The sequence below is a fragment of the Microlunatus phosphovorus NM-1 genome, from assembly GCF_000270245.1.
Taxonomy (GTDB): Bacteria; Actinomycetota; Actinomycetes; order Propionibacteriales; family Propionibacteriaceae; genus Microlunatus; species Microlunatus phosphovorus.
Genome location: NC_015635.1, coordinates 2,015,501 through 2,073,171, shown reverse-complemented (window position 1 = coordinate 2,073,171; position 57,671 = coordinate 2,015,501). Strand labels below are relative to the sequence as shown.

The window sequence follows — 57,671 nt, the reverse complement described above, 5'->3', positions numbered from 1 at the left end:
AGTGCGCGAGATGCCGCCGCGCTGATGGGCGTACAGAATGTAGACACGCAACAACTCCGGCAGCCTGGTCAGGTGGCTCGCGTACCGGTCGCCGCCGCGGCACTGCTTGCTTCATCGACCTCGTCCGGACTTCTGCTGACCGCTGATGCCGACCTCGCGATCAACACGTGCAACCTCGGGCTGGGCCCCGCAGATCGGCAGCGTACTGCGAGCGGCGGGATTCACCTCTGGTTCCGCCCGCGCAGCCGCAATCCCCTCACGAGAAGTAGCTACCGGGCCCGCTCGCGTCAAGATTTGGAACCACAAGGTACTTCTCAACGACCCCTCCGTCGTCGAGCACCTGCAGCCCAAAGTTTCTACCAGTGCCATGTCGAAACGGTGGTTCGCTGTTCGACGTAGGGCCAAGAACGGCCACCGGCAAGCGGGGCCGAGCCAGACAAGGAGTGAGGACATGCCGCGTTTCATGGGATTCGTACGGATGGAAGAGGGCATCGGCATGCCGCCGCAGGCACTGTTCGACGCCATGGACAGCTACATCGGAGAGCAGGCCGCGAAGGGCCACTTCCTGGATGGCGGTGGACTCTTCGGCACTGAGGACGCGGTCAACTTCGTGGTCCGCAAGGGGGAGACCACCCGCGTCGACGGCCCGTACGCGGAGGCCAAGGAAGTTGTCGGCGGCTGGGCGCTCATGCAGTACGACACGCTCGAAGAAGCCATCGCCAACCAGCAGGAGTTTGCCGATCTGCACGCAAAGTATTGGCCCGAGGTCTCCATGGTCGCGACCCTTCGGCAGATCTCGGAGGAGCCACCTGCTGCTGCCGAGGGCTGAGCCACTGTCCGTCCCGGCCCACCCGGTGGTCTCGTAGGCTGACCGGGTGCCAAGCAGCGCCAGGCCGGCGACCGACAGCGCAACAGCCGACGCGATCATCGAGGCGTGGCGGGCCGAATCGGCCCGCCTGGTCGGCGCGTTGGCCCGGATGACCCGGGATCTGGAGTTGGCCGAGGATCTGGCCCAGGACGCGCTCGTTGCTGCCCTGGAGCAGTGGCCTGAATCGGGCATTCCCGACAAGCCGGCCGCCTGGCTGATGACGACCGCCAAGCGGCGCGGGATCGACGAGTTCCGGCGGGCCGAAACCCGCCGCCGCAAGACCGCTGAGTTGGGTCACGGCTGGGAGGAGAGATCCATGCCTGATCTGGAATCCCAGGTCGACTACATCGAAGATGACGTGTTGCGGCTGATCTTCTTGTCCTGTCACCCGGCACTGACACCGGAATCCCGGGCCGCGCTCACGCTGCGACTGGTCGGCGGCCTGACCACGGCCGAAATCGCCCGCGCGTTCTTGGCTTCGGAGTCGGCGATGGGTCAGCGAATCTCGCGAGCCAAGAAGACTCTGGCGGAGTCCGGCGCCGACTTCGAGTTGCCGACCGGCAAGGAACGGACCGCTCGACTGGATGACGTGATGGCGGTCATCTACCTGATCTTCAACGAGGGCTACACCGCTACCGCCGGAGCTGACTGGCTGCGGCCGGAGCTGACGACCGAGGCGCTGCGGTTGGCCAGCATGCTGGCCCAGCTGATGCCCGACGAGCCCGAGGCACAAGGGCTGTTGTCGCTGGTCACGTTTCAAGCCTCACGCAATCAGGCGCGGCTCGATCAAGCCGGCCGGCCGATCTTGTTGGAGGATCAAGACCGTTCCCGATGGGATGAACTGCTGATCCGGCGCGGCCTGGACAGCTTGGGGCGCGCGGAAACGCTCGCCGCCCAGGGACGGCCAGTTGGTCGCTACTACCTGCAGGCGGCAATTGCTTCTCGACATGCCCAGGCACGTACGGCGGCCGAGACCGATTGGCGGTCGATCGCCAAGCTCTATGACGTGCTGGCCGAGGCGGCGCCCGGTCCAGTGGTGGAGGTAAACCGGGCCGTTGCCTACGGCCGAGCGTTCGGCCCGGAAGCCGGGCTGGCTGTCTTGGCCGAGTTGCCGGCCGGCGCGTTGGCCGGTTCACATCTGTTGCCAAGTGTTCGAGGTGACCTGCTCGCCCGTGCCGGTCGGCATCTCGAGGCGGCGGTCGAGTTCCGGTCGGCCGCCGCGCTGACCAGGAACGCTGGTGAACAGGCCGTGCTACTGCAAAGTGCCATCGCATCGGATCAAGCAGGTGGCCGGTAGCCGCTGCTCACCCACACCTGGACGCTGTCCCCCGCGCATCAGTCCTCCTCGACATACTCCAGCAGGTCGCCGGGCTGGCACTCCAGCACCCGACACATCGCCTCCAGGGTCGAGAACCGCACCGCCTTGGCGCGCCCGTTCTTCAGCACCGCGACGTTGGCGGGGGTGAGGCCGATCTGCTCCGCGAAATCGCCGACGCTGAGCTTCCGCTTCGCGAGCTCGACGTCGATCCTGACGACGATGGACATCAGATGACCTCGTCCATCTCGGCGCGCAGCGTGGTCGCGCGGCGCAGCAACTCCCGTAGGACGAGCATCAGACCCAGGACGGCGGTCGCGACCAGTCCGAGGACCAGACCGATGACGAGCGCGCCGGGAGCATCGTCGCCCTCCGCCACCAGATAGAAGTACGGTCCCAGGCAGGCCAGGAGCGCCCAGCCGACGTACATCGCCCGGACGATGCCGTTGACCCAGCGAGCGCTGGCGCCGGAGAAGATCTCGTCGACCTCGACCAGGGTGAGCAGCTTCCAGGTGCAGACGGTGATCACCTGCAGGCAGGCCATACCGCCTATGAAGATGATGACGAGAGGCGTGATGAAAACGGCCTCCCGCCAGCCCGGGTGGTGCTGCAGATCGTTCCAGGCGATGCCGGGCACACCGACCATCTGGATCAGGGTGAAGCCGGCGAAGGCGAGCACCAGGGCGACCCGGATGACGGGGACGAGCCAGCGAGGACGTAGATTCATGACATCGATGATCGCGCGAAATCTATCGAAATTCAATAGGTTGTTCAGTTCGGCTGCTGGGTCCCGGCGTCCCCGCCCGTCGGATGACATCGAGCCTTCGGCTGCCGCGCGGTCGTCTTGTGGAGTTCTTGGAGGCGTTCGCCTCGGCGGTAGGATCAGGGGCCGTACTCGCATTGGGGAGTAGACGCGTTCAGAAGAAGGCGTGGCTGGCCACGCCCGGGGCGTGGATGGTCGGCCCGTAGTGGTCGGCGAACAGTTTGGCGACGAGCTCACCGCGGGTGCTGACCCCGACCTTTGCGAAGACCGCTTTGAGGTGGTCCCGGACGGTCAAGGGTGAGAGGTGGCGGACCGCGGCGATCTCTGCGTTGGACAGGCCGCGCGCGACCGCCTTGGTGATGTCTTGTTCTCGGGGAGTGAGGCCGTACGCCTCGATGATAATCGGGGCGATCTCGGACGACCGTGCGGGGCCGATCGTCACCGCGATCGGGCCTGCCGATCCGTCCAGACCGTGGAGTGAGGAGGCGTGCACGACGACCCATCGCCCGGACCGGGCTCGGATGCGGGAGACCGCCGGAGAGCCTTCCCGGCTGGCGGCAACCATGGGTGCACGGGTCACCGCCGCGAAGATCATGCTCAGCTCCGGAGTGGCCCTGCGCAACTCTGTGGTGGTGCCACCCCACTCCCGTCCGACCAGTTCGCCGAGCCAGCGGTACGCCGCCGCATCCAGGGAGAGCATCCGGCCCTCGGAGTCGTAGAGCAGCGTCCCTACCGCGCTGTCCTCGGCCGCGTCGTCGGCCTGGCGGGCGGCGAGCCGCCGGAGTCCGTCGGCGATCCCGGAGCCCAACTCGCTCAGGACTCGGGTGTCTTGGTCGGTGAACTCCGGCCTCTTCTGCCGGCGGAGCAGCCCGACCACACCCCAGGTGCTCGATCCGGTACGGAAGACGGCGCGCAGCTCGTCGCCATATCCCTGTGGACGGAGGAACTCGCGGGCTCGGGCGCTCCGTTCAGGTGTCCCGGCTGTCTCCTGATAGAGGGTGCCGACGCCCGACTGGCTGCGCGCGAGGTCCCGGAAGAGCAGCACGTCCTCCACCTGGTGCTCGCGCTCCCAGAACGTGTCGCAGTGACCTTCTTCGATGTTCTCCACTCCCACGGGAAGGGTGGCCAGAACGGTCGAAGGATCCGTCGCGAACCAGGTGGCACCGTCGAACGGGACAACCCGGCGCAGCCGGCTCGAAACCTGCTCGAAGAGCTCCCCTCCGTTGGCCGCGCGCAGCGCGGCCTCCCGGACGGCATTGAGCCCGAACTCGACGGTTCTCGAGATCATTCCGTCCAGTGTGCCACTCGGGCCCCTGTTCCCAACCCTTCAGATGTAGGGGGTCTGCCCCGAAAGCGCCTGCCCTCGGGGGATGGGATCTGGACGCGCGGCCGCGGAGGCTGAACGCGTCCATGCCGAGATGACCAGCATCACAGCGTCGTCCGGAAACCTCGCCAGTCAGGGAGTCACCATGTCGATCCACACCGATCCCGGCCTTCTCGCCCTCGAACTCGACGGCACACTGACGGTGCCCGGCGACCCGGGTTGGGATCGAGCGCGGCAGGCCTGGAACCTCGCGGTCGACCAGCAGCCGGCCGCGGTCGCCACCGTCGCATCGGTGCGCGACGTGCAAACAGTGCTGACCGTGTCCAGGCGAGTCGGCCTTCGCGTAGCCGCGCAGTCGACCGGCCACAACGCCTCGCCGATGGGTGACCTCGCCGATACGATCCTGCTGAGCCTGTCCGAGATGCGGGATGTCTTGGTCGATCCGTCCACCCGGATCGCGCGAGTCGAGGGCGGCGCCCAGTGGAGCGATGTCACCTCGGCGGCCGCGCAGTATGGGCTGGCCGCACTGGCCGGCTCCTCCGGTGACGTCGGCGTCGCCGGCTACACCCTCGGTGGCGGCGTGAGCTGGCTCGCCCGATCCCATGGACTGGCCCTCAACCATGTGCGGGCGTTCGAGGTCGTGACGGCCGACGGCTCGGTGCGCCGGGTGGACGCACAGTCCGAGCCCGACCTGTTCTGGGCGCTGCGTGGTGGCGGCGGCAGTTTCGCGGTGGTCACGGCGATCGAGTTCGCGCTGTTCCCGATCGGCGAGGTGTACGCCGGCGCACTGTTCTTCCCGCTGGAGCGCGCCCGCCAGGTCTTGAACGCATGGGCCCGCTGGACCGATAACGCACCTGCCGAGGTCACCTCGATCGGCCGGCTCATCCGGTTCCCGGCCATCCCGGAGCTGCCGCCACAACTGTCCGGAAAGTCGTACGCCGTGGTCGAGGCGGTGACCACGCTCGACCCCGCTGACGCGGATGCACTGCTCGCGCCGCTGCGAGCGCTCGGACCGTCGGACGACACCTTCACGATCACTCCGGTGGAGCGGCTCGACCAACTGAACATGGACCCGCCGGCGCCCACGCCCATCTATGGGGACGGTTGGCTGCAGACCGAACTGAGCGTCGAGGCCGTCGAGGCGATCGTGCAAGCAGCCGGGCCCGGGGTGGACACTCCCCTGCTCACCGTGGATCTGCGCCACCTGGGCGCCGCCGTCGCCCCGGGCCGCGGTGGCGGAGCAGTTGACGGACTGCCCGGCGCGTTCCTCGGTTTCGCCGTCGGCGTCACGCCCGAACCCGCGCCCCCGATGCGCGCGGCAGTCACGCGGTTGATGGACTCGCTCGCGCCGTGGCGCGAGGAGCGCAGCTACCTCAACTTCGCCGAACAGCCGAGCGACGGGAGCTCGTTCTTCGACCCGGCTACTTGGGCACGCCTCCGGGCGATCAAGGCCGCCGTCGACCCCGACGACCTGATCCGGAGCAACCACCCGGTGCCGTCCGGCTAGAGGTCGGTCACGCCCCGACTCGATCCCGTGCCTCCCGGCCCAGATTCTCAGCGTCGCTCACCCACCCCAGCATGCCTCATCGACATGTCAGTCAGAACGGCTCGGGTGACCCGTCGAAGACCGTTGACACCGGGAGCCTCTCGCATGCGGGTGGGTGCTGGACTGGTGAGCTACCTGATCCGGAACACGCTGTCGTTCACATCGAAGAAGTAGTTGTCGATCGCTCGAATCATGATCCTGGCCTGGGTGGTCTTGACCTTCTTCGGCAGCTTGACCCGAACACGGCCGTCATTCGCAGTCTTGTTGACCAGGACCTTGCTCCAGGTCTTGCCGTTGTCGGTGGAGAGCAGGATCTTGACATTCTTGGCCAGCTTGCGGGTGCGATTGACCTTCCAGGTGATGGTCTGCTTGCTGCCGGCCTTGACCGAACCGCCCTTGGCGAACGACGAGACCAGGAATGGTCCGGCGTTCGGATCGAGCCGCAGAGTCAGGTCCGCGTAGCTGACTCCGCCGCCACCGGCGACGGTGTCGCGGGCAGTCAACCGGAAGTGCATCGCGGGTGTCTTCGACCCGGCGTTGCCGACGTAGCCCTTGACCGGCAGGAACTCCGAATAGCAGTTCACGATCGGGAGCGGCACCACCACGTACGTGTCGGCATTGTTGGGCGGTGCCGGCGGGCAGGTTCCGGTCTTGGCGTTGGTGTTGCCGGCCAGGATCTGTTCCATGTCCGGGAAGGTCCGCGACGGGCTGTAGCCGGCTTGGTTCTGGCCGGGTGACGGGCTGAGCCTCGCGTTCTCATCCGAGACGTCGGCATAGTGACCGAACACCCGGAACAGCGGCCCGTCGACCTTCTTGTTGTCGACCAGTGCGGTGCCGTTCACGCCGCCCACGTCGTTCTGCTCCCAGAGGTAGGTCAGCTTGTCTCCGTCAGGATCCGTGCCTGAGCCGCGCAGCGTGAACGGTGTGCGGAGAGGCAGGGTCCGACCAGCGGGCCCGGTGACCGACGGGGCACGGTTGCCGGTGCGGTGCGTCTCACCGTTGTTGTTCGCCGGACCGCCCTTCGCGGTCTCGCCGACCCGAGCCCCGACGCCGTCCGACGTCTTCACGATGAGAGCGCGCATGTCCATGCGGTCGCTGTCGTCGGTATACGGGTCGGGGTCCCCGGCGAAGATCACCTGGAAGCCTGCCTCGTCCGGCTGGCCGACCGGCGCGGGGTAGACCACGGGATCGGAGTAGATCCCGGCGTACGGGTCGTAGCCCCACTTCGCGATCGTGACCTTCTTGCCGGTCAATCCCTCGATGGCTGCCTTGAGGTTCTCAGCGGTGTAGGTCGAACCGAACGTCACGGTGACCGGCTCGGCCGTCGCGCCGGGGTAGCCGATGGTGAGCGTGTCACCCGGAGCTTCGAAACCACTCAAAGACACGTCCTGCACCTCGACCGGACTGGGCGCCACACCGCCGGTGTACGCGGTCATCTCGCTGATCGAGCGCTGGGAGAAGTAGGGGTCACTGTGCGGCTGGAGGTTGTCCTGCCGGCAGATGCCTGCGTACGCCATGATCGAGGAGCCCGATCCGGGTTCGACCGACGTCCCCGCGTTGCGGTTGCCGCCTGAGCAATTCCATTGGGTGCCGTTGAAGGTGTGGTTGCCGGCGAACTGGTGCCCCACCTCGTGGGCGACATAGTCGATCGCGTAGTAGTCGCCGACCGGGTCGGGAATGCCGGTGCAACCCATGGCCTTCTCGATGCTGCCGACGACGCCGAGGCCGGCGATGCCACCACCGTTGGTGCCCAGCGCGACGTGGCCGATGTCGTAGTTGGACGCCCCGATCAGCTGGCCGAGAACGGTCTGGTTGCGCTGCAACGTGCCCACGTCACAGTAGGACAGCTGGCCTTCGACGTAGTCCTGGGCGTCGGGATCCAGCGTGTAGCAGGAGTGCAAGCCACAGGGTCCGTCGGCCCCGGTCGCCTTGTCGACCGTGTCGAGGTTGAGCTTCTCGGTGCCGTCGACCAGCACCATCCGGATCGCCAGATCGTCGTTGTAGATCTGGTTGACCCGGACCATCAGCGTGACCTTTTCGGCCAGCACATTCTCGCTGCCGAAGTAGTCGGCGTAGGTCGGGTCGCTCAGCAGGGCCAGTCGATACACCCGCTGCGTCACCGTGGGACTGGGCGCCGCCTGAGGCATCGATCGCTGCCCTTCGATCTGCCGGTTGATGGCAGGCAGCTCCCGCTCCACCGGAGAATCCATCGGCTTCGGCAGGCTGTGCCCGTAGTAGACGAGGTGCTCACGTGTCCCGCGCTTGTTGTACGCCGGATCGATGTACCAAGCATCCTGACCGTTCGGGCCGCGCACGGACGCGTGGAAGCCCATCGGGGTGACATCGAGCGCGACGGACGTGCCGCGATGATCGAGCGACACGCCTGACCACGTCTGCAGCTCGGGGTGCGCGGCAGCAAGCTTGGTCTCCATGACGAGGGAGCGTCGGACTTCGAAACGCTCGGTCTTCCCGTTCGGCGTAGGCAACTCGAACACGGTCGGCTTGGCAGAAGCGGCCATCGGCGCACGCGCAAGCTTGGCCCGCACGTCCGCGGGATCGACCTTCACCGCGGAGAAGCGTTTGGGATCGATCCTGACCTTCGAACCGGAGGGCTTGAACTCTCGGAACGGGGTGAAGATGTGGTCATTCGGCTGCGCGTCTGCTGTCGGCGGCGCCAGCGTCAAGCCGGCCACGGTCAGTGCTGCGGTCACCACCACTGCGGCAACAAACCTCGTTCGGCGTGGCATGGGAAGCCTCCCTCGCTGACGCGCCTCGGGACGGGCACGGGCTTTCGCAATCTAGAGCTCAGTCACTGATGCTGGCTACCCCCTGTTTCCATCACCGGACGAAGAGATGCTTCGACCACCGCCAGGATCCCGCCACCGATCACGGCTGCAGCGGCCACCAGCACTGACCGTCGACCTGGTGCCAAGCCACCGCACCTCGCAGATCAGCGAGGTCGCCTCAGCGACCGTCGGGCTGAGCTCGTAGGCGTGGTGATGGCAAGCCGCAGAAAGCCGGTGCCAGGCAGTGTCAGCACGCCGAGCGAGTCCATCGACGTCCGGGTACGCCTCCGCCAAGCAGATCAGTCGTACTCGCATATTCACGCGAGGACAGCCCATCCCTCGGTCGGCCAGCAGTTCGTCGACGGTCTGCTCCAGGGCCTGCCGGGTGAGCAGACATGCAGCCCGCGCCTGACTGAGGCCAGGCACCTGCAGACGTCCCGCACAGATCTCCTCGGCCGAGGCGAGCAGCTCCGAGGCTGTGGCAGCTGCGGTCATCGGTGCTTGTTCTCGAGCGCAAGACTGACCGCTTTGGCGTCTTCGTACGCCTCACCCAAGTCGCCGGTCATCGGCTGATGAGTGCCCTTGTTGCAGACGACCAACGCCCTGGGTCGACGCTCGTCTCGTCTCAGCCAGCCATCCAGGCGGGGCCCGAGCAGCAACTCCAGTCTCGCTCGGGTCCGCTGGGCATCCTCCCAAGCTCGCTCGAGGTCATCGAGTCGATCGCCAGCGGCCAGCCGTTCGTCGACATACCGCCGCCAGGCGGCCGCCTCGATCGCCTGACGCAGGATGCCCGGAATCACCCTGCGCTGGATGGTCTCCTCCAGGTTCGGTTCCTGGAGCACCGCGTGGGCGTCCTTCAGGTGCCGTTCCACGGGTCGAAGCTCGGCCTGAACGATCACCTCCGACTGGCGACCCCGCCGTACGCTCAAGATGGTCGGCGGGCTGGGCAAGCGACGGGCTGCTTGCGCAAATCGGTCGTCGTGGGAGAACACGACGACCTGACGTGTCTCCGCCAGGTCGGCGAGCACGGCGGCAAGTCCGTCCACTTTGGTCGGGTCCATGGCCTGGACGGGGTCGTCCAGCACCAGGAACCGGAACGGGCTGTCCTCGGAAGTAGCGCGCGGCAGGTACAAGGCCAACGCCAGCGAGTTGAGCTCACCTTGGCTCATCACAGACAGCGCGCTGCTCCCGGCGGCGTCGTCGACCACGGCTTTGATGTCGACCGTACGGCGGTTGCCGCGGCCCGTCAGCTCGATCTCCTCGAGTCTGACGTTGCTCTCTTGTCGCAACTGCTGCCAGATCTGTTTCGTCCGGTCCACGATCGGGTTGACCCGATCGGTACGCAACCGTTGCGCGACCTCATCGGCCGCGACCCGCGCCGCATCGAGGGTGGCTGCCTGCTCGTTCTGCGCCAGCGCCGACGTGAAGTCAGCCACCAGCTGAGCGATGCGTAGCGCGTACGGCGACCATCGTTCTGTCAGAGCGGCTGCCAGTGATTGCGCCTCCTTCTGCCAGGCCGCCAACCCCTCAGCCAGCGCTTGGTACCGCGCCAGGATCTGGTCTTGGGCCTCGGCGGGTGTGTCGGAGGAGGAGTTGGCAGACATGGCGTCCCAGGCACCCCAGGCTTCAATCACCCTGTGCTGGCTCGACAACGAAACGTCGGTCTGCCCGAGGATCGTGGGCGCCGCACCGATCAGCTGCCGCACGGCCTCTGCCGCCTTTCGATGACGCCGCTCCGCCTCCCCCCGAGCATCGAGAAGCAGATCGTTCTCGGCCAGTGCCGCCTCCGTACGCCGGCGCCAGTCACCGTCCAGCGACCCAGTGCCACAGACCGGGCACTCCGTGTCACCGGCTGCCTGGTGATAGTCGATCGCCTCGAGGAGCAGCTGGTCGCGCAGCGCGGCTGCCCTGGACCGCTGCTCCCCGACTCCCGCCAGCTCTTCGCGCGCGACATCGAGCTCTCGAGCGACGCTCTCGACTGTTTCGAGCGTGGCGATCTCAACCGCGAGTATCCGCTGGCAGGTCTGCAACGGCCCGCTCGCCACGGTCGGCCCGGTAGCCAGTTGCTCGAGTGCGGCAAGATCAGGGCTGGCACGGCCGAGCAGTCGCTGGGCTGCCCGGGCCCGATCGTCATCAACGTCCGCAAGCTCCGACCGCAGTGCTCTGCGGTCCTGGCCCGCTTGCTTCAACGGCAGCTTGAGTGGCGCGGCCCGGTCACGGAGCAGCCCGACCGCGCTGGTGAGCGCATCAAGGTCCAGCGCCCGGGCGATCGAGTCGTGCAACTCGCTCGGTTTGGCCGTCAACAGCAGGCCGAGGTCTTCGTAGGAGAGCATCGGCCGGAAGCTCTGCACTGCTGCTGTCCAGCCGAGATCGGTGGCCTCCCGCGGCTGTCCTGCGACTTGATAGGTCCGGCTCGCGTCCTTCGGGTTCAGCGCGTGGGACGGCCATGCGACTCGAACCGTTGCGGAACCCTCTCCCTCGTGGTGCAACGTCACGGTGATCTCACACGGGTCGCCCTGGTGCAGATTCCGCCAACCGGTCCGGAACTCGGCGTGGCCGAGCTCTCGGTCCCAGCGGTTGGTGGTGCCGGTCAGCGCGCACTCCAACGCCTCGCTCAGACTCGACTTGCCCGAACCGTTCCGTCCAGCGATCACGGTCAGCCCCGGACCGGGCGGCAGGTTCACGACGGTAGGCCTCCCGATCCCGCGGAACCCGCGTACCGTCAGCCGGCTCAAGAAGGCACCGTGCGGAGCGACTCGCGCGGTCTTCGCATCAGGTCGCGGCGGGGCTGCTTCTCCTGCCAGCACCGCGTCCAGCGCGGCCTCACCCGCCAGCGCCGCCAGCACCATGTCGACGGCATCGTCCTCGACGTCCGCCTCCAGCAGCGCGTCGAAGACACTCTCGTCCAGCTTCTTGATCATCGTCGACCGCTTCCCAAAGATGCACGGAGATCGAGACCGACCCCCGCAGCAACCACGCCGGCTCGAGCTCGGGAACCCATCCTTCCAGCCCGGAACCTTTTCTCTGTCACCGGCAGTTAATCGATACCCTTCGTCCAGAAGCAGGCCACGGGGGGACATTCGGATGCTGGCCAAGGAGGTGCCGTGGCGTCGACGATCGCGTGGCTGGACACGTCAGCCGACGAGCAGCGACGAGTACGCGAGATGATCGCGCTGTTCGCTCAGCAGGAGAGCCGGGACGAGCTCGGCATCGGTCAGATCCGGGACACGATCAGTGAACTGCTCTTTCCAGGGACCTCGGTGCTGCAGACCCGCACCAAATACTTCAGCCCATGGGATGGAAGTAGTCGAAGAGACCCTGCTTGATTGGTTCGCGGAATCGGAGCGTCATCGTGACAACAGGCAGCACCTTGCCGCCTCCGACCGGCATGGTGGTCTCGACGGGGTCGTGCGGAGTCGCACGGCCCAAGTAGTAGTGGTCGCTGCCGTCGGCGTCGCTCTGCTTGACGAATACGTGCAGGTCCAGTGGATGGCTCAGGAGAGCACGTACGTCCTTGCTCTGCAGCGTGCGATTGCTCTTGGAGAACCAGCGCATGGACGACAGGTCGAGAAGCTGATCTTCGTACGCCGTGCTCGCCGCCACGCCGGTCGACTTCGTCAATGTCACGAAGATGGCGGCAACCCCTGCCGCCACATCGATCTTGTAGCCGAAGATTGTCGCCTCGTTGGACCTCGGCCAACCGAGCAAGTGGGCTGCGTCGCGCCGTGAATACTGCATGCCAGGCGTGAAGGGCATATCGGCCCGAAAACGCTGACGGGTCAGCCGGCTGCCGGTCTGGAGAACGTCATCGACCGCGGATCGAAATGTCTCCGAGGAGGCGTACGACGCCAAGAACGACTCGGTGAACTGGACCTCCCCGTCATGCTCGCTGGCAACCGGAAGGTACTTCGTCAGATTCGCCTGCGGATAGCCGCGCAGGCCGACCGAGTCGATCGCACTCCTCACCTGAGCCTCTCCGGCAGGCAGTCCGGCCGCCGCGAATGCCTCCCTGAGCTGGTCCGCCGAGACCACCGACGAGTCCAACAGCAGTTCCAGCAGGACGAACTCATGAAGCCGCTTGCTTGGAAGCACCTCGTGAGACAGCAGCGCGAGCATCTTGGACTCGTCCACCGACAGCCCGGCGTCGACCTTGAGCAACTGCTGCACGAGTGCGGGATAGTGCTGTGTCTTCGTCGCCAGCACGACCGGATCTACGGACTCGAACCGATGGAAGTCCCACAGGGCGGGCACTCGGCCGACCCTGCGCTGCATTGCCAAGAGCGCGGTTTTCAAGTTCGGCAGGCTGTCCAGTTTGGTCGCGGTGATCGAGTTCAGAATGCGACCACGTGCGATTTCGTCGAAGCTGACACTCGACAGACCAGGCAGCGAGCCGCCCTCGACCGTCTCGTTCAGCTTCTCGCGCAGGCTCTCCCGGTTGAGCGAGTCGTCGCCGAACAGTGCGATCGGGATCAGGTAGTTGTTGCTGTAGTTGCCGATGAAATCGATGACGACGAGATACTCCTTGCCGGCCGCTTGACGTAGCCCGCGGCCGAGCTGCTGCACGAAGATGATCGCCGACTGGGTCTGCCGCAGCATGATCACTTGATTGACGGTGGGGATGTCGACGCCCTCGTTGAAGATGTCGACCGTGAGGATGTAGTCGAGCGCTCCTGACTCGAGCTCCGCGACCCGCTGCTCCCGCACCGCGACCGGGTCGTCACCGGTCAACGCCACAGTACGGAGCTGCTGCCCTCGAAGCGTGTGCTGGTTGAGCGCGTCCGAGAGCGCTTTCGCCTCCTCCTTGCGGCTGCAGAAGATCAGCCCACGCGGCGCCACACCGGCTTGGCCGTACAGGCCGAGTGCCCGCACCAGATGAGCCACCCGCTCCGGTGACACGAGCAGCCGCAGGTCGGTGCCGTCGGCCACGGTGCGGCCGTCGGCATAGGTGACATCGGCAATCCCGTAGTAGTGGAAGGGGCAGAGTATCTCCGCCTCGAGAGCATGGCTGAGCCGGATCTCGTACGGGACGTTGTGGTCGAACAGCTCGAAGACGTTGAAGCCGTCCATCCGTTCGGGCGTCGCGGTCATGCCAAGCAGAAAGTCCGGCTGGAGGTGAGCGATGACTCGCTGGTAGCCGGCGGCGCCGGCACGGTGCGCTTCGTCGATGATCACGTAGTCGAACGTGTCGGGCGCGAACCCGGTCAAGACACCGGACTGCGACAAGGTCTGGATGGTCGCGAACACATACCGTCGGTCGGGCTGCTTCAGCGCACCGGTGAGCTTGCCGTAGTCGCGACGCGACCCGCCGAGGACGCGGTGATATTCCTCGATCGTGCGATCCAGGATCTGCTCGCGGTGAACGACGAAGAGCAGTCGCCGCGGGTTGACCGCGCGAACGTCCAGCGCCGACAGGATCGTCTTGCCCGTGCCGGTGGCCGAGATGATGATGGCTCGCCGCGCGCCTTCCGCCCGCACGAAGTCGAGGCTGAGCAGGGCGTCCTGCTGCATCGAGTTGGGCTTGATGACCACCGCGCCGCGATCGTCGAGCTCCGGCTTGGATCTGAGGGCCGGCGCCGGTGCGACGTAGATCGCCGCGTATGCATCGATCCATTCCTGAGTGAGCGGCTCCGAATCGGCGATCTGCTCGGTCAGAAGATCTTCGAACTGGCCGGCCAGGTCGCTGCCGGTCGCAGCCGACACCTTGAGATTCCATTCGTGGTTGTCGGCCAGGGCAGCGCTCGTGAGGTTTGAACTGCCGACCACGGCCGTCACGCCGTGCTCGCCCTCGAACACGTAACCCTTGGGATGAAATCCCTTGGCGGTATGACGGCGGACATCGAAGCCCAGGTGTCGTTGCAGGTTGAGGAGTTCCGCGAACGCCTCCGGCCGGTTGAACCCGAGGAAGTCCGACGTGATGAGACAGCCGGTGCCCTGGAAGTCGACCAGATGCTGCTTGAGCTGTGCAATGGCCGCAGCCGAGACGAACGCAACCGAGAAGGTGAACGAGTCGCAGCGATCCAACTCCTCGATCAAGGCATGCTGCACGGTGCGGTCGTCCCGGTTGAGGACGAGCTTCGGGTTGAAATGGCGAGGGCCGGCGACTTCGGTCTCTTCCAGGTAGCCGAACCGGACATCCAAGGCCAGTTGGTAGCTCACGTCCATGGCGTCGGTCACGAGCCGAGTTCCTTGGCTCTGGACAACTCCTGGATCCGTACCACGGCGGGTACGTCGGCCGGCGCCCAGTCGATCGTGTCCAGTTCGCCCGGCGGCAGCCACCTGATGGCGGCGTGCTCGGTCAGCTCGGGCGTGCCACCAATCAGGCGGCAGGAGAAGGTGGTCAGAGTGACGATGCCGAAGTCGTACTCGTAAGTGGTCGTGGTGACCGACTCACCCACTTCGACATCACAGCGCAGTTCTTCGGCGATCTCCCGCTCCAGCGCGGCCCTCGGCGTCTCACCGTGTTCGATCTTCCCACCGGGAAACTCCCACAGACCGGCAAGACTCCCGGCAGGTCCACGCTGAGCGCACAGAACCTGCCCGTCTTTCGTGATCACTGCGCCTACCACATGGATCCGCTTCACCCGGCGTGCCTTTCGTACGACGGATGTCAGCTTAAGGCGGCCAGCGTCGACCGATCGGCGCCGCCGCTGAACCAGACCAGCCACTCACAGTTGGAGTCGCGTCAGGCCGGCGGGCCGCTGCCTTGACTCCACTCGACGAACTGGATAACGACTCCGCTGGGATCGGTGACCTGGAAGAGCCGCTCACCCCACTCCTCTTCCTGGAGCGGCAGGGTGATCGGCACGTCCTCGTCGTTCAGCCGACTCAGTTCGGTGTCGAGATCTGTGACGGTGTAGGCAATGATCAGCCCGGAGGCCAGTTGATCGCGCTGGCCTTCGGGCAACGCCTCGCTGCCTTGCTGGAGGAGGACGACGTCGACCCCGGTGCCGTCGCGGGCCAGCGAGACGAAGCCTTCGGCCGCCATCTGCTGCCGATAGCCCAGGTGGCCCTGGAAGAAGGCGGCAGACGAGGCGACGTCGGCGACGGTGAGAGAGATCGTGGTGGACTGGACGTTCATGGGGCGGAACCTTTCCGTTGGGCGCTGCATGGTCGCGGCGTTCTGCGTCACCGCTGCCGGACGCGACAGCCACTACGGCGCGTTCAGAACAGCCATCTCGTGTTCGGTGAGCCGTGTGGTGACGCCGGCCCAGGCCTGGTCGACCTGCTCGACGGTGCTCACTCCGACGATCGGGGTCAGCGAGGGCCGGTTGCCGGTCAGCCAGGCAAGGACGACTTGGCCGCGCCGGAGCCCCCGCGCCTCCGCGACGGCCGCCAAGGCGGAGCGTCGACGATCGTTGCCCGCGTCTGGTGACAGCCCCGCGGCTCAAACTGTTCAACCCGGCGTGTCGCCTGGTTGTCATCGGTTGAACCGCGGGTTTGTCACGGTCCCCCAAACGAGGGGTAGGGACGCGCGGGTCCAGAGGCGACGATGGACTCAGGCACCGCAGCAGTGCGGTGTCACGACTGGGTTTCCAGGGAGCTGAGGACGAGATGGTGACGGTTGACGAGGTCGGCAACGACGGCGGTCGGGCCCGGCGGGTATCGGTCCGCAGGGTCGAGCCTGAGGAATACGAGGCGGTCGGCGAGCTGACCGTGGTGGCCTACCGTGCCGACGGACTCCTCCGAGGAGCGGACGGGTCGGCAGACCACTACGCACCGGTGCTGCGCGACACGGCTACCCGCGACGCGCAGGCCGAGGTCTGGGTTGCGGTCGATGACCACGATGCTCTGCTCGGCACCGTGACCTGGTGCCCACCTGGCTCTCCGTACCGGGAGATCGCCCATAGTCCCGACGAGGCCGAGTTCCGGATGCTGGCGGTGCCACCTGCCCTCCGCCGACGCGGGGCGGCTCGAGCGTTGGTGCTGGCCTGCATCAGTCGTGCCCGAGCCGAGGGGATGCGGACGGTGCTGCTGTCGTCCTTGCCTCAGATGACTGCGGCGCACGGTCTGTATCGAGACCTGGGCTTCCTCCGCGCTCCCGACCTCGATCACCACCCGATCCCCCTGGTGGATCTCTGGGCATTCCAGCTGTCGCTGACCTCACCTGCGCCGATCGAGTCTCGATCCGTCCAGTCTCGCCACTCCCCCGGTCTCGAGAGCCACCCATAGGGCGCCGTCAGGACCTCGACAGATCCCGTGAGGTTCGGAAGCCGCCGAGGGCAGCCTGTGCTCGGTGACGGTTTCGGGTTCGGGTTCGGTGACGGCACCGCGCTCGGTGATGGTTTCGGGCACGCTGAGATGCCCGACCGCGTTGCCGGCCCACTCGGTGAACCAGCAGTCGCCGACCCCGGTCGCCACGATGGCGTGCGGTTTGGCTGACCGGTCCGGGAGCGCGTACTCGGTGAACTCCCCCGCCGGTGTCAGGCGGCCGAGCTGGCCGGCCGCGATCTCGACGAACCACAGGGCTTCGCCGTCGCTGGTGATGCCGACCGGACCCGACGCGGCGGTCGGGATCGGATACACCGCGATGGTCCCGTCGAGGGCGATCCGCCCGATGGCGTTGGCCTGGTTGAGAGTGAACCACAGGGCGCCGTCCGGTCCGGCAGTGATCGCCGACGGGACACCGCCGGTGACCGGGAGGACGAACTCGCTCAGCTGGCCCTCGGGGCTGATGCGGCCGATCCGGTCGCTGCCCAGCTCGGTCAACCACAGTGCGTCGTCGGGTCCGGTCGTGATGCCGAACGGCGCGGCGTCCGCGGTCGGGATGGGGAACGTCTCGGACTGCCCGTCGAGGCCGATCCGCCCGATCCGGTGATCGCCCGACCGGGTGTACCACATCGCCCCGTCGGGACCGGTGGTGATGATCATCGGGGCGCAGGTCGGCGGGTCGAGCTGGAACTCGGTCCACGACTCGTCGAGGGCGAGCCGACCGATACTCCCGCTGTGGGCCAGAGTGAGCCACAGTGCGTCGTCGGGACCGGCGGTGATCGCGTACGGGCCTGCCTGCTGGTCTGACACCCGGATCTCGCGGATGGGGAGCTCGGTACGTGCGGACATAGCCCCATTCTGCTGACCGAGGCTGCGGCTGACAGCCCCTCATCTGAGGGATGGGGCCGCCGGAGAGCGGGGGCGACTCTGGTGATCAAACGACCACCGAGGACAGTCATGACGACTTCGACATACGACTACATCATCATCGGAGCGGGAAGCGCCGGCTGCGTGCTCGCCAACCGACTCACCGAGGATCCGGCAACCACCGTGCTGCTGCTGGAGGCGGGCGGTGCTGGCGGCGACCCGGCGATCACCGTGCCGGCGGCCTTCCCGACCCTGTTCGGCGGATCGATGGACTGGGCCTTCTCCGCGCTGCTCGACCACCGCTCCGACCGGCCGCCGATCTACGTCCCCCGCGGCAAGCTGCTCGGCGGCTCGTCCGCGCTGAACGCCATGATCTACATCCGCGGGAACGCGGCCGACTATGACGACTGGCAGGCCAACGGCGCCGAAGGGTGGAGCTACCGGGACGTGCTGCCGTACTTCGTCCGGACCGAGACCAACCACCGACTCGGTCGACCCTTCCACGGCACCGAGGGTCCGCTGCACGTCGAGGATCCCGTGTTTCGGCACGAGCTGACGGCGGCCTGGGTCGACTCGGCGGTCCGGACCGGGCTGCCCGACTCCGACGACTTCAACGGTGCCGACCAGCTCGGCGCCGGCTTCTACCAGACCACCACCCGCCGCCGGCGACGCTGGTCGGCGGCCGACGCCTATCTGCAACCGGCCATCGGCCGACGGAACCTGACCGTGCACACCGGCGCCTTGGCCGAGCAGGTCCTGGTCGCGAGTGGACGCGCGCGAGGCGTGCGCTACCGAGAGGCAGCCGGCGCGCCGGCCGATACCCGTGTCGCCCTCGCCGACGCCGAGGTGATCGTCAGCGCCGGCACGATCTCCTCACCGCACCTGTTGCTCCGCTCCGGGATCGGGCCGGCGGAGCATCTGCACACCCACGGGCTCCCGGTGCTGGTCGACCTACCTGGAGTCGGGGCGAACCTGCAGGATCACCCCACGCTGCCGGTGATCTGGACCATCAAGGACTCCGAAGATCTGCGCCATCAGGCCAGCGATCCGGCGGCCCAGGCCGAGTGGGCCGAGCGCGGGACCGGCCCGGCGTCGTCCAACATCGGCGAGGCGGGCGGGTTCTTCTCCACCACCGGCGCCGCTGCGCCGGACATCCAGCTGCACGCCGCGCCGCTGCCGTTCCACGACGGGGTCGACGCTGCTGCGCCCGCCGCGTTCACCGTCCTGCTGAGTCTGCTCACCCCGAGAGGACGTGGCACTCTGCGGCTGCGGGGCGCCGATCCGGCCATGCCACCGGCGATCGAGCTGGCGCTGGACAGCGAGCCGGCGGACCGCGCCGTGTTGCGTGCCGGCTATCAGCGGCTCGTCGAGCTGTGCTCCGGCCCCGAGCTGGCCCGGCTCCTCGAACGGCCGTACCTCCGCGATCGCGACGACCTCGGCCCGGCCGAGTACGACGCCTGGGCGCGGCGGTGGATCCAGACCCTCTATCACCCGGTCGGCACCTGCGCGATGGGCGCCGGTGCCGCAGGTGTCGTCGATCCCGCGCTCCGCGTGCATGGCGTCGACCGGCTCCGGGTCGTCGACGCGTCGGTGCTGCCGACGATCACCCGCGGCAACACCCACGCACCGGTCGTCATGATCGCGGAGAAGGCCGCAGACCTCATTCGCGGCAGGGAGCCGCTCGATCCCGTCGCCCCTGTCGCCGCGCAGACTGACGGTCGTGCCATCCGGTCCGTCGTCGCTGCGGACCGAGTTGCCGATCAGCCGGTGTGAGTGCCGTCGAAGCCGGCGAAGTGAGCCGGCTCGAACTGCTCGGTGTACAGGGCCGCGACCACCTCGCCGCGGCTCGACACGCCCACCTTGTTCAGGATCGACTTCACGTGGTCGCGCACCGTGTGGGGCGACAGGAACAGGCTGGTCGCGATCTCGTCCGTCCCGGCGCCGCGAGCGATCTGCCGGGTGATCTCCCGTTCGCGGGCGGTCAGACCGTACGCCTCGACCGCGATCGGCGCCACGAGGGCCGGGCTGGCCGGTTCGATGGTGACCGCCGCGCCAGCCGGCTCCCCCGCCGCGTCGCGAGTAGCCGCCGCGTGGCCGACCAGCCAGCGACCTGCGCGGGATCGGACCCGGGTTTGCGCCAGCCCATCACCGCCCGCCGCCAGCGAATCGCGGGCCCGGACCGCGGTGACCAGCAGCCAGAGCGGCAACTGCAGCCCGAACTGAGTCGGCACCAGCTCCTGCCGAGGCAACTCGTCCAGCCAGGCGGCCGCGTGTTCGTTGACCGACACCAGCCGACCGCGAGCGTCGAACAGGAACAGACCGGGCCGCTCCCCACCCGCGGTGACGTTCACCCCGAGGCCCTCACGCTCGAGGTCCCTGCGCACCAGGTCCTCACGTACGAGGCGGCGTACCGCGTCACCCAGCGGCGCGGACAGGTCCGCGACCAGCCCGGCCTCGGTGGCGCTGAAGGCGGGCTGTCCCTCCCGCCGCCAGAGCGTGGTCACCGCCCACGGAGTCTCGCCGACCCGGAACACCGCACGCAGGTCGTCGGCGAACCCGAGTGGTTGCATGAACCCACGGAAGCGCGGGCTGCGCTCGGGATCGACTGCGGTGGCCAGCAGCGCGCCCGCTGGACGCTCCGCTCGGGCCAACCTGCGGAACAGGTTGACGTCAGGTTCCATCCATTCCCGATGCCAGTGCGCGGTGCACACGTCCATCGGTCCGGAGAAGTCGTCGAGCAGGCTGGGTGCGCTGGGGAAGCCGGTCGCCGGGTCGGTCGTGACCCAGGCTGCGGCATCGTGCGGCACCAGCTCGTGCAGCCGGCGGGATGCGACAGCGAACACCTCGGTCACGCTGCTGGCAGTCGAGATCTGGTGCAGCAGTTCGGCCCTCTGACGCCGCGCCTCCGCCGCGGACAAGACGGCATTCATACCTACAGTCCTACCCCCGGCCGCCGTGCCTACCCAGCTTTCCGGCGAATTCCCCTCGATCGAGGGGTGCGACCCCGTCGCGAGCGGCCGTGAGGCGGAGCGACGGCTCTGTCTGGAGCGACGAGCGAGCGACATGTCTTTCGTCGCGAGTGAGGAGTGAAGACAGAGTCTTGGGAGCGCAGCCGAACAGCGAGTCGACGACCCCGTCGCGAGCGGCCGTGAGGCGGAGCGACGGCTCTGTCTGGAGCGACGAGCGAGCGACATGTCTTTCGTCGCGAGTGAGGAGTGAAGACAGAGTCTTGGGAGCGCAGCCGAACAGCGAGTCGACGACCCCGTCGCGAGCGGCCGTGAGGCGGAGCGACGGCTCTGTCTGGAGCGACGAGCGAGCGACATGTCTTTCGTCGCGAGTGAGGAGTGAAGACAGAGTCTTGGGAGCGCAGCCGAACAGCGAGTCGACGACCCCGTCGCGAGCGGCCGTGAGGCGGAGCGACGGCTCTGTCTGGAGCGACGAGCGAGCGACATGTCTTTCGTCGCGAGTGAGGAGTGAAGACAGAGTCTTGGGAGCGCAGCCGAACAGCGAGTCGACGACTAAACGTCGGCCAGGACGTCGAGGATGATGTCGGCCAACTGGTCGGGACGGGTCATCGGCACGTTGTGGTTGGCGTCGACGACGGTCAGTCGTCGCGCGGGACGGAGCGCGACGATCGCCTCCACCTCCGGGCGCCGGGCGGCGTAGAAGCCGTCGGTGGCGAGCACGATCCTCATCGGGCAGTCGATGCGGTCGTACAGGTCCCGGCTCGGGAAGACGGCTGCCTCGGGCTCCACGTCGGTGACGGCCGCGATCTCCTCGGTGGTGGGTCTGCGGACCCACTGCGCAGTGTCGATTCCTCCCACCATTCCGCCCCCGGTGGCGGGAACGAAGGATCGCCGGATCACCGACTCCACGAGACCGTGCCGAGCACCCGCGTTGAGCCAGTCGGTGTCGGCCTCACGGAGGCACTGCTCGACGTAGTGCTCCAGCTCCGCGTCGTCGGCGCGCCAGCCGTAGCGGAAGATCCGCTGCAACTGCTCTACCGACTCGGCCGAGCGCAGCGCCGCCTGCTGCTCCAGTGCGGTCGCGCGGTCGTCCAGCACCATCCCGTCGACGACGCACAAGGCCGCCGGCGTCGCCAGCCCGCTGGCGGTCAGCGCCGCCACCGCGTACCCGCCGGTGGAGTGGCCCACCAGCACCGGACGGTCCCAGGCACAGGCTTCCAGCACCGCCCCGAGGTCGCGCCAATACTGCTCGGGATCGCTGGAGTCGAGCCGGTTCTGCCCATGGCCGCGCAGGTCCACCGCGATCGGGTGACATCGGTCGACGAGTCGGCTGGCGACGTCGGTCCAGGCTGCGGCATTGTGCCCGCTGCCGTGCACCAACAGCACGCCTGGCCCGTGACCGCCGAAGTCCAGTCCGGTCAGCACGCCACCCTCGACTCCGATCTCGAGCTCGCTCGCCGTCATCACGGCTCCCTTCGTCGTCGGTCTTCGACAGCAGAGTCCATGTCACCAGGATGCTCGGGTCACCAGGGGTGCTCCGGTTTCACATCCCCTCGATCGAGGGATAGGGCGCCAGCGGTCGCCGAGGGACGGTGAAGACATCTTCGCCATCCGACCCTCCCTGGAGGTGCAGCTCATGCGTCTGACCCGACCCGATCTCACCGGCACGCTCCGCTCCGTCGTCGACGGGTCCGTGCTGACGTCGGACGATCCCGGGTACGACGAGTCCCGGACCCCGTTCTTCCGTCATCGGATCGGGCGACCCGCAGCCGTCGTCCGGCCCCGTCATGCCGCCGCCGTCGCGGCCACGGTGAGTGTGGCAGCCAACAGCGGCACACCGCTGCAGGTCCGGGGCGGCGGCCACACCGCGCACAGCACCGGCGAAGGGCTGCTGCTCGACGTACGCAGCCTGACCGGGATCGATCTCGAACTCAGCGACCACACCGCCTGGGTCGGCAGCGGTCACACCGCCGGGACGCTGACCGACGCGCTCGGCCGGCACGGCACCGCGGTCGGATTCGGCGACACCCCCAGCACCGCCATCTCCGGACTCACCCTGGGCGGCGGGGTCGGCTTCCTCGCCCGCCGGCACGGCCTGACCATCGACAACCTGCTCGCGGCCGAGATCGTCACCGCCGAGGGTCAGACCCGCCTCGTCGATCCGGCTCACGACGCGGACCTGTTCTGGGCGATCCGGGGCGGCGGCGGGAACTTCGGCGTCGTCACCCGGTTCCGATACCGCCTGGCCCGGGTGGCCGAGGTGTACGGCGGGTTGCTGGTGCTGTCCGCGACGCCCCGGATCATCGCCGAGGTCGCCGGTGTCTGCGCCGGCGCCGATCGCGAGCTGACCGTCATCGTGAACATCCTCCCGGCGCCACCGTTGCCCGGCATCCCGCCGGAGCAGGTTGGCCGCCCGGTGCTGATGGCCCGCGTGTGCCACACCGATCCGGCTGTCGCCGAAGCCGCCGTCCGTCCGCTCCGCCGGGTCGCCACGCCTCTGCTCGACCAGCTGCAGCCGATGCCGTACCCGGCCCTGCTCGAGGAGACACCCGACCGCGGGACGCGGCCGGCTCTGCAGACGCTGTTCGTGAACCGGATCGACGAGACCGCCGGCGCGGCGATCCTCGGCCATCTCGCCGAGGCCCGGTCGCCGCTGCGGCTGGTGCAGTTCCGCGTCCTCGGCGGGGCGATCGGGGACCGGCCGGCCGACGAGACCGCGTACGCGCACCGGGACGCGCCCGTGCTGGTCATGATCGTGCACGGCGACGAGCCGGGCCTCGGCTGGGCGGACCGATGGGCGCGGCAGGTGCGGGCCGACCTCGACCAGGGCGTCGCGGGCGCCTACGTCAACTTCCTCGGCCCCGGCGACGACCGCATCCAGGCCGCCTATCCCGGTCCGACGTTCGCCCGGCTCCGCGCCGTCAAGACCGCGTACGACCCTCAGAACCTGTTCCGCCACAACCTCAACATCACCCCGGAAGGACTCGCAGCATGACACCCGGACCCATGACCCCCGGACGTATGACCCGTGGACTGGATCGACGGACCTTCCTCGGTGCCCTCGCGGCCGGGGCAGCGCTGCCGTTGGCCGGACAGCTGCCCACGCCGGCGCAGGCCGAGCCCACCGATCGCCGACGGAAATGCATCGCCGTCCTGGGTGCCGGACTCGCCGGTCTGGCCGCGGCGTATCAGCTGACCAGGCGGGGATACGAGGTGATCGTGCTCGAGGCCCAGGACCGGCCGGGCGGACGCGTCGAGACCGTGCGCGACGGCTTCCGTCGTGGCGGACACGCCGAGATGGGGGCGGTGCGCATCTTCGAGACCCACACCTACACCCAGAAGTACGTCCGCGAATTCGGTCTGACGCTGTCGCCCTACGACGAGGGGCCCAGCGCCGTCCACCTCCGCGGCCGGCGCTTCCTGCCACCCGCGGACGGGCAGCCCTGGCCGATCCCCGGCCTGCATCCCTCCGAGCAGCCGGACCCGGCTGCCCGGTTCCCCGACTACGTGGAACCCGGGTTCGACGAGCTCGGCGATCTGGACACTCCCGGCTGGCCGGGCAGCGTGCCCTCGGCGCGCCGACTCGACCGGCACACCATGGACGGCTATCTGCGACGACGCGGCGCCTCACTGGCGTGGCGGGACTGGTTCTATGCGCAGAACGGACGCATCGCCCGGGTCAACGCCGCCGCCGGCTTCGCCGTGGAGTCGCTGCAGAGCGGGGAGCGGCTCACCAGCATCCAGGGCGGCAACGACCGGCTCCCGTACGCCATGGCCGCCGCCCTCGGGAGCCGCGTCAAGTACGGCAGCGAGGTCGTCCGGATCGCCCAGGATCGCCACGGCGTCACGATCGGCTACCGGGACCGGACCGGCGGCCACGAACTGCAGGTGGACCGCTGCGTGTGCGCCCTGCCGTTCGCACCGCTGCGCAACGTACGCCTCGACGCCGGTTTCTCGCAGCGGAAGCACCGCGCCATCCGCAACCTCGCCTACATGCCGGCTGCCCGCTGCTATTTCCAGACCCACAGCCGGTTCTGGGAACACGATCCGCTCGGTCGACTCGGCGGGCTCGACCTGGTCGGCACCGACACCATGGCCGGTCGGGTCTGGAACACCAGCTCCCAGCAGCGGCAGCCGGGTCTCGGGATGCTGCATGCCTACATGTTCGACACCGAGGCGTTGACCTTCGCCGCCCACGGCCCGGGCCGGGTGCAGGCCATGCGTCGTCTTCTCGATCGCGTACTGCCCGGGCTGACCGAGCAGGTGGTCGCCGTCGCCCACAAGGCGTGGCAGGAGGACCGTTGGGCCAGCGACGGCTGGGGCTGGACACCATCCGGCGACCTGCACTGGATGTTGCCCGCCATGCAGCAACCGGAGGGTCGCATCCACTTCGCCGGCGAGCACACGTCCTTGTGGATCGCCTGGATGAACGGCGCTCTGGAGTCTGCCGAACGCGTCGTGGAGGAGATTCACCATGCCGATTCGTGAGGCATCCGCTGCCTACCCGTTCACCGTCCGCGCCTGCGTACCCCAGAGAATCCAGCGCACCCCAGAGGGCCAGCACATACCAAAGGAGAAGAACAGCCATGACAGACGTACGCAGTGCACCAAGCCTGACGAGACTCCGCGACGAGCAAGACATCCGTGATCTGGGCTACCGGTTCGCAGACGCCTGCAACCGGGACGACGGCGCAGCCTTCCGCGAGCTGTGGACGGACGACGGGGTCTGGGTCATCGACGAACAGATGAACCTGCACATCGAAGGCGTCGACGCCATCGCCGGCACCCGGGCCAGTCTGCGGTCGACGTGGAGCTTCTTCGTGCAGATGCCGCACGCCCCTGTCGTCGCTGTCGACTCAGATCGAGCCACCAGCTCCTGGACGGTCTCCGAGCACGCCATCGACGAAACCGGCGGCCGCGCCTACTTCAACTACGCCCGCTACGACGACGTCCTGACCCGAACGACGGACGGCTGGCGCTACGTCAGCCGTCATTACCGCTATTACCACCTCGAGCAGACCGGCCCGAGCAGTGACGGCGCCGCACCGACCCGACCGGGGCCGGGGATCCACTGACGAAACCGACACCTCGACCGACGCGTCGTAAAGGAGGTAGGCAACATGCCCGACTACGGACACAAGCTGACGTTCGGTGCGTTCCCGGCACCGACCAGCAGCGATCCCCGACGATCCGTGACGTTGGCCAAGCAGGCCGAGCAGGTGGGGCTGGACCTGATCGCCTTCCAAGATCACCCGTACCTGCCGCAGTTCCTCGACACCTGGACCCTGCTGTCCTGTGTCGCCGCGGCCACCACGCGGATCCGATTGGCGCCTTGTGTGCTCAACCTGCCACTTCGGCCACCCGCCGTGCTGGCCCGCGCCGGCGCCAGCCTCGATCTGCTCAGTGGTGGCCGCCTTGACCTCGGGCTCGGCGCAGGGGCGGCCGTCTTCCGCGACGAGATCGAGGGCATGGGCGCTCCTCACCAGACCCCGGCCGAGTCTGTCGACGCTCTCGCCGAGGCGATCGCCATCCTGCGTGAGTTGTGGGACACCTCGACCGGAACTCCTGTCACCCATACCGGAGCGCGCTATCAGGTCAACGGCCAGCGCGGACCCGCGCCGGCGCATCGCGTGGAGATCTGGCTCGGCGCGTACCAGCCGCGGATGCTGCGACTCACCGGGCGGGCCGCGGACGGCTGGCTTCCCTCCAGCAGCTATCTCCCGCCGGAGGGACTCGGCGCCGCCCAGGCCCAGATCACCGGGCGGCTGACGTCGCGGGACGCAGCCCCAGGCAGGTACGCCGGCTCTACAACATCTCCGGGGAGATCTGTTCGCGCAGTACCGGATTTCTCAGCGGGCCCGTCGAGCAGTGGATCGGCGAACTCTGCGAGCTGACGCTGACCGCCGGCATCAGCACCTTCATCCTCGGCACCGACGATCCCAGCATGATCAGCCGCTTCGCCATGGAGATCGCCCCAGGTGTCCGACAGATCGTGTCGTCGGAACGAGGTGACGCTTCGAAGCAGGCCTCGATGTCACCTTCCGACATCCATTCATAGAAGCGGCTGGCGAACTGACGTCCAGGGTCGGCAGCTGCTGTTCACCTGAGCTGCAATGCGGCTGCCGCGATACCGGCGGCTTCGGCTGTCACCGTCTCCAGCGGGCGCCCGTCCGCGACTCCCCGCAACACCAGGGTCAGTGCCTGCAGCCGGTCGGGCCACGCGATCGCCTGCAGATCCAGCACCGCCTGAGCACCGAATCCGAGCTGTCCGATCTGCCAGGACATCAGCGCTCGCAACGAGGTGAAACGGCTCGCCTGCCACAGCCGGTACGCCGAACCGGTCGCCGTACCGACCACCCGGGAGTCACGTGCGTGGGCGCGATGGAGAAGCTCGAGATACGTCGAGAGCTGCTCCCGTTCCTCCGCCGGTTCGGGCAGTCCCCGACCGGCGGCCTCGGCCGCCGATGGGGCGGGAGCCAGTTCGACGAGCGAGCGGCCTGCCTCTCCGGGTAGCACCGCTCGCACGATCGCGGGCCGGATCTGGTCGGTCGTCAGGTCGTAGAGCCCTCGGGCGTTGACGGTGTCGGAACGCCGCAGCGGTCGGGTCGCCATCGCTGCGCGTCCCACGGTGAGGTCGGCGGTGAACGCCAGCCAGCCTTCGGCCAGTGCCTTGTCGGAGATGAAGGCGCTGGCCGTGATCGTCGACACGTTTCCGGGTGTCAGCCAGATGTCATTGGGGAGCACAGGAATTCCGTGGGGCGGCAGGTCGATCAGCGGACGATCGAGCCGCTGTGCCGTCTCCGACTCCGGCGGTGTGCCGTCGGCGATCTCGCGGAGCTGGTTGAGCAAGCTCTGGAATCGCACGTGCTCCGGGCGGATCATCAGCTCGATCCGCCTCGACAACGGCATCGGCAACCGGCGCAACAGGTCCTCCGCCACGTCACCGAATGCCAGATCTGCTACCTCCAGCGGCGCCCGCATCACCGGTCGTCGCCAGCCACTGACGACCGCGGGATCGCGGTCCGCTGCTCGGCGCAGCAGTTCCGCCAGGTCCTCCCGACTGATCAGCTCGTCGAGGTCATCGGCCGACGGCAGCGGGATGGATTGCACCCGGGCCTGATAGCCGCCGTCGGCACGCCGGTCGACCCTGCTCAGTCGGACCACCCCGATCGCCTCGTACGTGATCGCCTTGGTCTCCGGATCGGAGCCGCGCGCTCGTACGAGGAGACCGGCCGCCCCGTTGACCGCCCTCCCCGCCCACACCGCGTACCGATGCCGGGAAACCACCGGCCACGCGGCGGCGGGCGGTGTGGTCGTGGTTCGATCGCCGATGACGAGGTTGACATCCTCGTTGAAGTGCACGGGTATCGGGTCGCCCAGTTCCGCAACCGCCAAGACGTCGGCTGCAATAACCCGCGTCAGGTCAGCCACGCTGGCGGGCGGATTGTCGTCCGGTTCTGGGCGCTCCCCGGGGAGAAACCGGAGTGACTCGGGTAGCTGGGCCATGGCCGTGTTCTCCGGATCCACTCGCCACGGGTCGGCGTCCTGGCCGGACAGAAAGGTCAGCTGCAGGTTGGTGGTGTCTCGACCGATCTTCACCAACACCACGTCCCACGGCCTCCCATTGGCCGCGAAGGTCTTGGCGCGGAGATTCCAGAACAGCTCGTCGTGCTCCGGTGCGGCAGTTGGCACTGGCGGTCCCGATTCGCTGTACCGGAAGGCCATGACCTTGACGAAGCCATCCGAGACGTCGGCCACCATCGAGTAGGTGTCCCAATCCGGCTTGCTCAACTGCGGCAGACTCCGAATCTCGATCGCGACCTCCCGCACGAACGTGGCTATGGCGGCCCTGGGGACATTTCTGTCCGCCGTCGCCTCGTTGAACAACTCGCGGAAGGTTGCCTCGTCCACATCGGGATCGACCACCAGCCAGGTTCGGGTGTTGTTTCCCTGATAGATCGTTCCGAGGTTCTGCGCGACCAACTCCCCCGCGCGGTTCTCGTCGAACAAGAGGACGATCCGGCCGTCTTTGACCATTCCGCACATGACGCCATCAACGATCAGGCTGTCACCGATGGAGACGGCACCGTCTTGACGTAGTGCATTCCATACCAACTGCTGGTAGAGGGGCAGGTGGTCCATCCGCTCATCATCGCAATCCGGCAGGTCACTTCCCACCGCAGTTCAACGGACCAGGAGTCCGCGTCCTGGCGCGGTTTCCGCTCGTGCAGCAAGCGACCGGCCGCCACAACTCTCCCGGAGCAGTGGTAGTCGTCTCGTCCCGCAGCCCGACGCAGTGGTCCTCAGCCACACTCGTCCGGGTCCTCGTGTGCCGGTCGAGACTCAGCGAGTTCGGCGAGCCGGTCCAGGCTGCGGGGCATGGAACGCCTCATCCGCCGCGGATAGCCAGGGAGCCAGATCGTCAGCAGGGGCAGTGAGGCCCGGCCCCAGATGTAGCTGTGCCGGACCAGTGTGCCGTCGGAATCGGGGACGAGTTCGTAGCGCCACCACTGACCGCCGACGACCTTGCGGCCGCGGAGGAGCCCGATCGTCTCCCAGGCGATGAGCCGGTCGGGCGCGTACTCGACCACCGTGCTCTGGCTGCGGTAGGCCATGCCCAGCTGCGACATCGACATGGTGAACCGATCGCCCGGACCGAGCTGGCTGGGACCATCTGGTTCGCCGCGGAGCATGCCGGAGCCATCGATTTCCAGGTGCGTCGCTGGATCGCGCAGGATGACGAAGAGGATCGACGCGGGCGCGCGGACCAGTCTCTCGACGGTCACCGTCCTTCGGTCGATCGTGGGTGCGGAGGTCATATGGCCGCCTCTCCGGGATTCTTCTGTGATCGTGACCTAACACGCGGCAATGTGGATGCCGAGGGTTCCGCCGAAGTCGTCGTGATTACGCTCATCGCTTCCTGCTCTTCTCGGTGCCACCGGTGGTCTGGCGAGCGGTCTGGCGCGTCTGGTCCCTGGGATCTCGGCCTGCTCGTTGACCACGAAGAGCCTCGAGAAGGGCGTCGGCGGTCCGATTGCGTCGAGGCGGTGATGGTAGATAGGCGCCGACATAGCGGACCGGCTGCGGCGTGATGGCCAGCGCGGTCACATCAGGTCGCTCGGTGAGAGCGAGTGCTGGCACCAGGGCTACGCACACTCCGGCGCCACACCGGCGAGCTCCGGCACGCCGAGTTGTCGCAGGAAGAAGCGGGTATCGATCCGATCCGTCGGCATGTGGAAATGTGATCCCGGAAATGCGTGCAACGTCTTCTCCTCTGAGGCAAACACGTCGAACAGCACCAAGCCAGACTCGCGATCGAGCTCGGGGTCATCCCACGGAAGCAGGAACTCGATCGGGATCGTAACCCTGCGCGCCGCCTCCAGCACAGCCTCGTAGACGAACACACCACCGAAGATCGCCGCACGAATGCGTGGTTCGGCCGCCGCAAGCGGGATTCCGATCGCACTCGCAATCGTCATGCCGGAGTATCCGATCGGGGCTTCGGCGCCGATCTCGGGGAGCGACTGCAAAGCGTCGATCGTTATCCGCCACTCCGGCACAGCACGCTCGGCCAGCGAAGTGTTGAACGGGGCAATGATCGGACTGAGCGGCTCATTCTGCGCCCGGGCGAGCAACATGGCGTCGACCCACAGTTGATCCTGCTGTGAGCGAGGGCGATCGCCGTGACCAGGCGCGTCGATCGCCGCCGCGTGGAATCCGTCGCGCACGACCGCTTGCCTGGCGAGCGCGACCAGGCCCGGTGACCGCTTGTGCAGGCCACCTCCGTGGCCCATGAGCAGAAGCGGCGCGCCGGGAGCTGCGTGCTCCGGCGACCAGAAGACGCCGGGGATCTCGCCGATGGCGAAACTGCGGTCGACGACGCCGTCCGATGACGTCTCTGTGGTGAAGGTCAGATCCATGGTGGTGTTACTCCGTTCCTGGGAAGTGGGCACGGGTTCTCGGGAGGTTGACGAGGATCGCCGCCCCGAGCACAAGTGCGCCGCACAAGCCCTGCTCGAGCCGTACCCAGTCCGGCAGGAACCCGGGAATGGAGACCACCACGACGACGGCGGTAACGACGATAGGGGTGAGGATCCGCACCCGTAACCAGGAACGGCGCGAGCCTCGTGCGGCGCGGACGGCGAACAGCAACAGGACGATCGAGCTTCCGAGTACGAGGGAGCAGCGGGTCCACACCGTGCTGTCGATCGCCCATTTGGTCGCGGACAGCACGATGAGCGCGGCCTCCATGACGGCGCTGACCACGAGAAACCCGGCGAGCAACATGAGTACGGGGCGAAAGACGGTACGGTGCGCGACGGCAGCCCCTGGACTGGAAGAGTGTGTATCGGTCACGGCTCCAGCGTGCGATCGCGGCGGCCGGCGGACATCCGCCAGATGGCCGATTCGGCACTGGGAATGACTCGGCCGACGGCTAGCCTGCCTCCCGCCGGCGAGCGACTTGGGCGGCCAGCTGGGCACGAGAGGACAAGCCCACCTTGGCGAACACGTGCGCCAAGTGAGTCTGCACGGTCCGTCGGGAGATGAACAGCCGCTCCCCGATCTGCGGATTGGACAGCCCATCGGCAACCAGGACGACCACCGTCCGTTCGGTGGGCGTCAGGCTCTGCCAGCCGAACCGCGGGCGGTTTCGGGGGCCCCGCACGCCTCGCCGGACACCGGCACGGCGCAGAACCGCGTTCGCCCGGGCAAGGTCGCGCTCCGCGTCGATCCCCTCATAGATGGCGATCGCTCGATCGAGCAGCGGCAACGCGCGCTCCGAATCTCCCTGCTTGACGAAGGCGGTCGCGGCGTCCTCGGACGCCAGCGCAAGCTCCAGCGGCCGGGTTGCAGCGGCATAGGCGTCGGCGGCGGCAGCCAGTGTCTCGGCATCGTTGTCCGCCAGCCCTTGGCACCGCAGTGCCGCACCCCGCAACCAAGCCACGTCGTTGCGCGACGACACGTCGGCAACTGCCGCAGCAACCCGCCGGGCCAGGCCGATGTCACCCTCGGCCACAGCCAACCGGACGAGATCGGGCCCCATGACCGGATACTCTGCGACGATTCCCGAGCGCGCGTTCTCCTGCAGTGGTGTGATCAGGGTCTCCAGCGCCTGGGCGGTCTGGCCCGAAGCCTCCTGCAGCAAGGCTTGCGGCCAGACCGCCCAACGAGCGAATTGGGCGCCGCGCCTCTGGAGATCCTGGTTGGCGGCCTGCTCCGCGGCAGCGGCCCGGTTCAGGTCGTCGCGGTGGAAGCTGATCAGCGCCACGATGGCATTGGCGAGATTCACGGTGTAGTTCTCCTCGCCCAGTTCCCCGGCGAGGGCCAGGCAGGATTCCAGCTCGGCCAGGGCGTCATCCCACTGGCCGGCGAGGAAGCGCTCCAAACCGAGGATCACCTCGAAGGTGGGCAGCGGCCAGCGGGCGCCGCGCTCCTCATTGAGCCGCCGGCCCGCCTGCAGCGTAGACCTGGCCTCCTCAAGCCGGTCCAACTCGATCAGGATGTAGCCGCAGGAGACCTGGACGGGGTACTGGCGTCCATGCCTGGCCAGACTGTCCTCGGCCCGCTGCAGCGCGTCCTCGGCCGAGTTCAGCGCGTCATCGAGTTGGCCGCGGGACGCGGAGACGATGGCCAGTGTGGTTCTGGCGATACTGGCGGAGAACGGGTCGTCTGCCGCCAGGGCGGCGGAGGATGCCTGCGCGGCCGCGGTGGCCGCGCCGTCCAGGTCTCCTATCGATAGCCGGGCGAATCCTGCAAACGCCCGAGCGGCGACACGTTCAGCCTCGGTGACCAGCGGCGATTCCGCCACCAGTTCCATCTCGGCCAGCCCGTCGCGGAGGCGGCCCTGGGCGAGCAGCGCCCGTCCCAGACACATTCGGGCAGCACCCTCGACGGCCGGGTCGTGCCGTCGGCCCAGCAGCTGGCGACTGATCATCTCCGCGTCTGTGACGCGCCCGACCAGCATGACGCTGCCGGCGTACTCGATCAGCAGCCGATCGCGGCGTGGATCGTCTGGTTGCATGATCATGATCACCCGGTCCAGCAGGCTGGCGGCGGCGGCCGGCGATCCCGGGGCCGCTTCTCGTGCGGCCCTGATCAGCCACTCGATGGCTTGGCCATCGCCCTCGTCCGCTCCGCGGGCGAAGTGCTCGGCAACCCGGAGAACGGGTGCTCCCGACTGCGCCAACCGTACTGCGACCTCCCGGTGCATCCCGCGGCGGACGCTGGCCGGAAGACCCTCGTAGATGCTGTCTCGGATCAGGTCATGGCGGAAGCGCAGTTGTGCGCCATCGTCCTCGAGGACGCGGGACCGGACCGCCTCGATCAGCGCAGGGGCGAGTCCGATGGCCGGACGTCCCGAGATGAGGGCCAGGTCGGTGAGGGAGAAGACGGATCCCAGTATCGATGCGGCCCGAAGCACCTGCAGCGTGTTCTCGGACAGGAAGCTGAGCCGCCGTAAGATCGTCAGTCGCAGCGTCTGCGGCAAGGTCGCCTCGGCTACTTCGGCCCGACCTTCCGAGACCTGAATGGCACCCTCGTGCTGCAGCGCGGCCAGCAGTTCGGTGACGAACAGCGGATTGCCCGCCGCCCCCGAGATCTCGGTCAGCAGATCAGGCCCGGGCTCGGCGGACAGTATCTCCGACACCAGTTCGCCGACCGCCCCTGCGGGCAGCGGCGGCAAAGTGAGGTGCCGAGCGCCGGCCGCTTGCAGGGCGTGGACCGCGCCATCCAGTTCCGCGGTGCGAGGAGCCGGCCGGAAACACCCGATGATCGCCACCGGGAGGTCGGCCACGCGCCGGCCCATCGCGGCAAGCGTCACCAGACTGGACGGGTCTGCCCACTGCAGGTCATCGGCGCCGACCACGACAGGCCCGGACAGGGCCAGCACCTCCAGCAGATCACCGAAGGCGTCAACCACCCGGAACTGCAACCCTGGATCGCTGGTCACCGTGACCGGTCCCTCACCAGCGCGGCCGGCCGAAGCCGACAACAGTCCCGCGATCGCGGCCCGACGCGGATCCCCGCAACCCTGGTGGCAACCGAATGCGCCTGCCAACAGGCCGAACGGACGTGCCTGATCCAGTTCATCCGCGCATCCCGCGACCACCTGCATGCCACGGGAAGCCGCATCGGCCAGCGTCTCTTCGAGCAGGCGCGTCTTGCCGATCCCGGCCTCGCCCTCGATCAGGATGATCGCCTGACCGCCACTGGCGACCCGGTCCAGAGCCCCGCGCAGGACCTCCGTCTGCGTCCCGCGTCCGCGCAGCCGCGGTGACCGCGCAGGCACGCCCACGACGGTGATACTACGTCGACTTCGGCGGCGGTCGTGGTGCGTACCCCTCGTGCTCATCGAAACGGTGGTCGGCCCCACCGGCATTCGCCGCCCTTGCTCGGTCGGGGGCGTTGGGCCTCAGTGGCTGAGCAAGGCGACGAGCTCGACCATCGCCCTCGACCGCACCGGCGGTCGAGGCGCAGTAGGCGTCGCGGCGCCGAGGGCGAGGACTCGGCAAGACCCCGAACGCGGGATCACGCCGCTGAGTCAGCGGGTACCGCCGTGTTCGACGCGGCGATGACCCCAACCGGGGCAGCCAATGCTCCCAGCACGGCCAAGGCGGCGACCAACCAGGCCGGCACCTCGTACTGGGGAAGGGCTGTGAACGCGGCCATCGCGGCGGTGCTGGCCAGTGACAGCAGGCCGTACACCATGTAGATGAGCCGGCGTGCTGACGGCGGCAGCATGTTAAGTACGCTGGAAGGCTGCATGACATCTCCTTTGTCGCATGCCCAATGTCGGCGAGCCCTACGCCGGCTGAGGTTCAGCCTCGGGACTCATTGAGCGGACCCCCGACAAACCGGCCTGATACGACCGTGCAGCAACCAAGCACCGAGCCACCCTCTCGCCCGTATTTGCCTCACCTACGACCTCCAGGTAGCCGCCCCTGCGCAGACCACGGCTCAGTCCGTCACGGGAAGTAGGGATGGTCGTCGACCACCGCCACTACGCCGGACACAGCACCTACGCAGGGGCGTGTCGGACACGCCGGCGCAGTGCTCCCCCGCATGTTGGCCGACCGGATCGGACTGACGAACGGGTTGTGGGCGGTGGTGGCCCGGCGCGGATTCACACTGCCGCGGTGTGTGTCAAGCGATCCCAGTCGGGGCCCTGAAACATGGACGCAAGACCAGGGTCTCTCACTGGTGCGAAGTCACCCATCCAGTGTGACCATCTCGGGTATGGGTACCGCGATGGCTACTCTGGACGCATCGGCTGGGCAGAGGGGCGGACAATGGGCGCCGGTGACCACGCTCTGACCGGCAGAGCTGAGAGGTTCACCGACCCGACCCACGACTTGATCGGTCGGCGCCGCGAGTGCGCGCACCTCGCTGAACTCGTGTCGGTCGCCCGTGATGGACACAGCCAGGCGTTGGTGCTGGAGGGCGACCCCGGTATCGGCAAGACGGCCCTGCTCGACTTCCTCAAGGTGGCGGCCGCGGGGTGCCTGGTCATCGATGTTGCGGGTGTGGAGTCGGAGATGGAGCTTGCTTACGCGGGGCTTCACCAGATTTGCATCCCGTTGCTCGATGGTCTCGATCGCGTCCCTGCTCCGCAGCGCGACGCCCTTCGTACGGCCTTGGGCGTCACCACCGGCGATGTCCCGGACCGCTTCTTGGTCGGGTTGGCGGTGCTCGGCCTGCTTTCCGAAGCGGCGGAGCAGCGGCCGGTGATCTGCCTGATCGATGACGTTCAGTGGCTGGACCGTGCCTCGGTGCAGACCGTGGGGTTCGTGGCCCGACGGCTCGGCGCCGAGGCTGTTGGCATCGTGCTGGCTCAACGCACGTCGGACGACGACCCCGACCTTGGCCGGCTCCCGCACCTTGCGATCGGCGGGTTGTCTGATGTCGACGCCCAGAACCTGTTGTCCTCGCTGGCAACCGGGCCGCTGGACGAACGGGTACGAGACCGGATCGTCGCAGAGACCCGAGGAAATCCGCTGGCAGTGTTGGAGTTGACGCGTGGGCTGACACCGGATCAGGTCGCCGGCGGGTTCGGCCTGTCCAGGCTCGGGGCCGTGTCCGGTCGGGTCGAGGAGAGCTTTCGGCGTCGGCTCGCAGCATTGCCTGCGGCAACGCGCCGCCTGCTGGTGGTTGTGGCCGCCGAACCGGGTCAGGACGCGGCACTGATCTGGCGAGCTGCGAGGCGACTGGGGCTGACGCCCGAAGACGCCGAGCCTGCGTCGTCAGCCGGATTGGTGGACTTCGGCGGTCAGGTTCGGTTCAGCCATCCCCTGGTCCGATCGACGACCTACCGGTCCGCTCAACCGGAGGAACGCAGAGCCGCCCATCGGGCCCTGGCGGACGCCACCGATCCGGCAACAGATCCTGAGCGGCGAGCCTGGCACCGCGCCCATGCTGCGCCTGGTCTCGACGAGGACGTGGCCGCCGAGCTCGCGCACTCCGCCGAGCGAGCCCAGGCACGAGGTGGCATTGCCGCCGCTGCCGCCTTCCGAGAGCGCGCGGCAGAACTCACTCCCGACCCGAGACTGCGAGGTGAGCGCGCGGTCGAGGCTGCTCGAGCGAAGTTTCGGGCGGGAGCGCCCGCACGGGCTCTGCGCCTGCTGGCGATGGCCGACGCGGCGCCGGCCGACGAGCGGACCCGGGCGCGGGCGGAGCTGGTCCGGGCGCAGGTCTCGAGCCGCCTTGAACCCGGGCAGGGTGCGCCACTGCTCGCCGCCGCGCGGCGTCTCGAGTCGATCGAACCCGAACTCGCCCGGGAGACCTACCGGGACGCCTTCTATGCTGCCCATGTCGCGGGTCGGCTCGGTCAGCCAACCGCGCTGCACGAAGTCGCGGTAGCAGCGCGCAGTGCTACCGACGTCCTCCGATCGCCGAACGTCTTCGATCCGATCTTGGGAGGGCTGGCGAAGGTCCTCGTCGAGGGCTACGCCACCGGCGCACCGGTGCTGCAGCGGGCGGTGGCTGCCATCCGGGACACCGATGTGTCGAGCGAGACCGCGTTCTCATGGCTACCCCTGGCCTGCCGGGTCGCAATCGACCTATGGGACGACGAAAGCGTCGGAGATCTCTCCACCCGCATGATCACGCTTGCCCGTGCCAAGGGGGCCCTCAGTGTGTTGCCCACCGCGCTGACGCTCGGCACGGGATACCAGGTCTACGCCGGTGATCTATCGGCTGCCGCCGGGTTCGCCGACGAGTGTGAGGCGATCGGCGAAGCGACAGCCATTTCCAAGCCGCCGTACGGGCCGCTGGCGGTCGCGGCTTGGCGAGGACTCGAGGAGCGGGTTACCTCGATCATCGACCAGGCAACTCCCGAGGCACTCGCCCGAGGCGAGGGACAATGGCTCACAGCGACCGGCTGGGCCACGGCAGTGCTCAACAACGCGTTGGGCCGCTACGACCGCGCACTGGTGGCAGCCGAGTCCGGCAGCGAGCACCCGAGTGAACTCGGAATTGCGAACTGGGCGATAGCCGAGCTCATCGAAGCGGCTGCCCGTGGCGGTGTCCCCGACCGAGCGAACGCCGCGATGGGTCGCCTGTCCGAGATCGCGGCGGGGTGCCGCACGGACTGGGCCTGCGGAGTCGAAGCGCGTTCGCTGGCGATGCTCACCGAGGGTGAGCCGGCAGAACCGAAATATCGCGAAGCGATCGAGCGGCTCAGCCGTACGCGGCTGTGTACCGAGCTCGCCCGCGCTCACCTCGTGTATGGCGAGTGGCTGAGACGCGAGGGTCGCCGGGTCGACGCTCGAACGCAGCTACGACTGGCCCACGACGCCTTCACCGACATCGGAGCGGACGCCTTCGGGGCGCGCGCCAGACGCGAGTTGCTGGCCACCGGTGAGACCGTCCGAAAACGATCAGGAACCGACGCGCAACTGACTGCGCAGGAATCGCAGATCGTCCGGCTCGCGATTCGTGGTGACACGAACCCCGAGATCGGCACGCAGTTGTTCATCAGCCCACGCACCGTGGAGTGGCACCTGCGGAAGGTCTTCGCGAAGCTCGGAGTCAGTTCACGCAAAGAGCTTCGCGGCGTCGCGAATAGGGGCAGAGCACCGTGGGCCGGTCAGCTCTGACCCATGCGACCCCATCGGCCTATCTCACGTCAGAAAGGACGCACCCGTGAGGATGCACCTCGAGATCATCGTCGTGCCAGTCGGCGATGTCGATCGCGCGAAGATCTTCTACCAGCAGCTGGGGTGGCTCGTGGACGCAGATGCCACCACAGACGACCTCCGTGTCGTCCAGATGACGCCCCCAGGGTCTGAATGCTCGATCATCTTCGGTTCCGGCGTCACGGCCGCGCCACCGGGGAGTGCACAAGGACTGCACCTGACCGTCGTCGACATCGAGGCGGCCAGGGCCGAGCTGATCGCCGATGGTGCGCAGGTGAGCGAGATCTTCCACGACGCGTCCGGCTTCTTCCACGGCCACGGCACGGCTGGGCGGGTACCAGGGCTGGACCCGCAACGGCGCAGCTACTCCTCCTTCGCGTCCTTCAGCGATCCCGACGGCAACGGTTGGCTGCTCCAGGAGGTCACCTCCGGGCGAATGGCCGAACCTCGCTGACGGCGACGGGATGCGCGACGTGAGCAGAGGCGACGCAGACGCAGATGAGGCTGCCGGCCACGAGGTCGAAGAAGATCTCGAACATCGTCACCCGGTCACCCTCGCGGGTTGCGACCCGGCGGGACCGTTCAGACATCGTCGCGGCGCGTCAGCTCGTGACGAGCCTCAACTGCCTCAGCCGTTGCGCTCAAAGCCCTGGTGAGTACGCCCTTGCCCGCAGTGCCCAGTAGGAACCCGATCAGCCGACCTCTGAGGTTCTTGCCCTCACGCACTACCACGACGTCGATCGTGGTGGTCTCGTCGTCCTCCGGGGTGAGGGTGTAGGTGTGACCCGAGCGGCCGCCCCAGATGTTGGAGTCGGTGGTCGTCATCACGACGCGGTGCGGATCGGACCAGTCGTACGAGAGTCGCTCCCAGACGCCGCCGGATCCCTCGGTGACGTCGGCCCGACCCGGCCCCTGCTCGTGCACCTGCAGGTAGTCATCGGCGCTGTTGGGGAACAGCGTCGACCGGCCCGGTCCGAAGTCGGTGAGGGCGGCGAGGACCTGCTCCGGACTCGCGGAGGTTGTCGCATGCAGATGGATGGTGGACATGGTTTCTCCTTTGACGGTTTCTAGCGTGCTTGACGGTTTCTGGTGCGCTCTCAGCCTCACTGGTCGAGGTCGCGGGCGAGCCTGTGCGTGACCCTGGTGTTCCCCCGGGTTCGGTCGGTGATCACACTCGGCTGCCGGCGGACGGCGGCCGGTCGATGGCAGCCGAACACAGGCAGGTGCCCACAGGTGCCCGGACCCGCGTCACGCCAGGGTGACCGCCTGGGGCGACGGATCGGCTGATCGCAGACGGTGGTGGCACCGGGAAATCCGTTGATCCCGACCTCGGGATCCGACCCTGAAAGGACCTTCCCATGCTCCACGTCACCGTCTCGGGCCAGACCGCGTCGTCGTTGTTCCGACACTCCTTCGGACAAGAACCATGATCACCACACAGGGCTGGGGCAGATGGCTCAGGCGTTGGCAGGCACGTCGCGCCTGGCGGCGGGGCCGGCGGTGGCTCGACGACCCGGCGGCCGTGGACGACGCGTTCTGGTCCCTTGTCGAACGGGAGTGGGGCGAGTCAGCACCGGATGATCGTCGGGCCAGCCCAACCGACGTGCCCCACCTGGCGATGCCGCTCTGGCCGTTTCCCTCAGCAGCGCTGTGCGCTCTGGGATTCGTGTGGCCGTATCCCTACCCCCGGTGGCCCACCCGATGACCCAGGCAAGTGGTCCCGTGTCCGGCCCAGGGCCGATCCCTGGCGCCTTCAGTCCCGACTCGACGAAAGGTTCGATCCCAATGAAGAAGAAGTTCTTGATCATGCTGTCAGCGGTGCTGCTGCTGTCGGCGGCTCTGCCGCCGCTAGCCGGCGCCGACAGCCGTGACGACGACTCGACCGTACGCTGCGCTCCTGTTCACGTCGCTGCACCAAAGGGCACCCGCGTCGTGTCCGTGACCGCGGCCGCCCAGCCCGGCGGAACCGTCACCCTGCCGAATCTGCCACCGGTCACCGACGTGCCCGCCTACTGTGACATCACCATCACCCTCACGCACCCGGGCGCCGGCGACAGCGTCCGGGTCAAGCTCGTGTTGCCGCAAGATCGGGGCCGCTGGAACGGCCGATTCCAGGCCACCGGAGGCAGTGCCTATCTGGCCGGCGACCTGGACGGCATCATCGCCACCCCACTCCTCGACGGGGTGAAGAACGGGTACGCCACCGCAGCCACCGACGCCGGCGTGGGCCAGAACCCCATCGACGTGAGCGACTGGGCACTGACAACGACCGGACGGGTCAACCGTCCACTGCTGCAGAACTTTGCCTCCCGCTCACTCCACGACCTCGCCGTCGTCGGCAAGAGTGCGACCGCCACGTTCTACGGCCAAGATGCCCGCTACGCGTACTGGAACGGCTGCTCGACCGGTGGCCGTCAGGGATACCAGCTGGCCCAGGACTACCCGCAGGACTTCCAGGGAATCTTGGCCAAGGCGCCCGCGATCAGCTGGGATCGGTTCGCCGTCGCCGCCCTGTGGTCGCAGGCCGTCTTCAACTCCGAGCACGTGCAGCCGACCCAGTGTGAGCTGACGGCCTTCACCGATGCCGCGGTCAGAGCTTGCGACAGGCTCGATGGCGTCACAGACGCGATCATCGACAACCCCGCTGCCTGTCGCTGGGATCCACGACGGCTGGTGGGCACCACGATCGACTGCGAAGGCCAGCGCATGACGATCTCCCGGGCCACCGCCGAAGCTGTACGCAAGATCTGGCAAGGCCCGCAGACTCCCTCGGGGCGCCGGCTCTGGTACGGCCCGAACAAGGGCGCCAACCTGGAGTCCCTCGCCTCGGTCGGCAAGCCCTTCACCGTCGCCGACAGTTGGGTCCGCTACTTCGTGCAGCAGAATCCGTCCTTCGACACCACCAAGTTGACCTACCAGACCTTTGACCGGGTCTTCGCCGAGTCGCAGCGCCGCTACCACGCCGTCATCGGCAGCGACGATCCCGACCTGTCCGCCTTCGCCCGGGCCGGCGGCAAGCTGCTCAGCTGGCACGGCCAGTCCGATCAGCTCGTCCCGACCCGAGGCACCATCGACTACCGGGAACGAGTCAATCGCCACGCCGGCGGCAACTCGGCCGTCGATCGACACTACCGCCTCTTCCTGCTACCCGGCGTCGCACACTGCGGTGGTGGTCCCGGCGGACAACCCGTTGACGACCTGGGCGCGCTGGTCAGCTGGGTCGAGCAGGGCACACCGCCCAACACGCTCACCGTTTCCGCCACCCGGGCCGATGGCAAGACCGCCGCCCGCCACGTGTGCGCGTACCCGCAATCGACTCGATATCTCGGCCATGGCGATCCCGACGACGCCGCGAGCTACCGCTGCAGCAGCACAGACACACACGGCCACCGCTCGTCCCACCTTCAGGAGGTGGACCAGTGAGCATCATCGCGGACACACACGAGCCGACGAACCCCGACGGCCGGCGACATCGTGGTGTGCCGTGCGACCCTGGTCGAGCGAGGTGTCCGGGTCGGTGAGATCTTCCACGACGCCACCGGTGTCTTCCACCACGCCGGCACCGCCGACCGCGTACCCAGACCGGCCCCGGACCGCCGGTCCTACGGCTCGTTCATGTCGATGACCGATCCGGAGGGGAACGAATGGGTCGTGCAGGAGATCACGCAGCGGATCCCCGGCAGGATCACTCAGGCCAGCTACGGCGCTCGCGCCGATCTGGCCTCCGCCTTGCGCGCCGCCGCCGCCGCCCACGGGGCGCACGAGGGGCGCCTCGGGCACGAGGACGCGAACTGGCCGGAGTGGTACGCGGACTACCTGCTCAACGAGCAACTCGGGCAGCCACTGCCCGGGTAAGGCCGGACCAAGCGAGTCCGACCAGTCGATCAGTCTGGCCACCATCAATCCCGACCAACCACCGAGCAAGGAGCTCACGATGAACAGGCGTACATTCACGACATTGCTGGGATCGGGAACGATCGGCGCCGTTCTCGCCGGGACCCCGATCGCCGGATCCCAGGCTGCAGAACCTCAGACCGAACCTCAGAGCCGCCGTCCGCATCCGCCGGCGACACGTTTCGGACCGCTGAAGCGGATCCGGGCCGGCGAACTCGACACCGGTTACGTCGAACTCGGCCCGGCCGCCGGCCAGCCGGTCGTCCTGATGCACGGTTTCCCCTACGACATCCACAGCTACGCGGAGGTAGCGCCATTGCTCGCCGCGGCCGGATTCCGAGTCATCGTGCCGTACTTCCGGGGGTACGGCACGACCCGGTTCCGCTCGCCGAAGACTCCCCGCAGCGCCCAACAGACGGCCTTCGCGCTCGACATCCTCGCGCTGATGGACGCGCTGTCCATCAAACGCGCCGTCCTCGCCGGGTACGACTGGGGCTCGCGCACCGGCAACATCATCGCGGCACTATGGCCCCACCGGGTGCGAGCCCTGGTATCGGTGACCGGCTACCTGATCACCAACCTGCAGGCGAATCGAACTCCGCTGCCGCCGAGAGCGGAGTGGGCATGGTGGTACCAGTACTACTTCGCCACCGAGCGGGGCCGCCAAGGGCTGGCGGACCCGACCTACCGCATGGACCTGGCCAGGCTGGTGTGGACCTTCAACTCACCCGGCTGGGCATACGACGAAGGAACGCTCGCCACGACAGCCCGGGCCTTCGACAACCCCGACTTCGTCGACATCGTGATCTTCAACTACCGCTGGCGACTGAGCCTGGTCGGCAGCGACCCCCGCTACGCCACCATCGAGTCGCGTCTGCAAGCCGCGCCGAACATCGCGGTGCCCACCATCACCGTCGACGGAGCAGAAGACCCCTTCACTCCCGCGGATGATGGCGCAGGCTATCGATCGCACTTCACCGGCCCGTACGACCACCGCACCTTTGCCGTCGGACATAACGTCCCGCAAGAGGATCCGGTCGCCTTCGCCCGGGCCGTTGAGGACTCGCTCCGGCTCTGACCGACGTGGATTCGAGCCCGCGTTACCGCCTTGAGAGGCGGTCAGCAACCCCGAGCCCGAGCAGTAAGTGGGTCAGCCGCGCGGGCAGCCGCGGAGCAACTGCTGCAACGAGGTCTTCTCCACGTGATCGACCGGGAGCCGGTACCGCGTCTTCACCGCGATGTAGCGGGTCGCGTAGGCGCATCGCCCGGCGGCCGGCGGCGTCCAGCTCGCGGGGTCCTTGTCGGCCTTGGCCTGGTTGATCGCCGCGGTCGTCGGGGTCAGGTTCAGCTCGTCATTGGCGAAGGCGATCCGGTCCTGCTCGCTCCAAGTCTTGGCTCCGTAGCGATACGCCGCGGCGAGACTCACGATGTGGTCGATGGGAATGGCCTGGGCCTGAGTCGTGTCCTTCAAGTTCGACCAGGTCATGCGCTGGCCCGTGTAGAGGTCGGTCCAGGTCCCAGCGACCATGTCGGCACCACAACGCCCCTGCCTTCGCGTCCGATAAGGCTGACTGCGGTCCACGGTCGACAGCAGCACTTCGTCGCGGGTACGGCACCCGTCACCATCCAGGTCAGACCAGCCGTCGCCGAACGCAGCCCGCCGATAGCTGGCGTCCTGGGTCACCCGGTCGACCATCGGCAGTGCCTCCAACGCCATCGCGGGATCGCCCTGAGCCGTGGGTCGGAGAACGATCACCAGCACAACGCTGGCAACGACGACCGCGGTAACCAACACCCGGATCCAGCCAATGGTGAGCCGTCTGACTCCTCGACGCGCCAAGCCACTCACCTCGCTCCCGGGGCGTCCCCACCAAGGGAGCCCACCTCGCCGTGATGTCAGAATGCACACCACGTCCATCTGCTCGGAATTGATACCCGTGACCACTGACAACCCGAGCCGTTCGGCGCTGCGGTGAGCCATGATCGTGGTGTCAAGGTGGCGCCGGAACCCTGGCCTCGCCGTCACAGCTTCGTCGCGATTCTGGTAGCCGCTGGCTGCAACGCCCGCGAGGTATCCGAGTGAGCCGGAAGTAGCAGTGTGGCTTTCACGCTGACGCGCTACGGCGGGTCTTCCGGGATGCCAGTGACGTCGGGGTGGACCGGCTCGACAATCTGCTTGGCCGCTGAGTTCGTGCGCCCTCGGTGCGCCCTTGGCGCGAGGACGTGATAGGCAATCGAAGTACTAGAATCAGCGTATCACCTAGTCAAACTAGGTTTCAGACTTGTAGCCCGGACGGGATTCGAACCCGCGCTACCGCCTTGAGAGGGCATTGCCGTGAGCTTGGCGTTGTCTTTCGACGTTCGTCGGCGTTGCTTGAAATTCGGCTTGACTAGGCCAGATGCCGCTGTCCGCGACTCTGGGCACATGTCGTCGTCTGTCATCCCTTGTCGTCCTTCTGCACCCCTGACGCGCCTCCGACCAAGATCAATTGGCCCGCCCTGTTCACGCTCGAACCAGTAGCTGCATTCGGCGTTCAGGTCAGACCGTCGGAAGTGTCGCCAGCTGTAGGCGCGGTGATTGCGGAGCGCCAGATCGAGTCTGCCTTCGAAGGTTGACTTCTCACGATTCCTTCGGTGCTGCGTCAATGCGCTGGATGAGTGCGTTGCCCCAAGCACAGGCATCGTCGAGATTCGGACGGACAGGCATGCCTTGGGCGGCTTCTTGGTAGAGCGGTTCCCATCCTGGCCGTGGCGTGATAGCTGGTGGCCAGGCGTGTGCGTGCCGGGAGCTGAAGAGCCGCGCGGCAGCGCGTCGGGTGACTGGCAGGTCAAGCGGCCGCTGCTTGTCGTGCTCGATGAGGATCTGGAGGTCGACCAGGTCGTGGGCGCGCTCGCTACCCACGGCGGTGCAGGCATGTAGCTTCTGAACAACCTGATGGTGAGTAGCCAGAACCGGAACAGGCTCAGGGATCAGGAGCCCAAGCGTCTCGAAGAGACTCTGGATGTCGGGGGCCAGCGCCAACTCGGCGTCGGCGGTGTCGCCGATCTCGTCGTGGCCGACCTCCAGCGGCACCGTCATGAACGACCGTCCACGGTAGGCGAGCTTCACATCGAACGGCTTCATCACATACGCGAGGGGAATCCCTGCAGGAGCCGGTTTGGCACGCGCTTCCGCCAAGGTGCCGGTGAAGTCGCCCCACCCCGCTCGCAGCGAGTCCTGCAGTTCCTGCCTGAAGGTGGCGGCATCGGCGGCGCGTGCAACGTCCAGGTCACGAGTGAAGCGAGTGGCGCCACCGAACCGGAACTTCATCGCCGTACCACCCTTCACAGCGCAGGCCGGCATCATCTGGGCGAGCGCTGTCGTACCGATCACCACCTGGATCCGAGCTGGGCTGGTTCCTTGCGCCTGCGCCACAGTGTGCATACGCGACTGGAGCAGGCCGACACTGGTCGGTGGCTTCGGGCTCACGATGCCGCTGCTTCTGCTGCGGCGAGACTGCGCACTTCGCGCTCTGTGATGAGACCTCGACCGCGTGCCTCGTCGCGCGCGTCAGCGAGCCGCTCCGGCATCACCAGACCAGCCCGAGCACAGTCGGCGAGAGCTTGGGCAACTGTGGTCGACGGAATCCCCTCGTACACGGTCAGCGCAGCCGCGGAAAGAGTGGGCTGGTGAACGATCTGGACCATGTCGCCGACATCGGCGCGAACACGCCGTGGTGTCCCGACCCTAATCCGCTGAGGATTGACCAGCCCTAGCCCGTGCAGGGCAAGCACCGCGTCATGGGTGAGGTAGGCGTCTCGACCAACCCGGGCAACGGCCTCAGCGAACGGGTCAAAGAAGGTCGGACGAATCTCGCTAAGAGGGAAGCGGTACAGGCCGTGACCGAGGCGCACCAGCCCGCCCCGCGCGGCAATCTGACGCAGCATGACCGCAGGCACCCCCGCCTCGCTCGCCTGCCAGGTGGTCACCAGACCATAGTTGTCAAGTGCCAACTCACGCAGATCCTGCCGGTACGTCATGTCAAAAGAGTAGCAAAAGCACTACGCTTACAACACATGCGGTGATCCGCAGAGCCCACCGCACCGTTGCCCGTCCACCGAAGCGGGGCGCTTGCAAGTGACTAACAACGCATCGACACAAATCCCGTTGTCGACGCACCCAGCCCACACAAGGATCGGACACCGCACGCCGGAAGCGTGGCGAGCGAGTTGCACGCCGCCCTGCAAGGCGGTAGCGAATGCCACGATGCGCGGCGAATCCCCTTGTCAGGATCAGTTTCGGGGTTCGCCTTCACCTATGAACCCGCGTGCGGGCGCAGCAGGGAGCAGATGATCGTGGATTTCGTGCGCCCCTGGTACGCCCTTGACGCGAGAACAGGATAGGCAATCGAAGTATTTGGATCAGCGCATTGCCTGGTCAAACCAGGTTTCAGACTTGTAGCCCCGACGGGATTCGAACCCGCGCTACCGCCTTGAGAGGGCATTCCCGCAGGTCTTGCGTTGTCTTTCGACACCTGTCGCCGGCCACCAAAACTCGCCCTGGCTAGGCCCAATAGCGCCTCCGATGCCTGTCAACAGTCTGCGTTGATCGCCAACATCTGTTGCCGTTCTGCGGCCCTCACGCGGCCTTGACCAAGATCAACAACGTATCAACGAAGGACCTTTGCCGGCGACTCTGTCGGCATCAAGTCCTTACTGCCAAGCTACGCCAGGGACCTCTGCAATGTGAGCATTCCAGCCGCCGTCAGTCGGTGTCCGAGTATCTACCTTCTGGCAGAGAAGCTGGTTCAGACCACTCAAGCCTGACGCCGCGTGTGTTCCGGCAGCGACACGACGACGGGCGTCGTCGTCCCTGACTCTTCCCAACCACCGGCCGCGTGGTCCCCACCGTCGAAGACCAGCAGCGCTACGGCGGCGAACGCCGAACCGATAGGTTGACGTACCAGCTCAACACCCCTGCGGTGGCGGTGACCTACGGCTGCGCAGACAGACGAACTCAATTGAGCAGTCGGATTACCCCGAACTCAGTGGCCCGCCCGCCTTCTGCCCAGCAGGTATGAGCAAGTCGGGGAGGACGTGAGGCAGCTGCTGATCCAGCCACAGACTGAGGTCAGCGGGCTTCCGCGGTAGATAGGTGCCGATCCTCCGTAACTCCGCGCTGTCGACCAAGGCCGCCTTATCGGTCAGCACCGCATCACAGTAGGCGTACGCCCACGCTGGTCTATACGGCTACCTGGACATGTGTGACCGGCTCCAACCCGAGCAGGCGACACCGGCGTTGCTGGTGTCGCCCCGTGGTCGTCGGCTGCGTTACAACCGAGTCTGGTCGATCTTCCATCGGCTGCTGATCCAGACCGAGCTGACCGGGCGCACCGCAGGGTCAATTCAAAGTTGATGTTGTTGTGACTGGTGTGATCTGGGCGTGATCGATCAGGTCGAGCAGTCGGCCGGGTTGGCGGCCGAGGCTGCGGGTCGCGGCGGCGATGCTGGTGCGTGCTCCGCGGAGGCGGAGGAGCCCGATCGCCGCGTTACGCAGAGTCGCCATCACGCGGGGAAGAGTGCCAGTACGAACCTGGGAGTGGTCCTCGCCGAACGTCATGTCGCGGACCCAGTGGACCTGGTTCTGTGCGACACGAGGTCGCGCATAGTGAGTGGATGCCTGGATTGGAGGTCGGCGATGCCGAGCGGGTAGTCCCCGATCAGTGTTCGAGATCGGTCCCCGCCTCGACGTGCGCTCGGTAGGTCCTGCCTGCTGAGGGTGCGGAGCTCGAGGAAGAAGCCCAAGGGCCCCTGCTCCGTCCCGGGGGAACACAGGCGAGGGGAAGGCCGGACGGGTGAACGTGAGTGAACCCCTGACGATGCCTCGTCACTTCAAGCCCGGCAACGACGGCTTTGTGGCAACCGGGTGGTAGGGCCTGGCCGCTGGCAGAGGCGGCGAGCGGCGACTGGAAAGAACTGCCGGTCGTGTGGACACCGTTGGCCTCGGGGTAGAGGGGGCACCCAACCCGGTCGTGTCTCATGTGCGTGGAACGTGGAAACCTCGTCGAGGTCCAGGGCCGCTGTGTTGGTGCTGGTAGGCCGATTCGTGAGAGGGGCCGAGATCCTCGGCGGGACAGGATGCCCAAGAAGCAGATGCCGGTGGCCGTAAGGCAACGGGACTCGTGGTGGATGGCCGCTGCTCCAGGCGGCCGCTGCGGGGAACCGGTCGGATGCCGGTCGAAGGGCTGGGTCCGAAAGGGCGCTGACGTGGGCAGGTGAGCCTTTGAATGCCGAGGCCGGATGGCCTCACGAACCGAGGGGGCACGTTGGACACCATCACGGTGAACGGACCCAAGGACGACTTCGACTGGGACGCCGTGCAGTGGCGTGCTCACGAGGAGAACGTAGCGAGGTTGCGGCACAGGATCTTCAAGGCGACGCGGGGACAGGACTGGGTCAAGGCCCGGTCCTTGCAGAAGATGATGCTGGCGTCTTGGTCGAACACGTTGCTTAGTGTTCGGCAGGTCACCCAGCGCAACAGTGGGCGACGGACGGCCGGGATCGACGGGGAGGTCGCCTTGACCTCCGCGGCCAGGGCGGAGGTGGCGGTGCGGGTGCACCAGTCACGTTCGTCGTGGGATCCGGTGCCGGTCCGGCGTGTGTACATTCCTAAGGCAGGCGGCAAGCAGCGCCCGCTCGGGATTCCGGTGCTCATGGACCGATGCCACCAGGCGCGGGTCCGGAACGCGTTGGAGCCGGAGTGGGAGGCACGGTTCGAGCCCCGTTCCTATGGGTTTCGACCGGGTCGTGGCTGCGCGGACGCAGTCGGTCTGCTGTTAACCGTGCTCAACGGGCCGCGTGCCCGGCGGGTGTGGATCTTGGACGCCGACCTGTCCGCCGCGTTCGACAACATCGATCATGACCGGCTCCTTGACCCGCTCGGGTCCTTCCCCGCCAGGGGGATGATCGCGCAGTGGTTGAGAGCCGGGGTGATGGAGAAGGGCAGACTCGCCCCGACCGAGGCGGGCACTCCGCAAGGCGGGGTGATCAGCCCGCTGTTGATGAACGTGGCGCTGCACGGCCTGGAAACGGCCGCAGGGGTCCGTTACCGCCGACACGGTGTCAACGCCGGTAAGGCAGTAGCGGGAACCCCGGTCCTGGTCAGGTACGCCGACGACATGGTGGCCTGCTGCTACGACCAGCAGCAGGTCAGTCGGGTCAAGGCGGGACTGGCCGAGTGGCTGGCGCCCCGGGGTCTTGTCTTCAACGAAGACAAGACCCGTGTCGTCGCCCTCGAAGAGGGCTTCGACTTCCTGGGGTTCAACATCCGCCGCTACCGCCAGGGCCATGGTCCCGGCAAGCTGCTGATCACACCCAGCCAGGACGCGGTCCGGCGTGTGCGGAAACGGCTCGCTGACGAGGTGCGCAGCCTGCGCGGCTCGAACGCGGGGGCGGTCATCGCCCGGCTCAACCCCATCATCCGGGGCTGGGCCGCCTACTACCGCGGGGTGGTGTCCAGTCGGGTGTTCTCCGCGCTGGACCACTACCTGTGGCGGCTTCTCTACCGATGGGGCTGCCACACCCACCCCAACAAGGCGAGGAAGTGGATCGCGCGCCGCTACTTCGGCCGGTTCAACAAGTTCAGGAACGACCGTTGGGTATTCGGCGCCCGCGACGCCGCCAACGAGCACGGCGACGTGCCCTACCTGGTCAAGTTCTCCTGGACATCGATCGTCCGGCACCAGCTGGTCAAAGGCGCGGCATCTCCTGATGACCCCGACCTGTCCGACTACTGGGCTGCCCGACGGCGGAAGGTGCCACCCCCGCTCGACGAGTACAACGTTCGCCTGCTCGCCAGGCAGGACGGACGTTGTCCGTTGTGCGGGGACCATCTGCTCTCACCCCGGCAGCCGCCCCAATCTCCCCACGAATGGGAGCGCTGGTGGCTGCAGGTGACCCGCAGAGCGATCGCCGTCGACTACCTCACCCACCACGGGCGAGGCGGCACACCGGACGGGAACCGAACACGCCTGGTGCACACCTCCTGCCATCGCAGCCTCCGGGCTCGGCAACATGGCAAGACAGCCCACCACCCGTGACGCCCTCCGGGGCTTGCTTGTTGTCCGTCATTGATTCTGCCGATGATGGCGTCGTTGGTGTTGCCGATGATCGGTGGACTTCCCCCCGTTTGACGGACACCTGACCTGAGGTGGCCACTGGTCACCAGGGAGGATGTCGTTGTGCCTGCTCCTCACCCGCCTGAGTTCCGCCGTCGTGCGGTCGAGCTTGCTCGTGAGCGGTCCAAGCCAGTTGCTGAGTTGGCGAAAGATCTGGGAATTTCCGAATCGTGTCTGCGTCGCTGGATGGAGCAGTCCGAGACCGACGCTGCCGGTGGTAGCGAGACGGCGTTGACCAGTCGGGAGAAGAAGGAGCTGGTCGAGCTGCGCCGGGATAAACGGCGCCTGGAGATGGAAGTCGAGATCTTGAAAAGGGCGGCCGCCTATTTTGCCCAGGAGAATGTTCTCCCAAAATAGTGTACGGGCTGGTCCATGAAATGGCCGATGACGGGATTGATGTCGCGGTGGCTTGCCGGGTGCTGAATGTGTCGCGGTCGGGATACTACGACTGGCGCGGCCGGCCTGCATCGGCACGGGAACAGGAGAACACGCTGCTGTTGAAGCTGATCGAGGAGATCCATGCCGATGAGGACATGAAGACGTACGGGGCGCCGCGGGTGCACGCCGAGCTGGTCTTGGGGCACGACCTGCAGGTGAACCAGAAGCGGGTCGCCCGGCTGATGCGCCAGGCCGGCATCCAGGGCCTGTACCGGCGGCGTCGGTCGTGGACCACGATCCGGGACCCGCACGCCATCCCCGCCAAGGACCTCGTCAACCGCCGGTTCACGGTGGACGGTCCGAACCGGTTGTGGCTGACCGACATCACCGAGCACCCGACGGTGGAGGGCAAGGTGTACTGCGCCGCGGTCATGGACGCCTGGTCCCGCCGGGTCCTGGGCTGGTCCATCGACGACAACATGCGGAAGGAGCTCGTGGTCGACGCGCTCGGGATGGCGGTGCTGCGGCGCAACCCGATGGACGTCGACAATAACACGATCATGCATTCCGATCACGGGTCGCAATTCACATCGTGGGCATTCAGTCAGAAAGTCTATGATGCCGGGCTGGTGCCGTCGATGGGCAGTGTGGGCGACTGCTACGACAATGCGATGATGGAGTCCTTCTGGGAGAGAATGCAACTCGAGCTGCTCGATTCGCAGGTATGGTTCACCCGGGACGAGCTTGCCAACGCGATGTTTCGATGGATAGAATCATGGTATAATCGGAGACGTCGGCATTCGAGTATTGGAATGCTGTCGCCGATAGAGTTTGAAACCCGTTCCACAGGGTCAGACCGTCCGGGCTGACCCTCAACCCCGAGTGTCCGTGGAACAGGGGGAACCTCACGGGACGTGAGTAGGCCCCGCCGGCTGGTTGCTGGCGGGGCCTGGTCGTCGGGGTGACTGGGTGGTCGGCGTGGTGAGGGTTACTGTTCGGCGCCGGTTTCGGAGATGGCGGTGCGGGCGGCTTTCTCGTCGACGATGGTCTGGTTGCGGGCGAAGGTGGCGGTGAGGGCGTTGACGGCGAGGTTGTTGATCGCGCGCGGGTAGCCGCGTGAGGCGTTGTGGATCAGGGTGATCGCGTCGGTGCTGAATAGGGTGTCGGCGCGGCCGGCGATCTTGAGGTGGTGGGAGATGTAGTCGCCGGTCTCGGTGGCGGTCATGCCGGCGAGGGCGTAGCGGACGGCGATGCGTTGGTCGAGTGCGGCGAGGACGCCGAGGCGGAGTCGTTGTCGCAGGGTGGGCTGGCCCACGAGCAGGGCGGCGAAGGGGGCGCCGGAATCCATGTTGTGGTTGGTGAGCATGCGGACGGCTTCCATCTGGGCGTTGTCGAGGAGGTGGGCTTCGTCGAAGATCACGATGGGGGTGCGGCCGCGTTCGGCGTGTTCGGTGGCGAGCGCGTCGGCGGCTTGTGGGACCAGGGTTGCGGTGTAGAAGGAGGGGACCTGGCCGAGGGTGGCGACGACGTGGTGCAGCATGCCGCGGACGCCGACGGAGGGGTTGGGCAGGTAGATGACGACGTGGCGGCTGGTGTCGAGGGCTGCGGTGGCGGCGCGGACGGCGACGGTCTTGCCGGCGCCGACCTCGCCGGTGATCACGCCGAGGGCGTGCTGGTCGATGCACCAGCCGATCCGGGCGACGGCTTCGGCGTGTCCGCTGGGGCGGTGCAGCATCGACGGGGCGAGGCCTCGGCCGAACGGCATCCGGGTGAATCCGTAGTGGGCCTGTAGTCGTTGGATGCTCACGCCTGGTCCTCCTCCAGGTGCACGCTGGTGCTGTCAGCGGTTGTCGCGGGGAAGTCGTCGATGCTGGTCTGTCCGGGCAGCTGCCCGTCCTCGGTGATCTTGGTGTTGTCGTTGGTGGTCTTGAGGTTCCCCCTGTTCCACGGACACTCGGGGTTGAGGGTCAGCCCGGACGGTCTGACCCTGTGGAACGGGTTTCAAACTCTATCGGCGACAGCATTCCAATACTCGAATGCCGACGTCTCCGATTATACCATGATTCTATCCATCGAAACATCGCGTTGGCAAGCTCGTCCCGGGTGAACCATACCTGCGAATCGAGCAGCTCGAGTTGCATTCTCTCCCAGAAGGACTCCATCATCGCATTGTCGTAGCAGTCGCCCACACTGCCCATCGACGGCACCAGCCCGGCATCATAGACTTTCTGACTGAATGCCCACGATGTGAATTGCGACCCGTGATCGGAATGCATGATCGTGTTATTGTCGACGTCCATCGGGTTGCGCCGCAGCACCGCCATCCCGAGCGCGTCGACCACGAGCTCCTTCCGCATGTTGTCGTCGATGGACCAGCCCAGGACCCGGCGGGACCAGGCGTCCATGACCGCGGCGCAGTACACCTTGCCCTCCACCGTCGGGTGCTCGGTGATGTCGGTCAGCCACAACCGGTTCGGACCGTCCACCGTGAACCGGCGGTTGACGAGGTCCTTGGCGGGGATGGCGTGCGGGTCCCGGATCGTGGTCCACGACCGACGCCGCCGGTACAGGCCCTGGATGCCGGCCTGGCGCATCAGCCGGGCGACCCGCTTCTGGTTCACCTGCAGGTCGTGCCCCAAGACCAGCTCGGCGTGCACCCGCGGCGCCCCGTACGTCTTCATGTCCTCATCGGCATGGATCTCCTCGATCAGCTTCAACAGCAGCGTGTTCTCCTGTTCCCGTGCCGATGCAGGCCGGCCGCGCCAGTCGTAGTATCCCGACCGCGACACATTCAGCACCCGGCAAGCCACCGCGACATCAATCCCGTCATCGGCCATTTCATGGACCAGCCCGTACACTATTTTGGGAGAACATTCTCCTGGGCAAAATAGGCGGCCGCCCTTTTCAAGATCTCGACTTCCATCTCCAGGCGCCGTTTATCCCGGCGCAGCTCGACCAGCTCCTTCTTCTCCCGACTGGTCAACGCCGTCTCGCTACCACCGGCAGCGTCGGTCTCGGACTGCTCCATCCAGCGACGCAGACACGATTCGGAAATTCCCAGATCTTTCGCCAACTCAGCAACTGGCTTGGACCGCTCACGAGCAAGCTCGACCGCACGACGGCGGAACTCAGGCGGGTGAGGAGCAGGCACAACGACATCCTCCCTGGTGACCAGTGGCCACCTCAGGTCAGGTGTCCGTCAAACGGGGGGAAGTCCAGTCTCGGGGTCGTTGGTGGTGGAGTAGAGGGCTTGGTAGCCGATCCGTTCGTCGGCGGCGACCTGGGCGTGGTGGGCGTCGGCGACCAGTTGGAGGTAGGCGATCCCGGTCGTCGTGGGCGCCTCAGCCGGCTCTGGTGTCTCGGGTCGTGCTTTGGGGTGGGCGTGTCGGGTGATCACGTGCGGTATCGCGGGCCCGTAGGAGCGGCCGCCGTGGCGGACCTCGATGGCTTCGAGGTTGAACGGGGAGAACACCAGCTCGACCTTGCGTCCGACCAGCGCCGGCTCGACCTGGTAGGTGTTGCTGTGCAGCGAGACTGTCGCGGTCTTGGTGACGGTGCGGTACTGGGACCACAAGAACGCCTCGGTCAACGCGTCGGCGGACGGCATGGCCGGGTTGTGCCCGGCGGCCTGCCAGCCGTCGTTCCACCGGTTCAGCGGTGTCTGCCCGGTCTCGGAGTGCACCTGGTGGTGGTAGACCGACTCCACCCAGGCGGTGAACAACGCGTTCAGCTCCAGCAGCGCGGTAGCTGGGGACCGGTCGGTGAGGTCGGCGGCTGTGGTGTCGGCGACCTCGACGAGGAACTGCTCCCGCACGGTGCGGAAGAAGCGTTCGATCTTGCCGCGGCCCTGGGGCCGGTGCGGGGTGGAATGGACAAGCCGGATCCCGAGCTTGGCGCAGGCACGGAGCAGCCACGCATCGACATAGGCCGATCCGTTGTCGACATAGCAGGAGCCGGGAACGCCGCGGGCCGCCAGGGCCGGCTCGAACGCGGCGGCCAGCCGCACGACGTCCTCGGCGAACCCGAACCGATACCCGGTGACCAGCCGGGAGTGATCGTCGAGGAACGCGAACAGGTAGCTCTTCCGTCCCCCGATCCGAGGGCCGTGCAATGCGTCACCGACCCAGCGTTGGTTCGGGGCGTCGGCCTCGAACCGGCCGAACGCGGCCTGCTGCCCGGTCGCGGGGCCCATCAGCTCGCGGCGGTGGAACAGCCGCAGCAGCGTGGACTCCGACGGCGAGTAGCCACCCGAGGCCCGCAGGATCCGGGCGACCTGGGCCGCGGTGCGGTCCGGGTTCTCCCGTTTCAACGCGACCGCGAGCTCCAGCACCGTCGTGTCGATCCGGGACCCGGGCTGGCGCAGCGAGGGCGCCAACGCGTCGAACCCGCCGGCCCGGTAGCGCCGGATCCAGCGGTCCAGGCTGTCGCGGGAGTAGGAATGCTGCCCGCCGAACGGGCCGGCATGGGTGCGGGCCGCGATCGTCCGCACGATCCGGCCGCGCGCCTTGGTCGACAGCTCCGGATCCAGGGCAGGGCAGATCAGCTGATACCTCCACAACGCCACCTGCTGGGCCCTCTCACGGCGCTTGACATCGTCCTGCTCGGGTGTGCTCACCGGTGAATACCTCGATTCGAAGAACAAGGGGCCCTGCCCATGGATGGGCCGTGCCCGGGACTCCAGCGAGGATTCCCGTCCCCGACCGGCGATGTCAGAGGCAACTCGTGTTGCCCGCCACCGCCGGCCCGGACTGCGGCCAGCCCGGCGCGAGCAGCCGACCACCCGAACACGCCGCCGCGACCTGCCAGGCCGTCACCGGGCCGAGCACACCGATCGGCCCGAACCGTGAGGTCACCGCAGCCGTTGCCGCGGCCAGGCCCGCGAGCAGATCCCGCCACGGCGATCCCTGCGCCTTCGGCACCAGCCGATCCACCCCAGCCCGCACGACGACCTGCAACAGATACCCGCGGGTCGTCTCCAACCGGGTGCCGATCCGCCGCAGCCAGCCCCGCACCGTCGCCGCCGGCACTCCCACCGCCTCCCCGATCCGGCGATGCCCAGCCCCGTCAGCGCGGGCCACCACAGCCGCGCCGATCACCTCGACCGCGTAGGCCCGACGCAGCAGCACCGTCACCGGCAGCAGCACATGCGTGACCCCACAGCCCGGACACCGCGCCCGCCGCGGCCGGAGCAGACCAGGAAGCCCCCATACCCCCCGCGGTCGAGCCCACCCCCACGGACGCAGCGACGCCGCGCAGCCCGGGCACGCCAACCGACCACCTGCCAGCCGCGACTCGACCTGAGCCCGATCAGCCTCTACCGTCAACAACGATGCCTCCGTGCATCCAGCACGGCCCTCCCACGACGACGGTCCACCACGACACCTGGCGCGGGAGGGCCGTAGTCGTCTCACCTGACAGCCGGATTCTCTCGATCCGCTGCCCAGTGACGACGCCGACCACCCCCGCACCCGTCGATCAACCCCGTCGGCAAACCCAACGACGGAACTCGAGCTCCACATCGTCATCCCGAACGACGGTCAACACTTGCTTGAGCCGGGTGCGGTGAAAGCCGCACGCCCGGTTCTGAGGGGGCCCCGGCGCAGCAATGCGCCGGGGCTACCCGACCGATGCTCCAGTGACCACGAATCAACCCGGCCAGCCCAGCGGGGGTGATGTCGGGCCAGCCGAGACTGGTGACCACGTAGACGATCTCCTCAGTGTGCTCACCGGTAGCGATCTCGGTCCGGCTCCGCCGGATCCGGGCAGCGAGCCGAGCATGCGGGAACCCGATCCCGGCCCGGACCCCGGTCAGCTGCAGGGTCCGTGTCTCCCGCCGCCCATGGCCTTTCTCCACCGTCCGGTGGACGATCGGCACCTGGGTCCACGGCAGCCTCGCGAGCTGGTCATACAGGGTGGGCTGGTTCCGCTTCACCACAAAGGCGTACCAGCCGCCGTGGCGGTGCAGATAGTGCGCATGACTGCGTTGTGTGTGGAGAGCGTCCGCGGTGACAACCACGCCGTTGAGGTCGATCCGGTCCAACACGGCCGCGAACGCGGCGATCTCATGGTCTTTCCCGCCGGCGTTGACCTGTCCCAACGGTGCCCCGGTGGCATGGTCGACGATCGAGAACAGATGCACCCGCGACCCATCGGCCTGCCGGGCGCCGCGGCAGGTCTTCCCGTCGACCGCGACCGCCCGCCACCGTGACGAGGCAGGGGTGAGCGTGGCCAGCCAGGCGTGCAGGACCGCATCGACCACCTCCGGGTCGATGTGCAGCAGCACCCGCCGGATCGTCGACAGGCTCGGTGGGCGTCGGGTGATCCCGAGCCGTGGCCAGTGCCATCGCGGCAGATCTCCTGCCCAGCCGGCGATCGCGGCCAGGCTCCGCGCTCCACCGATCACCGCGGCCAACGCGACGACCAGCACGGTGGCCAGCTCATACCGGCGGCCCCGCCGACCACGTGGATCGGTCAGGATCGACAACACCTCCCACACCTCGACCGGGACACCATCACCAGACCGGACCTGATAGGTGCGTAATGCGTCGGCGGCCGGGATGAGAGAAGATACGAGTGCGGGCACGGCAGGTCTCCGATCGATCGACAGTGGACGTCAAGTACCCACCACGATCCCGGTATCAGCCGTGCCCGCCCGGCTTATACCTCACCCATGGCGTGTCCACCCGCTGCCACGCCGACCCACGACTTTGAACAGGCCCTGGGGTGAGCCGGGGGAACCGAAAGAGTTCGGGAACCTACCCAGAACGGTTCACAACTATTGGGGGGGAGACTCATTACCAACTGTGAAGATGGAACGTAAACGCTAGAGTCCTTTCAGTCATGGGCACTCGCGAGAGCAATTCTTCTGTCATATGTTCAGCTTTACGAAATTCTTCGATGGCAAGATCATCATCTGGATACCCCCACGTCAATGGCATTAGCACGTCGCTGGGCACGAGTTCCACGGGCGTCACGGCCGCCTGGGTCTGGTGTCCATTCACCTCGACAAGATTCCGCACTTCGGGGAAGGCAGACAGGGCAACCGCAGATCCCGCCTCAGTCCACACGCTCCACGCATCACGCAACAAAATGGGACCCGATGCTCGTTCCACTCCCTTCGCGGACTCAAATCGCACTTGCGCCATTGCCAGCACCAAGAGCCAGAATGGATGATGTGGCTCGGCGGCATACATCCACGCATTTGAAATGGTCTGGTCAAAGTAGCGCAGTGGCTGCGCAATGGTCGGCAACAAGATTCCGCCTTGCGACCCCTCAATCAACTCTTGGACAGACGATAGGCAATAGTAGTCCATGTCCACATACATTCCGCCGTATTCGTAGAGCTGACAGTACCTGAACATATCAACCGTTCGGATGAACGGTTTCCCTGTTTGAATGGAAGCGGGGTAAATCTTCTGCCGATCCGACAGCCAGTCAACTATCTCCGCATTCGAGTATAATTCCATCT

50 protein-coding genes (2 of these 50 running past the window's edge) are annotated in these 57,671 nt (G+C 67.2%); 18 read left to right on the top strand and 32 right to left on the bottom strand.

Annotation, left to right across the window (positions count from 1 at the left end):
• A protein-coding gene (locus MLP_RS09385; protein WP_013862824.1) for a hypothetical protein crosses the window boundary here: on the bottom strand, positions 1-54 show its start. 135 nt of this gene lie to the left of the window's left edge; 54 of the gene's 189 nt are visible here — the first part of the coding sequence; its start codon is at positions 52-54; its stop codon lies off the left edge, out of view.
• A 397-nt stretch (positions 55-451) separates the two neighbouring features.
• Here MLP_RS09385 and MLP_RS09380 point away from each other — a divergent pair, with 397 nt between their 5' ends.
• Positions 452-829, top strand: coding sequence for a YciI family protein (locus MLP_RS09380; RefSeq protein ID WP_013862823.1), 378 nt, complete (start codon positions 452-454; stop codon positions 827-829).
• A gap of 46 nt (positions 830-875) precedes the next feature.
• Complete coding sequence (locus tag MLP_RS09375; RefSeq protein ID WP_013862822.1) at positions 876-2,165, top strand: RNA polymerase sigma factor; 1,290 nt, start codon at positions 876-878, stop codon at positions 2,163-2,165.
• 38 nt (positions 2,166-2,203) lie between these two features.
• On the opposite strand, the gene MLP_RS09370 is transcribed toward MLP_RS09375, so the two are convergent.
• From MLP_RS09370 to MLP_RS09360, 3 genes are all read right to left on the bottom strand, one after another.
• A complete protein-coding gene (locus MLP_RS09370; protein WP_013862821.1) occupies positions 2,204-2,413 on the bottom strand; it encodes a helix-turn-helix domain-containing protein in 210 nt (69 codons plus the stop codon).
• The gene (locus MLP_RS09365; protein WP_013862820.1) at positions 2,413-2,910 is read right to left on the bottom strand and encodes a DUF2975 domain-containing protein; all 498 of its coding nucleotides are present in this window, start codon (positions 2,908-2,910) and stop codon (positions 2,413-2,415) included. Before MLP_RS09365 ends, MLP_RS09370 begins: the two co-directional genes overlap by 1 nt.
• Before the next feature lie 190 nt (positions 2,911-3,100).
• Positions 3,101-4,234: a helix-turn-helix transcriptional regulator gene (locus MLP_RS09360; protein ID WP_013862819.1), complete on the bottom strand. Its 1,134-nt coding sequence runs from the start codon at positions 4,232-4,234 to the stop codon at positions 3,101-3,103.
• Between the two features lie 130 nt (positions 4,235-4,364).
• Here MLP_RS09360 and MLP_RS09355 point away from each other — a divergent pair, with 130 nt between their 5' ends.
• Positions 4,365-5,777 carry an FAD-binding oxidoreductase gene (locus MLP_RS09355; RefSeq protein ID WP_197536529.1) on the top strand — a complete coding sequence of 471 codons (1,413 nt, stop codon included), beginning with the start codon at positions 4,365-4,367 and terminating at the stop codon, positions 5,775-5,777.
• 170 nt (positions 5,778-5,947) lie between these two features.
• Here MLP_RS09355 and MLP_RS09350 read toward each other — a convergent pair whose 3' ends face one another.
• The 3 genes from MLP_RS09350 to MLP_RS09340 form a co-directional block, all read right to left on the bottom strand.
• Positions 5,948-8,563: a M12 family metallo-peptidase gene (locus tag MLP_RS09350; protein WP_041789921.1), complete on the bottom strand. Its 2,616-nt coding sequence runs from the start codon at positions 8,561-8,563 to the stop codon at positions 5,948-5,950.
• A gap of 75 nt (positions 8,564-8,638) precedes the next feature.
• On the bottom strand, positions 8,639-9,097 hold the full coding sequence (locus MLP_RS28545) for a hypothetical protein (protein ID WP_013862816.1): 459 nt from the start codon (positions 9,095-9,097) through the stop codon (positions 8,639-8,641).
• Entirely contained in the window at positions 9,094-11,523 is a 2,430-nt protein-coding gene (locus MLP_RS09340) for an AAA family ATPase (RefSeq protein WP_013862815.1), read from the bottom strand. Before MLP_RS09340 ends, MLP_RS28545 begins: the two co-directional genes overlap by 4 nt.
• Positions 11,524-11,706: 183 nt before the next feature.
• On the opposite strand from MLP_RS09340, the gene MLP_RS09335 reads away from it, so the two are divergent.
• A complete protein-coding gene (locus tag MLP_RS09335; RefSeq protein WP_013862814.1) occupies positions 11,707-11,928 on the top strand; it encodes a DUF6361 family protein in 222 nt (73 codons plus the stop codon).
• Here the strand turns inward: MLP_RS09335 and MLP_RS09330 are convergent.
• The 4 genes from MLP_RS09330 to MLP_RS09315 form a co-directional block, all read right to left on the bottom strand.
• Positions 11,888-14,776 (bottom strand): DUF3427 domain-containing protein, encoded by a 2,889-nt coding sequence (locus tag MLP_RS09330; protein WP_013862813.1) that lies wholly within the window; start codon positions 14,774-14,776, stop codon positions 11,888-11,890. The genes MLP_RS09335 and MLP_RS09330 overlap by 41 nt on opposite strands.
• A complete protein-coding gene (locus MLP_RS09325; RefSeq protein ID WP_013862812.1) occupies positions 14,773-15,183 on the bottom strand; it encodes a (deoxy)nucleoside triphosphate pyrophosphohydrolase in 411 nt (136 codons plus the stop codon). The genes MLP_RS09330 and MLP_RS09325 overlap by 4 nt, the downstream gene beginning before the upstream one ends.
• 101 nt (positions 15,184-15,284) lie before the next feature.
• Positions 15,285-15,680 (bottom strand): VOC family protein, encoded by a 396-nt coding sequence (locus MLP_RS09320; RefSeq protein ID WP_013862811.1) that lies wholly within the window; start codon positions 15,678-15,680, stop codon positions 15,285-15,287.
• Positions 15,681-15,752: 72 nt separating this feature from the next.
• Positions 15,753-15,938, bottom strand: coding sequence for an aldo/keto reductase (locus tag MLP_RS09315; RefSeq protein ID WP_013862810.1), 186 nt, complete (start codon positions 15,936-15,938; stop codon positions 15,753-15,755).
• A gap of 218 nt (positions 15,939-16,156) precedes the next feature.
• Here MLP_RS09315 and MLP_RS09310 point away from each other — a divergent pair, with 218 nt between their 5' ends.
• Entirely contained in the window at positions 16,157-16,771 is a 615-nt protein-coding gene (locus tag MLP_RS09310; protein WP_231851441.1) for a GNAT family N-acetyltransferase, read from the top strand.
• On the opposite strand, the gene MLP_RS09305 is transcribed toward MLP_RS09310, so the two are convergent.
• Positions 16,703-17,659: a Vgb family protein gene (locus MLP_RS09305; protein WP_013862808.1), complete on the bottom strand. Its 957-nt coding sequence runs from the start codon at positions 17,657-17,659 to the stop codon at positions 16,703-16,705. The two genes, MLP_RS09310 and MLP_RS09305, sit on opposite strands and share 69 nt — an antisense overlap.
• Before the next feature lie 108 nt (positions 17,660-17,767).
• Here MLP_RS09305 and MLP_RS09300 point away from each other — a divergent pair, with 108 nt between their 5' ends.
• The gene (locus MLP_RS09300) at positions 17,768-19,450 is read left to right on the top strand and encodes a GMC family oxidoreductase (protein WP_013862807.1); all 1,683 of its coding nucleotides are present in this window, start codon (positions 17,768-17,770) and stop codon (positions 19,448-19,450) included.
• Here MLP_RS09300 and MLP_RS09295 read toward each other — a convergent pair.
• Positions 19,438-20,607 (bottom strand): helix-turn-helix domain-containing protein, encoded by a 1,170-nt coding sequence (locus tag MLP_RS09295; RefSeq protein ID WP_013862806.1) that lies wholly within the window; start codon positions 20,605-20,607, stop codon positions 19,438-19,440. The genes MLP_RS09300 and MLP_RS09295 overlap by 13 nt on opposite strands.
• 588 nt (positions 20,608-21,195) lie before the next feature.
• A complete protein-coding gene (locus MLP_RS09290; protein ID WP_041789919.1) occupies positions 21,196-22,107 on the bottom strand; it encodes an alpha/beta fold hydrolase in 912 nt (303 codons plus the stop codon).
• Between the two features lie 172 nt (positions 22,108-22,279).
• Between MLP_RS09290 and MLP_RS09285 the strand changes: the two genes are divergently transcribed.
• The 4 genes from MLP_RS09285 (at position 22,280) to MLP_RS09270 (ending at position 26,537) form a co-directional block, all read left to right on the top strand.
• Positions 22,280-23,638 (top strand): FAD-binding oxidoreductase, encoded by a 1,359-nt coding sequence (locus tag MLP_RS09285; RefSeq protein WP_041791811.1) that lies wholly within the window; start codon positions 22,280-22,282, stop codon positions 23,636-23,638.
• Positions 23,635-25,131: a flavin monoamine oxidase family protein gene (locus MLP_RS09280; protein ID WP_083843767.1), complete on the top strand. Its 1,497-nt coding sequence runs from the start codon at positions 23,635-23,637 to the stop codon at positions 25,129-25,131. The genes MLP_RS09285 and MLP_RS09280 overlap by 4 nt, the downstream gene beginning before the upstream one ends.
• A 98-nt stretch (positions 25,132-25,229) precedes the next feature.
• Positions 25,230-25,718, top strand: coding sequence for a nuclear transport factor 2 family protein (locus MLP_RS09275; protein ID WP_013862801.1), 489 nt, complete (start codon positions 25,230-25,232; stop codon positions 25,716-25,718).
• 45 nt (positions 25,719-25,763) lie between these two features.
• Complete coding sequence (locus MLP_RS09270; protein WP_013862800.1) at positions 25,764-26,537, top strand: LLM class flavin-dependent oxidoreductase; 774 nt, start codon at positions 25,764-25,766, stop codon at positions 26,535-26,537.
• Between the two features lie 205 nt (positions 26,538-26,742).
• Here MLP_RS09270 and MLP_RS09265 read toward each other — a convergent pair whose 3' ends face one another.
• The 6 genes from MLP_RS09265 to MLP_RS09235 all read right to left on the bottom strand — a co-directional run bounded on the left by MLP_RS09265 (position 26,743) and on the right by MLP_RS09235 (position 34,383).
• On the bottom strand, positions 26,743-28,785 hold the full coding sequence (locus tag MLP_RS09265) for a hypothetical protein (RefSeq protein WP_041789917.1): 2,043 nt from the start codon (positions 28,783-28,785) through the stop codon (positions 26,743-26,745).
• A gap of 161 nt (positions 28,786-28,946) precedes the next feature.
• On the bottom strand, positions 28,947-29,462 hold the full coding sequence (locus tag MLP_RS09260; RefSeq protein WP_013862798.1) for an SRPBCC family protein: 516 nt from the start codon (positions 29,460-29,462) through the stop codon (positions 28,947-28,949).
• Between the two features lie 327 nt (positions 29,463-29,789).
• Complete coding sequence (locus MLP_RS09250; protein ID WP_013862796.1) at positions 29,790-30,563, bottom strand: dienelactone hydrolase family protein; 774 nt, start codon at positions 30,561-30,563, stop codon at positions 29,790-29,792.
• A gap of 7 nt (positions 30,564-30,570) precedes the next feature.
• Positions 30,571-30,999: a hypothetical protein gene (locus MLP_RS09245; RefSeq protein WP_049804508.1), complete on the bottom strand. Its 429-nt coding sequence runs from the start codon at positions 30,997-30,999 to the stop codon at positions 30,571-30,573.
• A gap of 79 nt (positions 31,000-31,078) precedes the next feature.
• Positions 31,079-33,937: a helix-turn-helix transcriptional regulator gene (locus MLP_RS09240; protein ID WP_013862794.1), complete on the bottom strand. Its 2,859-nt coding sequence runs from the start codon at positions 33,935-33,937 to the stop codon at positions 31,079-31,081.
• 233 nt (positions 33,938-34,170) lie between these two features.
• A complete protein-coding gene (locus tag MLP_RS09235; protein WP_013862793.1) occupies positions 34,171-34,383 on the bottom strand; it encodes a hypothetical protein in 213 nt (70 codons plus the stop codon).
• Positions 34,384-34,931: 548 nt separating this feature from the next.
• Between MLP_RS09235 and MLP_RS09230 the strand changes: the two genes are divergently transcribed.
• Positions 34,932-37,736, top strand: coding sequence for a helix-turn-helix transcriptional regulator (locus MLP_RS09230; RefSeq protein WP_013862792.1), 2,805 nt, complete (start codon positions 34,932-34,934; stop codon positions 37,734-37,736).
• Positions 37,737-37,788: 52 nt separating this feature from the next.
• Entirely contained in the window at positions 37,789-38,229 is a 441-nt protein-coding gene (locus MLP_RS09225; RefSeq protein WP_013862791.1) for a VOC family protein, read from the top strand.
• A 128-nt stretch (positions 38,230-38,357) separates the two neighbouring features.
• On the opposite strand, the gene MLP_RS09220 is transcribed toward MLP_RS09225, so the two are convergent.
• Entirely contained in the window at positions 38,358-38,822 is a 465-nt protein-coding gene (locus MLP_RS09220) for an SRPBCC family protein (RefSeq protein ID WP_013862790.1), read from the bottom strand.
• Positions 38,823-39,560: 738 nt separating this feature from the next.
• Between MLP_RS09220 and MLP_RS09210 the strand changes: the two genes are divergently transcribed.
• The 3 genes from MLP_RS09210 (at position 39,561) to MLP_RS09200 (ending at position 42,747) form a co-directional block, all read left to right on the top strand.
• Positions 39,561-41,198 (top strand): tannase/feruloyl esterase family alpha/beta hydrolase, encoded by a 1,638-nt coding sequence (locus MLP_RS09210; RefSeq protein ID WP_013862787.1) that lies wholly within the window; start codon positions 39,561-39,563, stop codon positions 41,196-41,198.
• Positions 41,199-41,249: 51 nt separating this feature from the next.
• The gene (locus tag MLP_RS09205) at positions 41,250-41,630 is read left to right on the top strand and encodes a hypothetical protein (RefSeq protein ID WP_013862786.1); all 381 of its coding nucleotides are present in this window, start codon (positions 41,250-41,252) and stop codon (positions 41,628-41,630) included.
• 79 nt (positions 41,631-41,709) lie between these two features.
• Entirely contained in the window at positions 41,710-42,747 is a 1,038-nt protein-coding gene (locus tag MLP_RS09200) for an alpha/beta fold hydrolase (RefSeq protein WP_013862785.1), read from the top strand.
• A gap of 72 nt (positions 42,748-42,819) precedes the next feature.
• Here the strand turns inward: MLP_RS09200 and MLP_RS09195 are convergent, their stop codons facing one another.
• The 4 genes from MLP_RS09195 to MLP_RS27945 all read right to left on the bottom strand — a co-directional run bounded on the left by MLP_RS09195 (position 42,820) and on the right by MLP_RS27945 (position 47,217).
• Complete coding sequence (locus MLP_RS09195) at positions 42,820-43,509, bottom strand: HNH endonuclease family protein (protein ID WP_172641552.1); 690 nt, start codon at positions 43,507-43,509, stop codon at positions 42,820-42,822.
• 780 nt (positions 43,510-44,289) lie between these two features.
• Positions 44,290-45,138 carry a nucleotidyl transferase AbiEii/AbiGii toxin family protein gene (locus tag MLP_RS09190; RefSeq protein ID WP_013862783.1) on the bottom strand — a complete coding sequence of 283 codons (849 nt, stop codon included), beginning with the start codon at positions 45,136-45,138 and terminating at the stop codon, positions 44,290-44,292.
• Positions 45,135-45,689 carry a type IV toxin-antitoxin system AbiEi family antitoxin domain-containing protein gene (locus MLP_RS09185; RefSeq protein WP_013862782.1) on the bottom strand — a complete coding sequence of 185 codons (555 nt, stop codon included), beginning with the start codon at positions 45,687-45,689 and terminating at the stop codon, positions 45,135-45,137. The genes MLP_RS09190 and MLP_RS09185 overlap by 4 nt, the downstream gene beginning before the upstream one ends.
• A gap of 1,360 nt (positions 45,690-47,049) precedes the next feature.
• Positions 47,050-47,217 (bottom strand): hypothetical protein, encoded by a 168-nt coding sequence (locus MLP_RS27945; protein ID WP_231851440.1) that lies wholly within the window; start codon positions 47,215-47,217, stop codon positions 47,050-47,052.
• Between the two features lie 757 nt (positions 47,218-47,974).
• Here MLP_RS27945 and ltrA point away from each other — a divergent pair.
• The 3 genes from ltrA (at position 47,975) to MLP_RS09165 (ending at position 51,072) form a co-directional block, all read left to right on the top strand.
• On the top strand, positions 47,975-49,747 hold the full coding sequence (ltrA, locus tag MLP_RS09175; RefSeq protein ID WP_041789905.1) for a group II intron reverse transcriptase/maturase: 1,773 nt from the start codon (positions 47,975-47,977) through the stop codon (positions 49,745-49,747).
• Between the two features lie 141 nt (positions 49,748-49,888).
• A complete protein-coding gene (locus MLP_RS09170) occupies positions 49,889-50,182 on the top strand; it encodes a transposase (RefSeq protein ID WP_013861031.1) in 294 nt (97 codons plus the stop codon).
• Positions 50,183-50,202: 20 nt separating this feature from the next.
• Positions 50,203-51,072: an IS3 family transposase gene (locus MLP_RS09165; RefSeq protein WP_041790759.1), complete on the top strand. Its 870-nt coding sequence runs from the start codon at positions 50,203-50,205 to the stop codon at positions 51,070-51,072.
• A gap of 119 nt (positions 51,073-51,191) precedes the next feature.
• Here the strand turns inward: MLP_RS09165 and MLP_RS09160 are convergent, their stop codons facing one another.
• From MLP_RS09160 to MLP_RS09130, 7 genes are all read right to left on the bottom strand, one after another.
• A complete protein-coding gene (locus MLP_RS09160; protein WP_013862777.1) occupies positions 51,192-52,010 on the bottom strand; it encodes an ExeA family protein in 819 nt (272 codons plus the stop codon).
• Between the two features lie 160 nt (positions 52,011-52,170).
• Positions 52,171-53,040 (bottom strand): IS3 family transposase, encoded by an 870-nt coding sequence (locus MLP_RS09155; RefSeq protein WP_041790759.1) that lies wholly within the window; start codon positions 53,038-53,040, stop codon positions 52,171-52,173.
• Positions 53,041-53,060: 20 nt separating this feature from the next.
• The gene (locus MLP_RS09150) at positions 53,061-53,354 is read right to left on the bottom strand and encodes a transposase (RefSeq protein ID WP_013861031.1); all 294 of its coding nucleotides are present in this window, start codon (positions 53,352-53,354) and stop codon (positions 53,061-53,063) included.
• A gap of 48 nt (positions 53,355-53,402) precedes the next feature.
• A complete protein-coding gene (locus MLP_RS09145; protein ID WP_013862776.1) occupies positions 53,403-54,818 on the bottom strand; it encodes a DDE-type integrase/transposase/recombinase in 1,416 nt (471 codons plus the stop codon).
• 94 nt (positions 54,819-54,912) lie between these two features.
• Complete coding sequence (locus MLP_RS09140) at positions 54,913-55,347, bottom strand: helix-turn-helix domain-containing protein (RefSeq protein WP_197536528.1); 435 nt, start codon at positions 55,345-55,347, stop codon at positions 54,913-54,915.
• A gap of 377 nt (positions 55,348-55,724) precedes the next feature.
• Positions 55,725-56,786 (bottom strand): ISAs1 family transposase, encoded by a 1,062-nt coding sequence (locus MLP_RS09135; protein WP_013862774.1) that lies wholly within the window; start codon positions 56,784-56,786, stop codon positions 55,725-55,727.
• A 211-nt stretch (positions 56,787-56,997) separates the two neighbouring features.
• A protein-coding gene (locus MLP_RS09130; RefSeq protein WP_269453381.1) for a glycosyltransferase family 32 protein crosses the window boundary here: on the bottom strand, positions 56,998-57,671 show its 3' portion. 187 nt of this gene lie beyond the right edge of the window; the window shows 674 of its 861 coding nt (coding positions 188-861); its start codon lies beyond the right edge, outside the window; it ends in the stop codon at positions 56,998-57,000.

Excerpts from the sequence above, each read along its gene's own strand:
- MLP_RS09260 (WP_013862798.1), bottom strand. The coding sequence starts at position 29,462 with ATGACCTCCGCACCCACGATCGACCGAAGGACGGTGACCGTCGAGAGA.
- MLP_RS09185 (WP_013862782.1), bottom strand. The coding sequence starts at position 45,689 with ATGACGTACCGGCAGGATCTGCGTGAGTTGGCACTTGACAACTATGGT.
- MLP_RS09230 (WP_013862792.1), top strand. The coding sequence starts at position 34,932 with ATGGGCGCCGGTGACCACGCTCTGACCGGCAGAGCTGAGAGGTTCACC.
- MLP_RS09275 (WP_013862801.1), top strand. The coding sequence starts at position 25,230 with ATGACAGACGTACGCAGTGCACCAAGCCTGACGAGACTCCGCGACGAG.
- MLP_RS09270 (WP_013862800.1), top strand. The coding sequence starts at position 25,764 with ATGCCCGACTACGGACACAAGCTGACGTTCGGTGCGTTCCCGGCACCG.
- MLP_RS09380 (WP_013862823.1), top strand. The coding sequence starts at position 452 with ATGCCGCGTTTCATGGGATTCGTACGGATGGAAGAGGGCATCGGCATG.
- MLP_RS09200 (WP_013862785.1), top strand. The coding sequence starts at position 41,710 with ATGAACAGGCGTACATTCACGACATTGCTGGGATCGGGAACGATCGGC.
- MLP_RS09290 (WP_041789919.1), bottom strand. The coding sequence starts at position 22,107 with ATGACGGCGAGCGAGCTCGAGATCGGAGTCGAGGGTGGCGTGCTGACC.
- MLP_RS09305 (WP_013862808.1), bottom strand. The coding sequence starts at position 17,659 with ATGTCCGCACGTACCGAGCTCCCCATCCGCGAGATCCGGGTGTCAGAC.
- MLP_RS09300 (WP_013862807.1), top strand. The coding sequence starts at position 17,768 with ATGACGACTTCGACATACGACTACATCATCATCGGAGCGGGAAGCGCC.
- MLP_RS09155 (WP_041790759.1), bottom strand. The coding sequence starts at position 53,040 with ATGGCCGATGACGGGATTGATGTCGCGGTGGCTTGCCGGGTGCTGAAT.
- MLP_RS09285 (WP_041791811.1), top strand. The coding sequence starts at position 22,280 with ATGCGTCTGACCCGACCCGATCTCACCGGCACGCTCCGCTCCGTCGTC.
- MLP_RS09210 (WP_013862787.1), top strand. The coding sequence starts at position 39,561 with ATGAAGAAGAAGTTCTTGATCATGCTGTCAGCGGTGCTGCTGCTGTCG.
- MLP_RS09220 (WP_013862790.1), bottom strand. The coding sequence starts at position 38,822 with ATGTCCACCATCCATCTGCATGCGACAACCTCCGCGAGTCCGGAGCAG.
- MLP_RS09340 (WP_013862815.1), bottom strand. The coding sequence starts at position 11,523 with ATGATCAAGAAGCTGGACGAGAGTGTCTTCGACGCGCTGCTGGAGGCG.
- MLP_RS09280 (WP_083843767.1), top strand. The coding sequence starts at position 23,635 with ATGACACCCGGACCCATGACCCCCGGACGTATGACCCGTGGACTGGAT.
- MLP_RS09250 (WP_013862796.1), bottom strand. The coding sequence starts at position 30,563 with ATGGATCTGACCTTCACCACAGAGACGTCATCGGACGGCGTCGTCGAC.
- MLP_RS09265 (WP_041789917.1), bottom strand. The coding sequence starts at position 28,785 with ATGGACCACCTGCCCCTCTACCAGCAGTTGGTATGGAATGCACTACGT.
- MLP_RS09370 (WP_013862821.1), bottom strand. The coding sequence starts at position 2,413 with ATGTCCATCGTCGTCAGGATCGACGTCGAGCTCGCGAAGCGGAAGCTC.
- MLP_RS09320 (WP_013862811.1), bottom strand. The coding sequence starts at position 15,680 with ATGAACGTCCAGTCCACCACGATCTCTCTCACCGTCGCCGACGTCGCC.
- MLP_RS09295 (WP_013862806.1), bottom strand. The coding sequence starts at position 20,607 with ATGAATGCCGTCTTGTCCGCGGCGGAGGCGCGGCGTCAGAGGGCCGAA.
- MLP_RS09360 (WP_013862819.1), bottom strand. The coding sequence starts at position 4,234 with ATGATCTCGAGAACCGTCGAGTTCGGGCTCAATGCCGTCCGGGAGGCC.
- MLP_RS28545 (WP_013862816.1), bottom strand. The coding sequence starts at position 9,097 with ATGACCGCAGCTGCCACAGCCTCGGAGCTGCTCGCCTCGGCCGAGGAG.
- MLP_RS09365 (WP_013862820.1), bottom strand. The coding sequence starts at position 2,910 with ATGAATCTACGTCCTCGCTGGCTCGTCCCCGTCATCCGGGTCGCCCTG.
- MLP_RS09235 (WP_013862793.1), bottom strand. The coding sequence starts at position 34,383 with ATGCTGCCGCCGTCAGCACGCCGGCTCATCTACATGGTGTACGGCCTG.
- MLP_RS09350 (WP_041789921.1), bottom strand. The coding sequence starts at position 8,563 with ATGCCACGCCGAACGAGGTTTGTTGCCGCAGTGGTGGTGACCGCAGCA.
- MLP_RS09225 (WP_013862791.1), top strand. The coding sequence starts at position 37,789 with ATGCACCTCGAGATCATCGTCGTGCCAGTCGGCGATGTCGATCGCGCG.
- MLP_RS09165 (WP_041790759.1), top strand. The coding sequence starts at position 50,203 with ATGGCCGATGACGGGATTGATGTCGCGGTGGCTTGCCGGGTGCTGAAT.
- MLP_RS09355 (WP_197536529.1), top strand. The coding sequence starts at position 4,365 with ATGACCAGCATCACAGCGTCGTCCGGAAACCTCGCCAGTCAGGGAGTC.